49 protein-coding genes and 1 pseudogene (1 of these 50 running past the window's edge) are annotated in these 57,671 nt (G+C 68.7%); 36 read left to right on the top strand and 14 right to left on the bottom strand.

What is annotated here, in order from left to right; translation table 11 throughout:
• Positions 1-147 carry the end of a hypothetical protein gene (locus AB8M85_RS05420; RefSeq protein WP_372697769.1) on the top strand. It extends 273 nt beyond the left edge of the window, so the window shows 147 of its 420 coding nt (coding positions 274-420); the start codon falls outside the window, past its left edge; it ends in the stop codon at positions 145-147.
• A gap of 28 nt (positions 148-175) precedes the next feature.
• Here AB8M85_RS05420 and AB8M85_RS05415 read toward each other — a convergent pair whose 3' ends face one another.
• Positions 176-769 (bottom strand): adenylate kinase, encoded by a 594-nt coding sequence (locus AB8M85_RS05415; RefSeq protein ID WP_372697768.1) that lies wholly within the window; start codon positions 767-769, stop codon positions 176-178.
• Positions 766-1,266: a hotdog fold thioesterase gene (locus tag AB8M85_RS05410; RefSeq protein ID WP_372697767.1), complete on the bottom strand. Its 501-nt coding sequence runs from the start codon at positions 1,264-1,266 to the stop codon at positions 766-768. Before AB8M85_RS05410 ends, AB8M85_RS05415 begins: the two co-directional genes overlap by 4 nt.
• Positions 1,267-1,351: 85 nt before the next feature.
• Between AB8M85_RS05410 and polA the strand changes: the two genes are divergently transcribed.
• From polA to AB8M85_RS05390, 4 genes are all read left to right on the top strand, one after another.
• Positions 1,352-3,985, top strand: a complete 2,634-nt coding sequence (gene polA / locus AB8M85_RS05405; protein ID WP_372698525.1) for a DNA polymerase I — start codon at positions 1,352-1,354, stop codon at positions 3,983-3,985.
• Positions 3,985-5,313: a GNAT family N-acetyltransferase gene (locus AB8M85_RS05400; protein ID WP_372697766.1), complete on the top strand. Its 1,329-nt coding sequence runs from the start codon at positions 3,985-3,987 to the stop codon at positions 5,311-5,313. Before polA ends, AB8M85_RS05400 begins: the two co-directional genes overlap by 1 nt.
• A gap of 192 nt (positions 5,314-5,505) precedes the next feature.
• The gene (rpsA, locus tag AB8M85_RS05395; protein ID WP_372697765.1) at positions 5,506-6,975 is read left to right on the top strand and encodes a 30S ribosomal protein S1; all 1,470 of its coding nucleotides are present in this window, start codon (positions 5,506-5,508) and stop codon (positions 6,973-6,975) included.
• A 120-nt stretch (positions 6,976-7,095) separates the two neighbouring features.
• Complete coding sequence (locus AB8M85_RS05390; RefSeq protein WP_372697764.1) at positions 7,096-7,470, top strand: hypothetical protein; 375 nt, start codon at positions 7,096-7,098, stop codon at positions 7,468-7,470.
• Between the two features lie 15 nt (positions 7,471-7,485).
• Here AB8M85_RS05390 and AB8M85_RS05385 read toward each other — a convergent pair whose 3' ends face one another.
• Positions 7,486-8,628 carry a class I SAM-dependent methyltransferase gene (locus AB8M85_RS05385; RefSeq protein ID WP_372697763.1) on the bottom strand — a complete coding sequence of 381 codons (1,143 nt, stop codon included), beginning with the start codon at positions 8,626-8,628 and terminating at the stop codon, positions 7,486-7,488.
• Positions 8,625-9,317, bottom strand: a complete 693-nt coding sequence (locus AB8M85_RS05380; RefSeq protein WP_372697762.1) for a YigZ family protein — start codon at positions 9,315-9,317, stop codon at positions 8,625-8,627. Before AB8M85_RS05380 ends, AB8M85_RS05385 begins: the two co-directional genes overlap by 4 nt.
• Before the next feature lie 71 nt (positions 9,318-9,388).
• Here AB8M85_RS05380 and coaE point away from each other — a divergent pair, with 71 nt between their 5' ends.
• The 5 genes from coaE (at position 9,389) to AB8M85_RS05355 (ending at position 15,334) form a co-directional block, all read left to right on the top strand.
• A complete protein-coding gene (gene coaE / locus AB8M85_RS05375; protein WP_372697761.1) occupies positions 9,389-10,141 on the top strand; it encodes a dephospho-CoA kinase in 753 nt (250 codons plus the stop codon).
• Entirely contained in the window at positions 10,138-10,464 is a 327-nt protein-coding gene (locus AB8M85_RS05370) for a hypothetical protein (protein WP_372697760.1), read from the top strand. The genes coaE and AB8M85_RS05370 overlap by 4 nt, the downstream gene beginning before the upstream one ends.
• An 86-nt stretch (positions 10,465-10,550) precedes the next feature.
• Positions 10,551-12,653: an excinuclease ABC subunit UvrB gene (gene uvrB, locus AB8M85_RS05365; RefSeq protein ID WP_372697759.1), complete on the top strand. Its 2,103-nt coding sequence runs from the start codon at positions 10,551-10,553 to the stop codon at positions 12,651-12,653.
• Between the two features lie 177 nt (positions 12,654-12,830).
• Positions 12,831-13,874 (top strand): TerC/Alx family metal homeostasis membrane protein, encoded by a 1,044-nt coding sequence (locus AB8M85_RS05360; RefSeq protein ID WP_372697758.1) that lies wholly within the window; start codon positions 12,831-12,833, stop codon positions 13,872-13,874.
• 119 nt (positions 13,875-13,993) lie between these two features.
• Positions 13,994-15,334, top strand: coding sequence for an MFS transporter (locus tag AB8M85_RS05355; protein ID WP_372697757.1), 1,341 nt, complete (start codon positions 13,994-13,996; stop codon positions 15,332-15,334).
• 1 nt (position 15,335) lies between these two features.
• Here AB8M85_RS05355 and AB8M85_RS05350 read toward each other — a convergent pair whose 3' ends face one another.
• Positions 15,336-16,667, bottom strand: coding sequence for an alpha/beta fold hydrolase (locus AB8M85_RS05350; RefSeq protein ID WP_372697756.1), 1,332 nt, complete (start codon positions 16,665-16,667; stop codon positions 15,336-15,338).
• A gap of 147 nt (positions 16,668-16,814) precedes the next feature.
• Here AB8M85_RS05350 and AB8M85_RS05345 point away from each other — a divergent pair, with 147 nt between their 5' ends.
• The 3 genes from AB8M85_RS05345 (at position 16,815) to AB8M85_RS05335 (ending at position 19,194) form a co-directional block, all read left to right on the top strand.
• Positions 16,815-17,666, top strand: coding sequence for a metal-dependent hydrolase (locus AB8M85_RS05345; protein ID WP_372697755.1), 852 nt, complete (start codon positions 16,815-16,817; stop codon positions 17,664-17,666).
• A gap of 37 nt (positions 17,667-17,703) precedes the next feature.
• Positions 17,704-18,207 carry a hypothetical protein gene (locus tag AB8M85_RS05340; protein WP_372697754.1) on the top strand — a complete coding sequence of 168 codons (504 nt, stop codon included), beginning with the start codon at positions 17,704-17,706 and terminating at the stop codon, positions 18,205-18,207.
• Between the two features lie 87 nt (positions 18,208-18,294).
• Positions 18,295-19,194: an AAA family ATPase gene (locus AB8M85_RS05335; RefSeq protein WP_372697753.1), complete on the top strand. Its 900-nt coding sequence runs from the start codon at positions 18,295-18,297 to the stop codon at positions 19,192-19,194.
• Between the two features lie 15 nt (positions 19,195-19,209).
• Here the strand turns inward: AB8M85_RS05335 and AB8M85_RS05330 are convergent, their stop codons facing one another.
• Positions 19,210-21,744, bottom strand: a complete 2,535-nt coding sequence (locus tag AB8M85_RS05330; protein WP_372697752.1) for a DEAD/DEAH box helicase — start codon at positions 21,742-21,744, stop codon at positions 19,210-19,212.
• Between the two features lie 265 nt (positions 21,745-22,009).
• Between AB8M85_RS05330 and AB8M85_RS05325 the strand changes: the two are divergent.
• The 17 genes and pseudogenes from AB8M85_RS05325 (at position 22,010) to secG (ending at position 40,568) form a co-directional block, all read left to right on the top strand.
• A pseudogene (locus AB8M85_RS05325) lies at positions 22,010-24,495 on the top strand (molybdopterin oxidoreductase family protein).
• On the top strand, positions 24,492-24,953 hold the full coding sequence (locus AB8M85_RS05320; RefSeq protein ID WP_372697751.1) for a hypothetical protein: 462 nt from the start codon (positions 24,492-24,494) through the stop codon (positions 24,951-24,953). Before AB8M85_RS05325 ends, AB8M85_RS05320 begins: the two are co-directional and overlap by 4 nt.
• A gap of 262 nt (positions 24,954-25,215) precedes the next feature.
• On the top strand, positions 25,216-26,007 hold the full coding sequence (locus AB8M85_RS05315) for a trans-aconitate 2-methyltransferase (protein WP_372697750.1): 792 nt from the start codon (positions 25,216-25,218) through the stop codon (positions 26,005-26,007).
• Positions 26,008-26,114: 107 nt separating this feature from the next.
• On the top strand, positions 26,115-26,324 hold the full coding sequence (locus tag AB8M85_RS05310; protein WP_372697749.1) for a hypothetical protein: 210 nt from the start codon (positions 26,115-26,117) through the stop codon (positions 26,322-26,324).
• 73 nt (positions 26,325-26,397) lie between these two features.
• Positions 26,398-26,775, top strand: a complete 378-nt coding sequence (locus AB8M85_RS05305) for a GntR family transcriptional regulator (protein ID WP_372697748.1) — start codon at positions 26,398-26,400, stop codon at positions 26,773-26,775.
• Positions 26,776-26,867: 92 nt separating this feature from the next.
• Positions 26,868-29,765, top strand: a complete 2,898-nt coding sequence (gene uvrA / locus AB8M85_RS05300) for an excinuclease ABC subunit UvrA (RefSeq protein WP_372698524.1) — start codon at positions 26,868-26,870, stop codon at positions 29,763-29,765.
• Positions 29,766-29,867: 102 nt separating this feature from the next.
• Positions 29,868-30,575, top strand: a complete 708-nt coding sequence (locus tag AB8M85_RS05295; protein WP_372698523.1) for an HAD hydrolase-like protein — start codon at positions 29,868-29,870, stop codon at positions 30,573-30,575.
• Entirely contained in the window at positions 30,576-31,244 is a 669-nt protein-coding gene (locus AB8M85_RS05290) for a lysophospholipid acyltransferase family protein (protein ID WP_372697747.1), read from the top strand.
• Positions 31,245-31,253: 9 nt separating this feature from the next.
• Positions 31,254-33,239: an excinuclease ABC subunit UvrC gene (uvrC, locus tag AB8M85_RS05285; RefSeq protein WP_372697746.1), complete on the top strand. Its 1,986-nt coding sequence runs from the start codon at positions 31,254-31,256 to the stop codon at positions 33,237-33,239.
• 35 nt (positions 33,240-33,274) lie between these two features.
• Positions 33,275-34,168 carry an RNase adapter RapZ gene (gene rapZ / locus AB8M85_RS05280; RefSeq protein ID WP_372697745.1) on the top strand — a complete coding sequence of 298 codons (894 nt, stop codon included), beginning with the start codon at positions 33,275-33,277 and terminating at the stop codon, positions 34,166-34,168.
• Positions 34,169-34,173: 5 nt separating this feature from the next.
• Complete coding sequence (gene yvcK / locus AB8M85_RS05275) at positions 34,174-35,235, top strand: uridine diphosphate-N-acetylglucosamine-binding protein YvcK (protein ID WP_372697744.1); 1,062 nt, start codon at positions 34,174-34,176, stop codon at positions 35,233-35,235.
• Complete coding sequence (whiA, locus tag AB8M85_RS05270) at positions 35,226-36,206, top strand: DNA-binding protein WhiA (RefSeq protein ID WP_372697743.1); 981 nt, start codon at positions 35,226-35,228, stop codon at positions 36,204-36,206. Before yvcK ends, whiA begins: the two co-directional genes overlap by 10 nt.
• A 94-nt stretch (positions 36,207-36,300) precedes the next feature.
• A complete protein-coding gene (locus AB8M85_RS05265) occupies positions 36,301-36,930 on the top strand; it encodes a superoxide dismutase (RefSeq protein WP_372697742.1) in 630 nt (209 codons plus the stop codon).
• Positions 36,931-37,193: 263 nt separating this feature from the next.
• Positions 37,194-38,204 carry a type I glyceraldehyde-3-phosphate dehydrogenase gene (gap, locus tag AB8M85_RS05260; protein ID WP_372697741.1) on the top strand — a complete coding sequence of 337 codons (1,011 nt, stop codon included), beginning with the start codon at positions 37,194-37,196 and terminating at the stop codon, positions 38,202-38,204.
• Positions 38,205-38,230: 26 nt separating this feature from the next.
• Positions 38,231-39,460, top strand: a complete 1,230-nt coding sequence (gene pgk / locus AB8M85_RS05255) for a phosphoglycerate kinase (protein ID WP_372697740.1) — start codon at positions 38,231-38,233, stop codon at positions 39,458-39,460.
• Between the two features lie 6 nt (positions 39,461-39,466).
• Complete coding sequence (gene tpiA, locus AB8M85_RS05250) at positions 39,467-40,282, top strand: triose-phosphate isomerase (protein ID WP_372697739.1); 816 nt, start codon at positions 39,467-39,469, stop codon at positions 40,280-40,282.
• A gap of 34 nt (positions 40,283-40,316) precedes the next feature.
• Positions 40,317-40,568 (top strand): preprotein translocase subunit SecG, encoded by a 252-nt coding sequence (gene secG / locus AB8M85_RS05245; RefSeq protein ID WP_372697738.1) that lies wholly within the window; start codon positions 40,317-40,319, stop codon positions 40,566-40,568.
• A 78-nt stretch (positions 40,569-40,646) separates the two neighbouring features.
• Here the strand turns inward: secG and AB8M85_RS05240 are convergent, their stop codons facing one another.
• The 5 genes from AB8M85_RS05240 to tkt all read right to left on the bottom strand — a co-directional run bounded on the left by AB8M85_RS05240 (position 40,647) and on the right by tkt (position 48,236).
• The gene (locus tag AB8M85_RS05240) at positions 40,647-41,588 is read right to left on the bottom strand and encodes a glucose-6-phosphate dehydrogenase assembly protein OpcA (RefSeq protein ID WP_372697737.1); all 942 of its coding nucleotides are present in this window, start codon (positions 41,586-41,588) and stop codon (positions 40,647-40,649) included.
• The gene (gene zwf, locus AB8M85_RS05235; protein WP_372697736.1) at positions 41,585-43,225 is read right to left on the bottom strand and encodes a glucose-6-phosphate dehydrogenase; all 1,641 of its coding nucleotides are present in this window, start codon (positions 43,223-43,225) and stop codon (positions 41,585-41,587) included. The genes AB8M85_RS05240 and zwf overlap by 4 nt, the downstream gene beginning before the upstream one ends.
• Before the next feature lie 67 nt (positions 43,226-43,292).
• On the bottom strand, positions 43,293-44,921 hold the full coding sequence (locus AB8M85_RS05230; RefSeq protein WP_372697735.1) for a glucose-6-phosphate isomerase: 1,629 nt from the start codon (positions 44,919-44,921) through the stop codon (positions 43,293-43,295).
• The gene (gene tal, locus AB8M85_RS05225) at positions 44,918-46,042 is read right to left on the bottom strand and encodes a transaldolase (RefSeq protein WP_372697734.1); all 1,125 of its coding nucleotides are present in this window, start codon (positions 46,040-46,042) and stop codon (positions 44,918-44,920) included. Before tal ends, AB8M85_RS05230 begins: the two co-directional genes overlap by 4 nt.
• A gap of 82 nt (positions 46,043-46,124) precedes the next feature.
• The gene (tkt, locus tag AB8M85_RS05220; protein WP_372697733.1) at positions 46,125-48,236 is read right to left on the bottom strand and encodes a transketolase; all 2,112 of its coding nucleotides are present in this window, start codon (positions 48,234-48,236) and stop codon (positions 46,125-46,127) included.
• Between the two features lie 273 nt (positions 48,237-48,509).
• On the opposite strand from tkt, the gene AB8M85_RS05215 reads away from it, so the two are divergent.
• A complete protein-coding gene (locus AB8M85_RS05215; protein ID WP_372697732.1) occupies positions 48,510-49,493 on the top strand; it encodes a heme o synthase in 984 nt (327 codons plus the stop codon).
• A 399-nt stretch (positions 49,494-49,892) separates the two neighbouring features.
• Here AB8M85_RS05215 and AB8M85_RS05210 read toward each other — a convergent pair whose 3' ends face one another.
• From AB8M85_RS05210 to AB8M85_RS05200, 3 genes are all read right to left on the bottom strand, one after another.
• Positions 49,893-50,822, bottom strand: coding sequence for a heme A synthase (locus tag AB8M85_RS05210; protein ID WP_372697731.1), 930 nt, complete (start codon positions 50,820-50,822; stop codon positions 49,893-49,895).
• Positions 50,823-50,868: 46 nt separating this feature from the next.
• A complete protein-coding gene (locus AB8M85_RS05205; protein WP_372698522.1) occupies positions 50,869-51,552 on the bottom strand; it encodes an ABC transporter permease in 684 nt (227 codons plus the stop codon).
• Positions 51,553-51,658: 106 nt separating this feature from the next.
• The gene (locus AB8M85_RS05200) at positions 51,659-52,612 is read right to left on the bottom strand and encodes an ABC transporter ATP-binding protein (RefSeq protein ID WP_372697730.1); all 954 of its coding nucleotides are present in this window, start codon (positions 52,610-52,612) and stop codon (positions 51,659-51,661) included.
• A gap of 123 nt (positions 52,613-52,735) precedes the next feature.
• Between AB8M85_RS05200 and AB8M85_RS05195 the strand changes: the two genes are divergently transcribed.
• The 5 genes from AB8M85_RS05195 (at position 52,736) to AB8M85_RS05175 (ending at position 57,425) form a co-directional block, all read left to right on the top strand.
• Positions 52,736-53,527 (top strand): helix-turn-helix transcriptional regulator, encoded by a 792-nt coding sequence (locus AB8M85_RS05195; RefSeq protein ID WP_372697729.1) that lies wholly within the window; start codon positions 52,736-52,738, stop codon positions 53,525-53,527.
• Positions 53,524-54,984, top strand: coding sequence for a Fe-S cluster assembly protein SufB (sufB, locus tag AB8M85_RS05190; RefSeq protein ID WP_372697728.1), 1,461 nt, complete (start codon positions 53,524-53,526; stop codon positions 54,982-54,984). The genes AB8M85_RS05195 and sufB overlap by 4 nt, the downstream gene beginning before the upstream one ends.
• Positions 54,985-54,986: 2 nt before the next feature.
• Positions 54,987-56,264: a Fe-S cluster assembly protein SufD gene (gene sufD, locus AB8M85_RS05185; protein WP_372697727.1), complete on the top strand. Its 1,278-nt coding sequence runs from the start codon at positions 54,987-54,989 to the stop codon at positions 56,262-56,264.
• Between the two features lie 61 nt (positions 56,265-56,325).
• Entirely contained in the window at positions 56,326-57,084 is a 759-nt protein-coding gene (gene sufC / locus AB8M85_RS05180) for a Fe-S cluster assembly ATPase SufC (protein WP_372697726.1), read from the top strand.
• A gap of 2 nt (positions 57,085-57,086) precedes the next feature.
• A complete protein-coding gene (locus AB8M85_RS05175) occupies positions 57,087-57,425 on the top strand; it encodes a metal-sulfur cluster assembly factor (protein WP_372697725.1) in 339 nt (112 codons plus the stop codon).
• The last annotated feature ends 246 nt before the right edge of the window (positions 57,426-57,671 follow it).

The raw sequence follows: 57,671 nt of genomic DNA, 5'->3' as shown, positions 1-57,671 counted from the left end.
ATGTACCTGAAGACCCCGGGCCTGACCCGCGAAGACGGCATCCGTCCGACCAGCGACGGCACGGCCGTGGCCAAGGACTTCTGGATGCTCGGCATCGGCCTGGCACTGGTGTTGGATTCGGCGAAGAAGAAGCGCAAAGCCAAGTAGCCGCGGGCCCTGGCCGCGTCCCCGGAGCCTATCCGGGGACGCGGCCGGTGGCTTTAACGCCGCGCAGCCACCGTGCCGTCTGCCGGGGGCAGCGGAACACGAGGACCTTGTGCGGCCCGTAGGTTTCCAGCAGGGAGCGCATCCGCTGCCGTTTCCCGCCGAACGACCGGGCGTGCCAGAGCAGGATGGAGTCCCGGGAGAACAGCTGGGCCCAGGTCTCGACGTTCCCGTTGCAGACCGGCTCGGCCTGGGTCACGCGGCGCAGGCTGCGCAGGACCAGCCGGCCCAGCGAGACCAGCCGCGGATAGTCCAGGCAGACGATCAGCTCCGCCCGTGCGGCGAGCTCCTGATGGTAGTGCCCGTAGGCGCTGTCGAAGACCCACTCCGGCGCTGCGGCCCGCTCCAGCGCCATCCTCCGCTGCTCGGCCGGGTCGCGCTGGACCCAACCCGGCAGCCAGCCGATCTCCTCATCGGCCAGGTGCACCCGAAGCCCGGCGTGGCGGCCGAGCTGCCCGGCCAAGGTCGACTTGCCCGATCCGGTGACCCCGACGATGAGAATCCGCCGCCGTGCGGCCGCAAGCGGCGAGGGCAGTGACGGCGGGGCCGCGCCGTCACCGGTCACGAGGGGTCCAGCAGCATGTTCGTGATCCGGGCCGTGCAGACCCGCTGCCCGGCCTCGTTGGCGATGGTGATCTCGTGCGCGGTCGTGCTCCGGCCCAGATGGATCGGCGTGCACACCCCGGTGACCAGTCCGGAGATGCCGGGCCGGTGGTGGGTGGCGTTGATGTCCAGGCCGACCGGGCGTCGGGTGGGGCCGGCGTGCATCGCGGCGGCGAAGGAACCCAGGGTCTCGGCGAGCGCGACGCTCGCCCCGCCGTGCAGGATGCCGGCGACCTGCTGGTTGCCCTGCACGGGCATGGTCGCCACCACGCGCTCCACGGTGATCTCGGTGAACACGATCCCCAGCTTCTCCACCAACGTCCCGACCCCGTGCGCACTGAGCATCGGCCACATCCCCACCGGCACCCCATGTCGGGTGAGCTGGTCCGCGAAGGGGTTCACCCCGGCGTCGTGCCCGGCCCCGGGGGCGGCCGTGCCGATCGTGTATTTGTCTGTCATGGGAACTAGGCTGGCACCTGTGAGCCCAGCAACCAAAAACGATGCCCCAGACTCCCGGCGCCTGCTCGTCATCGACGGCCATTCGATGGCCTTCCGCGCCTTCTACGCGCTTCCGGCGGAGAACTTCGCCACCGACACCGGCCAGCACACCAACGCCGTCTACGGCTTCGTCTCGATGCTCATCAAGATGATCGAACAGCGCAAGCCGACCCACGTCGCCGTCGCCTTCGACCTGGACACCCCCACGTTCCGCTCCCAGGAGTACAGCGAGTACAAGGGCGGGCGGAACAAGACGCCCGAGGAGTTCTACGGGCAGATCGACCTCATCCAGAAGGTCATGGAGGCCATGAACATCCCGTCCATCACCCTGGACGGCTTCGAGGCGGACGACATCATCGCCACCCTGGCACACACCGGCGAGGGCGAGGGCTGGGACGTGCTCGTCGTCTCGGGCGACCGCGACGCCTTCCAGCTGATCACCGAGAAGACCACGGTCCTGTACCCGAAGAAGGGCATCTCCGACATCCCCCCGATGGACATCGCCGCCGTCGAGGAGAAGTACTTCGTCCGTCCGGAGCGCTATCCGGACCTGGCCGCCCTGGTGGGCGAGACCGCCGACAACCTGCCCGGCGTCCCGGGGGTGGGACCCAAGACGGCCGCCAAGTGGATCAACCTCTACGGTGGGCTGGATGGCGTGCTGGAGAACCTCGACGCCATTAAGGGCAAGGTCGGCGATGCGCTGCGCGAACACGTCGATGCCGTGCGCCGCAACCGGCGCCTGAACCACCTGCTCACCGACCTGGACCTGCCCGTCGGGCTCGAGGCGCTGGAACTGGAGCACCCGAACCGCGACGCGATCGAGGACCTGTTCGATTCGCTGCAGTTCAACACCCTGCGCAAGCGCCTGTTCGACCTCTTCGGCGAGGATGAGGCCGAACCGGAGCCGGAAATGGAGATCCCCGCGCCGGACCTGCTCGGCTCCGCCGACGCCCTGGACGGCTGGTTCCACGAGCACGGCGCCCACAACATCGGCCTGCACCTGGACACGGTCCGCTCCGGCGACGGCTCCGACGACGTGGTCGGCATCGCCCTGGCCGCGGAGTCCGCCACCGGCTACGTGGACCTGGAGCAGCTCGCCCCCGACGCCGAGGCAACCCTCGGACGGATCCTGGGGACACCGGACTACAAGTTGGCCATCCACGACTACAAGGCCGGCTACAAGCTGCTCGCCGCCCGGGGCATCGAGCTTGGGCCCGTGGTGGACGACACGATGATCTCCGCCTACCTCATCCAGCCCGACCGCCGCAGCCACGAACTGGCCGACATCGCCCAGCACCACCTGCGGATCTCGCTCTCGCCCGAACCGGGTGCCGGCGACGGCCAGCTGGCCCTGGACCTGGAGGGGCCGGGAAACCATGCAGCGGTGGTCCGTGCCGCCCATGTCGTGCGGGAACTGAGCATCTACCTGACCGGACAGGTCTTCGAACGCGGGGCCAGCACCCTGCTGGCCGACATGGAGCTGCCGCTGTCGGTCGTGCTGGCGCACATGGAACGCATCGGGATCGCCGTGGACGCCGGGCGGCTGGCCGACCTGCTGGACGGCTTCGCGGCCACCATGGAAACCGCGACCGCCGAGGCCTATGCGGCGATCGGCCACGAGGTGAACCTCGGGTCCCCGAAGCAGTTGCAGGTGGTCCTCTTCGAGGAGTTGGGCCTGCCCAGGACCAAGAAGATCAAGACCGGCTTCACCACCGACGCCGACTCCCTGGCCGACCTGCTGGCGAAGACGCGGCACCCGTTCCTCGCCGCCCTGATGGCCTACCGCGACGCCTCCAAGCTGCGCCAGACCGTCGAGGGGCTGCAGAAGGCCCTCGCCGACGACGGCCGGATCCACACCACCTACGCCCAGACCGTCGCCGCCACCGGCCGGTTGTCCTCGCTGAACCCCAACCTGCAGAACATCCCGGTCCGCAGCGAGGCCGGGCGGCGGATCCGCGAGGTATTCGTCGTCGGCGAGGGCTACGAGACCCTGCTGACCGCCGACTATTCGCAGATCGAGATGCGGATCATGGCCCACCTCTCCGGCGACGAGGCGCTCATCCAGGCCTTCAAGGACGGCGAGGACCTGCACCGGTTCGTCGGCTCCCACGTCTTCGGCGTCGAACCGGCCGACGTCACCGCGGAGATGCGCGCCAAGGTCAAGGCCATGTCCTACGGCCTGGCCTACGGGCTGAGCTCCTTCGGCCTCTCCAAGCAGCTGAACGTCCCCGTCGACGAGGCCCGCGGGCTGATGAAGGACTACTTCTCCCGCTTCGGTGCCGTCCGCGACTACCTGCGCTCCGTGGTCGACCAGGCCCGCAAGGACGGCTACACCTCCACCATCGAGGGCCGCCGGCGCTACCTGCCGGACCTGGCCAGCGACAACCGGCAGCTGCGCGACATGGCAGAACGCGCCGCGCTGAACGCCCCGATCCAGGGCTCCGCCGCGGACATCATCAAACGCGCCATGCTCGGCGTCGACGCCGGCCTGCGCGAGCAGCAGCTGGCCTCGCGGATGATGCTGCAGGTCCACGACGAACTCGTCCTGGAGGTCGCCCCCGGCGAACTCGAGGCAGTCACCGCGCTCGTGCGCGAACAGATGGGAACGGCGGCCGACCTCTCGGTCCCGCTCGACGTCCAGGTCGGTACCGGCCACAGCTGGCAGGAGGCCGCACACTGATGCACACCACGACCCACACCACCGGCAACCTGCGCCACGAGCTCTTCGGCGCCGGACTGCTCCCGGTCGACGGCGACGGCGAACCCTGCGCCGACCAGCGCACCGCCAACTGGTTCCGCGCCGTGCGCACCGGCTTCCACGAGCAGCCCTACACCGCGCCCGAGGTCGCCCGCCTGGCGGCCTCCTACCAGGTCGACGGCCGCGTGCTGTTGGGCGTGTACGACGACGATGCCCCCGCACCGTCGCTGGATGCCGCGATCCCGGTGGCCACCTTCGCCGAATTCCGCAAGACCCTGAACACCGGTGCCGGGAACCTGGTCGAGAGCCACCTCATCACCGTCGTCACCGTCCGCCCCAGCCACCGCCGCCGCGGCATCCTGCGCCGGATGATGACCGATTCGCTCGAACGCGCCCGGGCCGCCGGCCTGCCGATCGCCGCGCTGACCGCCTCCGAGGGCACCATCTACGGCCGGTTCGGCTTCGGCCCGGCCACGGTGTTGGACTCGGTCCGGGTCGACGTCAAGGGCGGCCTGCCGGTGCAGGCACCGGCCGAGGGCCAGGTCGTCTCCGTCGACCCGGCCTCCTTGAAGGAACTGGCCCCGGCCCTGTTCGAGCGCTTCCACGCCACACACCGTGGATCCATCGGACGCCAGGATGCCTACACCCTGCGGGCCACCGGACGCGTCGGCCCGGACGCGGTCAAGGACGACCCGACGCTGCGGGCGGCGGTCCACCTCGACGCCGCCGGTGAACCGCAGGGCTTTTTGACCTATGCCTTTGCCGGATGGGACACCTCTCCGGTCACCATGAAAATCCGTGACCTGGTGGCCGCCACCGGGACCGCACGCCGGGAACTCTGGCGCTACCTCGGCGCCCACGACCTCGTCGAGCGCATCGACTACGGGGCAGCCGCCCCCGACGATCCGCTGCCGTGGTCGTTGGACGATCCCCGCCGCGTCACGGTCACCGAGCGCGAGGACCTGCTCTGGCTGCGGATCATCGATGTCCCCGCGGCGCTGCGTGCCCGGGAGTATGCGGCCGACGGCAGGCTGCGCCTGCGGGTCCTCGATCCGCTCGGCTACGCCGAGGGAACGTACGAGCTGGCCGTCGAGGGGGGAGTGGCCAGCGTGGACGTCGTCGACGAGGCCGGCACCCCGGCCGACCTGGAGCTCGACATCGCCCTGCTCGGTTCGCTGTACCTCGGCGGCACGGGAGTGCGGACACTCGTAGAGGCGGGGCGGATCCAGGCGGCTTCGGCAGAGGCCCTGGCCCGTGCCGAACGAGTGCTCGACCTGGCCGGTGCCCCCTACGCCATCAACGGTTTCTAGCCCCGCCCGGACCCGGATGTTGCGCCCTCGCCGGCGTTTTGACCGGCTGCCAATCGGGGGACTAAACTCAAGTGGTGACTGCTGGGGTGTTCCATGCCCTGCGTCGCAACAATTTCAGTTCCACCTTCGGAGCATGCCGGGACTTCCGGCCCTTCGACTGACGCAATCTATCCACATCGGAGCCCCTACTACATGACCATCACCTCCAACGAGAAGACCGGTACCCCGCAGGTCGCCATTAACGACATCGGGACCGCTGAAGACTTCCTCGCAGCCGTCGACGCCACCATCAAGTACTTCAACGATGGCGACCTCGTCGAGGGCACCGTCGTCAAGGTCGACCGCGACGAAGTCCTGCTCGACATCGGTTACAAGACCGAGGGTGTCATTCCTTCCCGCGAGCTTTCCATCAAGCACGACGTCGATCCCGGTGACGTCGTTGCCGTCGGCGACAACGTCGAAGCCCTCGTCCTCACCAAGGAGGACAAGGAAGGCCGCCTGATCCTGTCCAAGAAGCGCGCACAGTACGAGCGTGCCTGGGGCGACATCGAGAAGATCAAGGAAGAGGACGGCGTCGTCACCGGCACCGTCATCGAGGTGGTCAAGGGTGGCCTCATCCTCGACATCGGCCTGCGCGGCTTCCTGCCGGCATCGCTGGTCGAGATGCGCCGCGTGCGCGACCTGGCCCCGTACATCGGCCAGGAAATCGAAGCCAAGATCATTGAGCTGGACAAGAACCGCAACAACGTGGTCCTGTCCCGCCGTGCCTGGCTCGAGCAGACCCAGTCCGAGGTCCGCTCCACGTTCCTCAACAAGCTGGAAAAGGGCCAGGTCCGCCCCGGCGTCGTGTCCTCCATCGTCAACTTCGGTGCCTTCGTGGACCTGGGTGGCGTCGACGGCCTGGTGCACGTCTCCGAGCTGTCCTGGAAGCACATCGACCACCCGAACGAGGTTGTCGAGGTCGGCCAGGAAGTCACCGTCGAGGTCCTCGAGGTCGACCTGGACCGCGAGCGCGTCTCCCTGTCGCTGAAGGCGACCCAGGAAGATCCGTGGCAGACCTTCGCCCGCACGCACGCCCTGGGCCAGGTTGTGCCCGGCAAGGTCACCAAGCTGGTTCCGTTCGGTGCATTCGTCCGCGTCGAAGACGGCATCGAGGGCCTCGTGCACATCTCTGAGCTGGCCGTGCGCCACGTCGAGCTGGCCGAGCAGGTCGTCTCCGTCGGTGACGAGCTGTTCGTGAAGGTCATCGACATCGACCTCGAGCGCCGCCGCATCAGCCTCTCGCTGAAGCAGGCCAACGAGGGCGTCGATCCCGAGGGCACCGAGTTCGACCCGGCGCTGTACGGCATGGCCGCCGAGTACGACGAAGAGGGCAACTACAAGTACCCCGAGGGCTTCGACCCGGAGACCAACGAGTGGCTCGAAGGCTTCGAGACCCAGCGTGCCAACTGGGAGCAGCAGTACGCCGACGCCCAGACCCGTTGGGAAGCCCACAAGAAGCAGGTCGCCGAGCACCTGGCACAGGACGCCGCGCCCGCCGAAGGCGCATCGACCGAGTCCGCCTCCACGAGCTACTCCTCGGAGGCCCCGGCCCCCGAGGCCGGCACGCTGGCTTCGGACGAGGCCCTCGCCGCACTGCGCGAGAAGCTCACCGGCAACTAGTCTCCAGCGTTCGCGCCGGGGCTTTGCCTCGCCGGGGTCCACACACCACGCGTGTGTGGGCCTCGGCCCTTTTTAACCACAGGACCCGCCACCGGCGGTCCGCGGACGCGAGGAGATGGCATGGACACCTCGGGATGGATCCCGACCACCCGCGAGGACGGGGAAACCGTCGGCTACCTGGAACCGGTGACCGCCGACTACGGACTCGTCCAGCCACGCAACCTGCTCGGCCACCCCGTGGGCGGCCCGGCGGAATTCATGGAGGCCGAGGACCTGTTGATCGAGCGCGGCATCTCCGAGCTCGCCGGGCGCTGGACGCTGCGCGGCGTCGCGGACGACTTGCGTGATGGCGTGGTGATCCTCGAGGCCTCGCCCGACGGCATCGTCGTCGCCCACGGGGATCTGGCCAAAGCCGGCATCTATGGCCGACGCGTACGCGTTGGCTGGCCCGACGCCGCGGGCCTGCTGACACGATCCGCCACCGAAGCGCACTGATCTCGGCCGGGGTGGCTACCCGCGGGTCGAGACCGTGACGGTGAACTTCGGGTTCCGGGCCACCTGGCGGGTCGGGCCGACCAGCCGCTGCAGGTGTCCCCGGTAGCCCAGATGCGAATTCCAGACGCACCACAACTCGCCGCCTGGGGCCAGTACCCGTCCGGCGTCGGCGATCAGCTTCAGCGCGATGCCCGCATGGACGGCATTGCCCACATGGAAGGGCGGGTTCAGCACCACGAGCTCGCGGGAGGAATCCGGGAGCGCGGACAGGGCATCATCGCGGGTGGCCTCCACCCGGTCGCCGACGCCATTGGCCGCGGCCGTCGCCCGCGTCGACGCCACGGCCGAAGCGGACTGGTCGCAGGCCAGGACCTGCAGTCCTGGACGGGCCAGGGCCAGGTAGGTGGCGATCGTGCCGTTGCCGCAGCCCAAGTCGACGGCGGAGGCGGCGTCGCGGGCACCGGCCAGCAGCGGCAGCAGGAAACGGGTACCAGGATCCAGCTTCGCCCCGCCGAAGGTGGCCCCGAAGGCGCGCAGCCGCAGTGGTTGCGGCAGCCCGACGTCGTACTCGGAGGCCAGCGGGAAGCGGGGCGCCGGCAGGGCCGCTGCCGGGCGACTGCCGGTGGCGGTGAGGACCCGGGACTTGTGTGCCGCGCGGCTGGCCGCCACCGTGTCGAAGTAGCGGGCCAGGACCTGGTTCATTGCCAGGTTCATGTGCTTGACCCGTCCGCCGGCCAGCAGCACCACCGACGGGTCGGCGTGCTGGGCCACCAGGTCGGCGATCTCCTCGAGGGCGTTGAGCGAGCGCGGCAGCTGCAGCAGCACCAGCGTCGCCCCGGCAAACAGGCCAGGACCCAGCGGCTGATGGACGTATCCGCCGGATTCCAGCCCCAGCCGTCCGGCGTTGGCATCCAGCGCGCGTTCACCCGAGAGCCGGTCCTGGTGCACCCGGACGCCCGTGGCCCCGTGCGCCCGCACGCCGAGGGTCAGTGCGCCGTAGTGGTCATCGACCACCACGACGGAACCGACGGCGCCGGGCAGCAGGCGGGACTCGACGGCGGCGTCGAGCAGCAGGAGGTCGGCGCCGTCGTGTGCCTGGAGCTCGGGGGACTCGATGTCCGGCCAGCGACGCAGGCCCGAGGGATCAAAAGCGCTCACGGCACGACCCCACCGGGCGTGTCGACCCAGGCCGTCCCGGCGGCGACCGCGGTGCAGGTCCCCGCCGTCAGGGTCGCGAGCCGGGCGGCGATCCCGTCGGCGACGGCCGGGCCGTCGGGCACTGCGAGGCGCAACGTGGCCGCCCGGGGGCCGTAGTCGGTGCCCAGGACCGTGGTTCCGCCGGAACGGAGCTCGTTTTCCAAACGCCCGGCGTCCGCGTGGGCCGCCTCGACGGTGAACAGCGCCATCCGCCGGCGACGGACCAGCGGTGCACCGTCCAGGGCGGAGGACACGGCCTGGGAATAGGCCCGGACCAGGCCGCCGGCCCCGAGCAGGACGCCCCCGAAATAGCGCACGACGACGGCCGTGGTGTCGGACAGGTCGGCCCGCCCGGTGGGGCACTCCCGCTTGGCCAGCGCCTCGAGCATCGGCAGGCCCGCGGTCCCGGAGGGCTCGCCGTCGTCGTTGCTGCGCTGGACGTCGCGGTCCGGTCCCAGCAGGAACGCCGAGCAGTGGTGCCGGGCGTCATGGCGGCGTCGGCGCAACTCGGCGATGGCCGTACGCGCGGCGTCCTCGTCGGCGGTGCGGAACAGGTAGGCGATGAACCGGGAGCGCTTGACCTCGAGCTCGTGGACATGCTCGGCGGCGACGGTCGTGTACTCGACGGTCGAGGAGGTGGGCCCGGGCATCCCACCAGTCTAGACGGAGCGGCCGGACCGCCGCCCCACGCCCGGTGCCACGCTGCCCCTAGACTGGAGACATGCTTGACGTGGGACTGACCGGCGGGATCGCCGCAGGCAAATCGGCCGTTGCCGCCCGGCTGGTGGAGCTCGGCGCCGTGCTCATCGACGCCGATGCCCTGGCCCGCCAGGTGGTCGAACCCGGGTCTGCGGGCCTGGCAGCCATCGTGGACGCGTTCGGCGCCGAACTGCTGGACGCGGAGGGGCGGCTCGACCGGCCGGGGCTTGGGCGCATCGTGTTTGCCGACGCCGCGGCCCGCGAGCGCCTGAACGGCATCGTCCACCCGCTGGTCCGTGCCGAGGCGGCGCGGATCCGCGGGCAGGCGGCAGCGGCGGAGGCGCCCCGGGCACCCGTGGTCCTGGTGCAGGACATCCCGTTGCTGGCCGAAAGCGGCCAGGCCGGCTCCTTCGACGTGGTCGTCACCGTCCAGGCCCCGGAGCACGAACGGATCCGGCGGATGGTCCAGGACCGGGGGATGGATGCCGCAGATGCCGCGGCACGCATCGCGGCGCAGGCCACCGACGAGGAACGCGCCGCCATCAGCCACGTCGTGCTTCACAACTCCGGGACGACGGCGGAACTGCTCGCCGCCGTCGACGACCTCTGGAATGCCCGGCTGCTGCCTGCCGCCCTCGCAGCGGCCGACGCCTGCGAGCTGGAGTCCTCCGACGGGGAGCGCACCGACCAGACACCCTCCGACGAGACGCCTTCCGGCCAGGAGCGCATCGACGAGACGCCTTCCGGCCAGACGGCTTCCGGCCGGCAACCGTGAACGGGGCGCCGGTCGGCTACCGCTTCGGCGACGGGATGAGGTGGGTCACCTGGCTGTTCATCTCCACCGGCGTGCTGTGGGCCGTGGCGATCGTCCTGTGGCTGGCTGCCGGGGGCCGTGCCGAGTTCACCACCGGCACTGCCCCGTGGAGCTGGCACGTGCTCGTCCCGGCGTGGATCACCCTGGCGGGCATCGTGCTGGCGCTGGGCGGCTGCGTGGTTTTCGCCCAGCAGATGGTCGGGGCCATCCTCGGCCGCTTCGAGCACAGCGGCTTCCTCGATCCCCCGGCCGGGCGCGCACCGCGGGAGCGCCCGCGCAAGTGAGCTGCGCCGTCGTGCCCTGCCAGCACCCGGTTAAGCCGTGGGCGGGAGCTGCCCCGACCGTCGGGCACGGGGCGTAGCCTAGATCCATGAGTCTTGCGCAGGAGATCAACCGTGTCGTCGCCCCGTTCGAGGTCATCAGCGACTACGAGCCGGCGGGCGACCAGCCCCAAGCCATCAAGGAACTGGCGGAACGGGTCAACGGCGGCGAGAAGGACGTGGTCCTGCTCGGTGCCACCGGTACCGGCAAGAGCGCGACGACCGCGTGGCTGATCGAGAAGATCCAGCGGCCCACGCTCGTGCTGGTGCAGAACAAGACGCTGGCCGCCCAGCTGGCCAATGAGTTCCGCGAATTGCTGCCCAACAACGCCGTCGAGTACTTCGTTTCCTACTACGACTACTACCAGCCCGAGGCGTACGTCCCGCAGACCGATACGTTCATCGAGAAGGATTCCTCCATCAACGAGGAGGTCGAACGCCTGCGGCACTCGGCCACGAATACGCTGCTGACCCGCCGCGACGTCATCGTCGTCGCCACGGTCTCCTGCATCTACGGCCTGGGCACGCCGGAGGAATACGTCGCCGGGATGGTGACCCTGCGCAAGGGGATGGAGATGAACCGCGATGACCTGCTGCGCAAGTTTGTCTCCATGCAGTACGCGCGCAACGACATGGACTTCCACCGCGGGACCTTCCGGGTGCGGGGGGACACCGTGGAGATCATCCCGATGTACGAGGAGCAGGCGCTGCGCATCGAGTTCTTCGGCGACGAGATCGAGCAGATCCACACGCTCCACCCGCTCACCGGGGACGTGATCCGCGAGGAGGAGGAGATGTACGTCTTCCCCGCCAGCCACTACGTGGCCGGGCCGGAGCGGATGAACCGGGCCATCACCGACATCGAGGACGAACTGCGCGTGCGGCTGAACGAGCTCGAGGGGCAGAACAAGCTCGTCGAGGCCCAGCGGCTGCGCATGCGCACCACGTACGACCTCGAGATGATGCAGCAGATGGGTTTCTGCAACGGCATCGAGAACTACTCCCGGCATATCGACGGCCGCGGACCCGGCACCGCGCCGCACTGCCTGCTGGACTACTTCCCCGACGACTTCCTGCTCGTCGTCGACGAATCGCACGTGACCATCCCGCAGATCGGGGCGATGTACGAGGGGGACATGTCGCGCAAGCGCACCCTGGTGGAGCACGGCTTCCGGCTGCCGTCGGCCATGGACAACCGGCCGCTGAAATGGGACGAGTTCCTCGAGCGCATCGGCCAAACCGTCTACCTTTCGGCCACGCCGGGCAAGTACGAGCTGGGAAAGTCCGATGGCGTCGTGCAGCAGATCATCCGTCCGACCGGCCTGCTGGATCCCGAGATCGTGGTCAAGCCGACCAAGGGCCAAATCGACGACCTGCTCGACGAGATCCGGACCCGGACCGGCAACAACGAGCGCGTGCTGGTCACGACCCTGACCAAGCGGATGGCCGAGGACCTGACCGACTACCTGACCGAGCACGGCGTCAAGGTCCAGTACCTGCACTCCGACGTCGACACGTTGCGCCGGGTGGAGCTGCTGCGCGAGCTGCGGATGGGTGTCTTCGACGTGCTCGTGGGCATCAACCTGCTCCGTGAGGGCCTCGACCTGCCCGAGGTCTCGCTGGTCGCGATCCTCGACGCCGACAAGGAGGGCTTCCTGCGCTCGGGCACCTCGCTGATCCAGACCATCGGTCGTGCCGCCCGCAACGTCTCGGGGCAGGTGCACATGTATGCGGACCGCATCACCGATTCCATGGCCCATGCCATCGAGGAGACAAACCGGCGGCGCGCCATCCAGGAGGCCTACAACACCGAACGCGGCGTGGACCCGATGCCGCTGCGCAAGAAGATCGCCGACATCACCGACCAGCTCGCCCGTGAGGATGCGGACACGCAGGAACTGCTGAACAACCAGCGGTTGGCCAAGGGCGCCCGCAAGTCGACCTCGAAGACCCGCAAGGCCGAGAGCGAGGTCCGCAGCGATGGACTGGCCGCCGTGCCGGCCGAGGACCTCGTGGACCTGATCACGCAGTTGACGGATCAGATGCACGGTGCCGCCGCCGAGCTCCAGTTCGAGCTGGCCGCCCGGTTGCGCGACGAGGTCGGGGACCTGAAGAAGGAATTGCGCCAGATGCAACAGGCGGGCCACGCGTAGGGGATGCGGTAGGATCTTCCCGAACGTAGGGGAGTATCCCAAACACTGTGGACGTCAGCACGCAGGGCACTGTTGCCCCGCCGGGCACAGTGGCCGACCCGGCTGCCGGGCGGCGGAGAGACTTGCGGCCATGCCCCATTTCCCCAGCCGGCGCCGAGCGCGCCCGGAAAGGTTACCGTGTCGGAACACCTGACAATCCAATTCGAAGTCATCTCGTTCGTGGCCCTGGGCCTGATCCTGCTCTTCGACCTGCTGTACGTGGTCAAGCGACCCCATGAACCGTCCATGAAGGAAGCCGGCCTGTGGGTCGGCTTCTACGTGACCCTGGCGATCATCTTCGCCGGACTGCTGTGGTGGCAGGCCGGCCCAGCCTACGGCCAGGAATTCGTGGCCGGCTGGATCACCGAATACAGCCTGAGCGTGGACAACCTGTTCGTGTTCATCATCATCATGGCCCGGTTCTCGGTACCGCGGAAATACCAGCAGGAAGTGCTGATGTTCGGCATCATCATCGCGCTCATCCTGCGCGGGATCTTCATCCTGCTCGGTGCCGCCCTCATCGAGAACCTGACCTGGATCTTCTACATCTTCGGCATCTTCCTGCTGTGGACCGCCTGGAAGCAGGCCACCGACAGCGACGACGAGGACGAGGAAGGCGAAAGCGGCCTCGTGGCCCGGCTGACCGCGAAGCTGCCGGTCAGCAAGGACTACGACGGCAACAACCTGCGCACCACGATCGACGGCAAGAAGATGTTCACGCCGATGGTGCTCGTCTTCATCACGATCGGCATGACCGACCTGCTCTTCGCCGTCGACTCGATCCCGGCCATCTTCGGCCTGACGCAGAGTGCGTTCATCGTCTTCACGGCCAACATCTTCGCCCTCATGGGGTTGCGCCAGCTGTACTTCCTGCTGGGCGGGCTCATGGAACGCCTGGTCTTCCTCAAGCACGCACTTTCGATCATCCTGGCGTTCATCGGCGTCAAGCTGATCTTCCACGCGATGCACGAGAACGAACTGCCGTTCATCAACGGCGGCGAGGGGATCCACTGGGTGCCCGACATCAGCACGGGCTTCTCGCTGATCGTCATCGTCGGCACGCTCGTGATCGCCACGGTGGCCAGCCTGCTCAGCCCCAAGGGCAAGCGGGCCGCAGCCGAGGCCCAGCAGCAGGCCGCAGCCGAGTCGCACCCCGGCGACGACCCCGAGAACCGCGCTTAGGCGCTCGCTGCCGGCTTCCAACGCGACGATCCCACAGGGCCGAGGGCCCGGGCACCTGCCCGGGCCCTCGGCGTGGGTGCCGCCCTGCAGGAGCAGGGCCCATTGGGTAGGCTGCTCGGGTGACACACCCTTCCGCCACCCCGCTAGCAGCCGAGGCAGTGCGCCGCCGGCACCAGCGCCGGGTGGTCGTCACCTTGTCGCTCGCGCAGCTGCTCAGCGGCATCGGCAACGGATCCGGGCTGGCCCTGGGATCGCTGATGGCCGTGGAGCTGACCGGAAGCAATGCCTTCGCCGGCGCCCCGACCATGGCGATCTCCGTCGCCGGCGCACTCACCGCCCTGCCTCTGGCTGGCCTGGCCATCCGCAGGGGACGAGGCCGTGCCCTGTCTGCCGGGCTGCTGCTCGCGGCCCTCGGCGCGATCGGCATGGTCCTGACCCCGATCGCCGGGAGCTTCGGCCTGCTCCTGGCCTCCGCCGCGCTGTTGGGGGTGGGGAACGCTGCCAACCTGCAGGCCCGTTTCGCCGCAACGGATCTCGCCGAACCCCGCAGCCGGGCCCGCGATCTGGCTTTGGTGGTCTGGGCGATCACGATCGGCGCGGTCACCGGACCCAACCTCATTGGGCCGGGTGCGGTCCTCGGAACGCGTTTCGGCCTGCCCGAGATGAGCGGGCCCTTCCTGTTCTCGCTCACCGGGATGCTGCTCTCCGTCGTCGTGCTCAACATCGGGCTCCGCCCGGATCCCCTGGCGTTCGTGCACGCCTCCGGAGACCTGGCGGAACCCCGGGGCACCGGCCCGTCGACCATCCGCGGCGGACTGGCGGTCCTGCACCGCAACCGCGGCGCCCGGCTCGGGGTGCTGACCATCACCGCGTCCCACCTGGTCATGGTCGCCGTGATGTCCATGACCCCGGTGCATTTGAAGGACCTCGACGCCCTCGCGGCTGGAGGCCACGCCGGCTCGATGGCCGGCCACCATGCGAGCCTGAACGTGCTGGTGCTGATTGGATTCACCATCTCGCTGCACATTGCCGGAATGTATGCGCTGTCCCCGTTGGTCGGGCTGCTGGCCGACCGGCGCGGCCGGATCGCCACGATGCTCGTGGGCGACGCCGTGTTGGTCGCCGCCCTGCTCACGGCAGGACTCGGCGCGTCCCACACCTGGACCGTGACCGTCGGCCTGGTGCTGCTCGGGGTGGGTTGGTCGCTGGCGACAATCGCCGGTTCGGCCTATGTCTCCGAAAGCGTGGCGCCGGGGCACCGGGTGCAGGTCCAGGGCCTCTCCGACGCCTTGATGGGTGCTGCCGGTGCCCTCGGCGCAGCGGGTTCCGGGTTCGTGCTGGCGCTCATCGGATTCCGCGGCCTCGGGCTGGGCTGCCTGGTGGTGGTCCTGCTGGTCGCCGCGTACGCCCTGCTGCAGCCGCGCCGGGGGAGGGCGGCCGGCATGGCAGAGCGCCGGTAGGTCAGCCGTCGGCTGGCTCCGGCGTGGCCGCGTCCTCGGCGTCGGTCATGCCCAGCAGCCGGGCGAAGATCGCCGCCCCGTCGTCCGCGATGCCGTCGTGGTGGAAATCAGCCGTCTCCCAGACCCGCAGGCCGCGGACCCTGGAGGCCGTGGCCAGGCTGATGTCCCGGTCGACGTACACATCGTCGTGGTAGACCGCGGCGGCCACCGGCACCGGGTTGGAGGCGAGGACACCGGCGTCGTACAGGGCAGGCCAATCCTCGCGTTCGGCGAGGATGCGGGCCACGTCCTCCAACGGGCGCAGGACCGGGTCGTCCTCGAAGTACCAGCGGTAGACCATCTCCCCGGTGAGCAGCGGCTCGGCGGAGGCCGGGTCGAACGCCGGGTATTCGGCGGCGACGCGTTCGGCCGCCCAGCGGGTGGCCCGGCCCTGCGCGTAGATCGATTCGTGCATGAGCGCGTACAGGGGATTCGCCGCGCGGCTCACCTGGTGGGCGAGGACCTCGGTGAAGGCGTCCGAGAGCCGCGGTCCGGCGGGCGTGGGGATGAAGGCCGCCTCGAAGACGAAGTGCAGCTGGTCCATGCGGGTGTTCCCGCCGAGGAACTGGCCCAGGACCTGGACGAGCCCGCCGGTGATGCGACGACCGTTGGGCAGGTGCTCGTGTTCCTGCTCGACATGGCGCATGATCCGGTTCAGGACGATGCGGTCCTCCGGGTAGCGTTCGAAATACTCGGCGTTCCGGGCGGCCATGCGCGCGTAGGTGGCCCGGTAGACCTCCTCCGGGCCGCCGTCGATCGGACCGAGGCCGCCGGTGACGAGGCAGCGGTCCAGCGAGGCGGGGGCCAGGGACAAATAGGCCAGCGTGCAGAACCCGCCATAGCTCTGGCCGAAGGTGCTCCAGGTGGTGATGCCCAGCGCGTCCCGGATGGCCTCGGCGTCGCGCACGATGGAGTCCGCGCGGAAATGCGCCAGGTAGGACGCCTGGGCCGCCGCGTCTCCGCGTAGCGGCAGCGACTGCCGGTTGGCCGGGGTGCTCAGCCCGGTGCCGCGCTGGTCCAGCAGCAGGATGCGGAACGTCTTGGCCGCTTCGGCCATCCACCCGGTCAGGCTGGACACGCGGGGGCTCTGGCCGCCAGGGCCGCCCTGCAGGAACAGCAGCCACGGCAGGGCGTCCGGGGTGTCATGGTCCAGCGAGGAGATCTCCCGGGCGAAGACGGTGATGGTCTCGCCGTCCGGACGGGCATGGTCCAGTGGGACGGTGAAATGGTGTCCGGTGGCCCGCAGGCCGCGGAACTCATGGGTGTTTTCCACGCGGTGCATCAGTGCGGTCATGTGACCAACACTACCGGCCGTGGCGACGCGTGGCGGCGCCCACCTGTCGGCCCCGTTGCCTAGGGTGGGTAGGCGCGGTGGCCCCCGCAGGAGGATGGTCGCCGGCCCCGCCGAGACGCCCCATCGAGCGAAAAGAGAGCACCGCCCATGATGGGAGGACACCATGCCGCCAGCGGCGCGGCCGTATGGATTGCCGCCACCACACAGCCGGTGCTGGCCCTGGGGCCGCTGGCCGACCGGTTCGCGTTCCTGCCGGCCGAGCTGCCGCTGGGGTTCGGCCTGCTGGAGGTGACGCCGGCCGGCGTCCTGGCCGGTGCACTGGCCTGTGCCGGGGCCGCCCTGTTGCCCGATGCCGACCACCGGCGCGCCACCATCGCCCAATCGCTGCCACCGGTCTCCAACGCCTTCTGTGCGGGAATCGGCGAGGTGGCCGGCGGGCACCGCAACGGGACGCATTCGCTGTTCGGGATCGCGGTGTTCACGGGCCTGGCCTACCTGCTGGGACTCTGGCAGATCGAGGTCCCGCGGTTCGGCACGGTCTTCCCCGGGGCCGGGCTGTCGGCGGTGCTGCTGATCGCCTTCGCGGTGAAGGCGCTGAAGTTCATCCCCGATTCCATGCGCCGGCTGCCCTGGCTGGTCTCGGTCCCGGCCGGGGCCTTCGTGGCGCTGTTCGCCCCGGAGGAGCAGTACTGGTTCGTGCTGGCGATGCTGCTGGGCACCGCGACGCACATCGCCGGCGACCTGCTCACGGTGGGCGGGTGCAACCTCATCTGGCCGGTGCGCATCAGGGCTCCGCGGCGCGTCCGGCGGGTTCCGCTGTTGCGGCAGGTGTGGAAGCGCAGCGGGCGGCTGGCGGTTCCCGTGCTCGGCCGGGCAGGTTCGTGGCGGGAGTGGCTGCTCTGCGTGCCCATCTCGCTGTATGCCTTCGTGGGGCTCGTGGTCCCGATTGTCGAGATCGCCCGGCACCGGGCCGAACCCCTGGTCGCGCTGCTGCCCTGACCGGTGCCGGTCCGGCGGGCGCTGCTAGGATCCACGCATGGACCGACACCTCGAGCAGTTCCTGGAGAACTTCGCCCGGCTGGCAGATGCCGCCGCAGCACGCCCGGCGGACCACCAGGGCGAACAGCTCTGGGAAGCCCTGGCCGAGCACCTCGGCCAGGACGCCGCCGGGATACCGGGGGTGCTGGAGGAATTCGGGGCACACCGGCTGGCCGACGCATCGATCCTCCTGGCCGGGGTGGAGGGCATCCGCCGGATCATCGGGTGGGGATCCGAGGAACGGCATCACCTGTCGCTGGCTGACCTGTTGCAGAGCCGGCAGTACCACCGGGCACCTGTCGCCGCGCCGGGCTACCGGACGGTGGCGGTGGGCCCGGCGGAGAGCCGCCGCATCATCGATGACGGGCTGTTCCTGGTGGACGGGGTGTTCGGCCGGCTTGCGGTGTGGCTTCGGGGAGCCAACCCGCAGTTTGGCCGCGTGTCCGCCGGCCTCGAGATCCTCGGTGGGGACCCGGACCGGGTCGACGCGTTCAGCGCCTAGTTCCGGGAGGGGCTGCGCACGCAGAGCATCTACCGCGGACACGTCGTCTCCTTCACGGCCAACGAATTCGAACCGACGACCGGCGGGGTGACCTTCCACCACCGCCCTCAGCTGCCGGCGGAGGACCTCATCCTCCCGCCGGGGCTGCTGGAGAAAGTCCGGCACCAGGTCATCGACCTGGGCCTGCGCCGCGAGGCCATGCGGCGGGCCGGCCAGCACCTCAAGCGCGGGGTGCTGCTCTACGGTCCGCCCGGTACCGGAAAGACCCATACGGTCCGCTATCTGCTGTCCCGGTCCGCAGGGGCCACCGCGATCCTGCTCTCCGCCGGGTCCCTTGCCCTGGTCGCGGAGGCAGCCCGGATGGCGCAGGCCCTGCAGCCGGCCATCGTCGTGCTCGAGGACTGCGACCTGGTTGCCGAGGACCGGGGCTTCGGCCCGGGATCACAGCCGCTGCTCTTCGAACTGCTGGAGGCGATGGACGGGCTGGATGCCGATGCGGACGTCGCGTTCGTGCTGACGACCAACCGGGTGGAGTCCCTGGAGCGGGCACTGGCCCAGCGCCCCGGACGCGTGGACCTGGCCGTGGAGATCCCCCTGCCAGGCCAGGACGAGCGGCGCGCGCTGCTGGAGCTCTACGCGGGACCCCTGGGGTTCTCGGCGGAGGCCAGCGAGCATGCGGCGGCGGAGACCGCGGGAAACACAGCATCCTTCACCAAGGAGCTGGTCCGTCGCGCAGTGCTGGCCGCGGCGCTGGAGGACCGCGAGGTGGGAGATGCCGACCTGGAAGCGGCAGTGGATGAACTGATGTCCGCCGGTTCGGACTTGACCCGGAGCCTGCTGGGGGCGGGCGACGCGGATCCGGACGGGGCCCGGCTCCGGGATTTCGGGGGTACCTCCGAGTCGTTGGCCAGGGGCTCGTCGTTCGGTTGGTTTCCGTCGCGGGCCGGCTCCTCCGGGGCGCCCGGTTTCACCGACGAGGAAGGCTAGCCGGGCCGAAGGGGCTCAGCCCAACCGGCCCACTGCCGTCACGGTCACGACGGCGGTGCCCGCCTCATCCGAGTCGGCGAGGTTGACCACCGCGTCGATGCCCCAGTCGTTGTTCCCCTCCGGGTCCTTCAGGATCTGCCGGACCTTCCACTCGGTCTTGGCCGGGGTGATGATCAGCAGCTGGGGTCCGCGTGCCGCCGGGCCGTCGTCGATGTCGTCGTGTTCGTCGAAGTAGGCGTCCATGGCATCGGCCCAGGCATCTGCGTCGAACCCGCTGTGCCCGTCGAGGTTCCCGAGCACCTCGTCCTGCTCGTCGGCGAAGAGCTGCACGCGGCGGAACATCTCGTTGCGGACCATCACGCGGAAGGCCCGCTCGTTCGAGGTCAGCCGTTCCGGGGCCGGAGGGGTGATCTCCTCGCCCAGGTCGTCGGGGAGCTCGCCCTGGGAGAGCTTCTCCCATTCGTCCAGCAGCGAGGAGTCCGTCTGCCGGACCACCTCGCCGAGCCACTCGATGAGGTCCTCCAGGTCCTCGCGCAGCGCATCGCGCGGGACGGTCTGGCGCAGGGCCTTGAAGGCGTCGGTGAGGTAGCGCAGCAGGATGCCCTCGGAGCGCGCCAAGGCGTAGAACTGGATGTACTCCCCGAACGACATCGCCCGCTCGTACATGTCGCGGACGACCGATTTGGGGGAGAGCTCAAAGTCGCCCAACCACGGGGCGCCCTGCCGGTAGGTCTCGAACGCCTCGCCGAGCAGCTCGGCCAACGGCTGGGCGTAGGTGACCTCGTCGAGGGCGTTCATCCGCGCCTCGTATTCCATCCCCTCGGCCTTCATCGCCGCCACCGCCTCGCCGCGCGCCTTCTTCTCCTGGGCGTTGAGCACCTGCCGCGGCTTCTCCAGCGTCGCCTCGATGACCGAAACCACGTCCAGGGCGTAGGTGGGCGACTCGCGGTCCAGCAATTCGAGGCTGGCCATCGCGAAGGGGGAGAGCGGCTGGTTCAGCGCGAAGTTCTGCTGCAGCTCGACGGTCAGGCGCAAGAGGTTCCCATGCTCGTCCGCTTCGTCGAGCCGCTCGACGACCCCGGTGGCCAGCAGTTCGCGCAGGATGCCCAAGGCGCGGCGCAGCAGGGCGCGCTGCCGGGCCGGGGGCTCGTGGTTCTCGGTCAGCAGGGTGCGGGCCGCGGCGAACGCGTTGCCGGGACGCTGCAGCAGGTTCAGCAGCATGGAGTGGGTGACGGTGAACGAGGAGGTCAGCGGTTCGGGGGTGGAGGCCACCATCTTGTCGAACGTCTTCTCCGACCAGGAGACGAAGCCCTGCGGCGGCTTCTTCTTCACGACCTGGCGCAGCTTCTTCGAATCGTCGCCGAACTTGGCCTGGGCCTTGGTCATCGCCTTCTTGTTCTCGATGGCGAACTCGGGGGCCTGCACGACGACGGTCCCCGCAGTGTCATAGCCGGCACGCCCCGCCCGGCCCGCAATCTGGTGGAATTCGCGGGCATTCAACGGACGGGTGCGTACGCCGTCGTACTTGGACAGGGCCGTGAGCATCACGGTGCGGATCGGCACGTTGATGCCCACCCCCAGGGTGTCGGTCCCGCAGATGACCTTCAGCAGCCCCGCCTGCGCCAGCTGCTCGACGAGCCGGCGGTACTTGGGCAGCATGCCGGCGTGGTGGACGCCAATCCCGTGGCGGACCAACCTGTTCAGGGTCTTGCCGAAGCCGGTGGCGAAGCGGAAGCCCGCGATGAGCTCGGAGATCCGGTCCTTCTCCTCGCGCGTGCAGACGTTGATGCTCATCAGCGACTGGGCGCGTTCGATCGCCTCGAGCTGGCTGAAGTGGACCACGTAGACGGGGGCCTGGCTGGTGGCCAGCAGCTCCTCCATGGCCTCCTGGACCGGTTCTTCGGAGTAGTAGTAGTGCAGCGGGATGGGACGTTCCGCATGGGCGACCGTGGTGGTGCGTCGCCCGGTGCGCACGGTCAGCTCGTCCTCGAAGCGGGTGACGTCGCCCAGGGTGGCCGACATGAGCAGGAACTGCGCCTGCGGCAGTTCGAGCAGCGGGACCTGCCAGGCCCAGCCGCGCTGCGGGTCGGAGTAGAAGTGGAACTCGTCCATCACCACCGGGCCCAGATCGGCCTCGGCGCCTTCGCGCAGGGCGATGTTGGCCAGGATCTCCGCGGTGCAGCAGATGATCGGGGCGTCCTGGTTGACCGAGGAGTCCCCGGTGACCATGCCGACGTTCTCCGCGCCGAAGATCTCGCACAGGGCGAAGAACTTCTCCGAGACCAGCGCCTTGATCGGCGCCGTGTAGTAGCTGCGTTCCCCCCGGGCGAGGGCATGGAAATGCGCGGCGACGGCCACCAGCGACTTCCCGGACCCGGTCGGGGTGGCCAGGATGACGTTGTTGCCCTCGACGAGTTCCATCACCGCCTCGTCCTGCGCCGGGTAGAGCGAGATGCCGCGGTCTTCCGCCCAGGTCAGGAACGCGGAGTAGGTGGAATCGGCGGTGGCCCCGCGCGGTGGCGCGTCGGGCAGGAGCTCGGTGAGTTTCATGGTGGCTCCAGCCTATCGCCCGCGGGGCGCGGCGGCGGCGTGCACTGCCCGGTTCCCACCGCTGGAACACAGACCCCCACGGGTAGTGCGGGACGGCTTCCTGCCCGTGGAACCAGGGTGCACGGTGCGCGACGGCCGGCCGACGGCATTTTTTGGGTTCCCTGCCGCGGACTCCGACACTACCGTCGGGGATGTGAGGGCCCGCACACGACGGGCCGTCCGACATCGAACATCGCATCCCGAGGGCAAAGGCAGAGGCACGGCAATGGTTGATCGAATAGCGGACATCTGGGGAACACGGACCCCTTTCGCCCGAGGGGAACGATGGCCGGTGCGCGTCGACCAGGTCCTGGCCGAAGGGGTCGGCGAGGACGACATGGACCGGTGGGTCCAGTCGGCGTGCGTTCTGTGCAGCAACGGGTGCGGCATCGACATCGCGGTCAAGGACGAGCAGATGGTCGGGGTCCGTGGCCGGGCGGTGGACATCGTCAACCATGGTCGTCTGGGGCCGAAGGGTCTCTTTGCAAGCTGGCAGGGAGTGCGGAACAAGGACCGGCTCACCCGACCCCTGGTCCGGGAGAACGGCGAACTCGTGGAGACGGACTGGACACGGCAATGGGCCGGATCGTGGACCGGTCCAAGGAGCTGCTGGACAAGAAGGGTCCCCTCTCGCACGGCTTTTACACCTCCGGGCAGTTGTTCCTGGAGGAGTACTACGCCCTGGGCATGATCGGCAAGGCCGGCTTGGGAACCCCGCACATGGACGGCAACACCCGCTTGTGCACGGCCACCTCTGCCGCGGCCCTCAAGGAGAGCTTCGGCTTCGACGGCCAGCCCGGCAGCTACGTCGACATCGACGAGTGCGACGCCATATTCCTCTACGGCCACAACATGGCCGAGACCCAGACCGTGCTGTGGACGCGGGTGCTGGACCGGATCGCCGGCCCGGACAAGCCCAAGGTCGTGTGCGTGGACCCACGCGAAACCGAGGTCGCCCGGCACTCCGACGTGCACCTCGCGGTGCGTCCGGGCACGAACCTGGCGCTCATGCATGGCCTGATCCGGGAGTTGATCGCCCAGGGATGGATCGACGAGGACTACATCGCGTAGCACACCCTCCGGTTCGGGGATCTCGAAGCCCACATCGAGCAGTGGACGCCCGAAGCCGTCGCCGAGACCTGCGGGGTGGACGCGCAGGATGTGCGTGAGGCGGCGCGGATTTTTGGAACCTCCGAGCGCGTCCTCTCGACCGTGCTGCAGGGCTTCTACCAGTCAGCACAGGCCACGGCCTCCTCCTGCCAGGTCAACAACCTGCACCTGCTGCGCGGGCTAGTGGGGAAACCTGGCTGCGGGATCCTGCAGATGAACGGCCAACCGACCGCACAGAACACCCGCGAGGCGGGCGCGGACGGGGACCTGCCGGGTTTCCGCAACTGGTCGAACCCCGAGCACGTGCAGGAATTGGCTGACCTGTGGGACGTGGACCCGATCGTGATCCCGCACTGGGCGCCACCGACGCACGCGGCCCAGATCTTCCGCTACGTGGAACAGGGCTCGATCGGGATGCTGTGGATCTCGGCAACCAACCCTGCCGTCTCCATGCCCCAGCTGCCGCGCATCCGGGAGATCCTGGACCAGGAGGGATTGTTCCTCGTGGTCCAGGACATGTATATGACCGAGACCGCACAGTACGCCGATGTTGCCCTCCCCGCCGCGGCCTGGGGCGAAAAGACCGGGACCTTCACCAACGTCAACCGCACCGTGCACTTGTCCGAGAAGGCCGTGGAACCTCCTGGTGAGGCCCGCAGCGATCTGGACATCTTCCTCGACTATGCCCGGCGGATGGACTTCCGCACTCGGTCAGACCGCCCCTTGTTGGACTGGGCTGGCGCAGAGGACGGGTTCAACGCGTGGCGGGAATGCACCAGGGGCAGGCCCTGCGATTACACGGGGATCACCTACGACCGGTTGCGCGGGGGCAGCGGGATCCCCTGGCCGTGCAATGACGAACACCCCGATGGCACCGTCCGGCTCTACCAGGACGGGGTATTCTCCACCGACTCCGACTACAGCGAGACCTATGGCCACGACCTCATGACCGGGGCGACCGTGGGAGCACAGGCCTACCGTGCCATGGCCCCTGCCGGCCGGGCGATCTTCAAGACGGCGCCCTACCAGGGCGCACCCGAAACCCCGGACGGGGACTACCCCTTCCGCTACACCACCGGACGGACCGCCTACCACTTCCATACGCGCACCAAGACGGACCGGGCGCCGCAGCTGCACAGGGCGGCCCCGGACGCCTGGGTGGAGATGTCGGCCCGGGACGCGTCCGACCTCGGCTTGGCGGAGGGAAACATCCTGCAGGTCGAATCCCGCCGAGGGCGGATCGTCGCGCCGGTGAGGATCGGTGACGTGCGAAACGGCACGGTCTTCGCCCCGTTCCACTACGGCTACTGGGATCAGCCGGGTCGTCCCGGGGCCGGGCAACCACACCACCGGGCCGCCAATGAACTGACCATGACGGAGTGGGACCCCGTCTCGAAGCAACCGGTGCTGAAGAACGCGGCCGTTCGCGTCACCAAGATCGCGGACGCCACCGACCCGGCGCCGGCCCCCACGACCACGGCATCTCGCCCGGCCCGGCCTGGACGGGTTCCGTTGACAGTGGGTGGGGCAGCAGCCGAGGCGACCGAGACAATCGCCCCGGTGGACCCGCCGGCGGTGGCCACGAAGGAGGAGAGGTCATGAAGCTGCCCGTCTACCTGGGCCTGCTGCACACATCCGAGCAGACCTTGGCGGAGTCCTTCCGGCAGGTTGCCGAGGGGCACGGCGCCGAACCGGATGTACATTTTTTGTGCCTGTCCCTGGCAGAGCAGTGTGAGGCACACGAGAAGGCGCTGGCCCCGATCGTGGACCGCTACGGCGAGGTGACGGACGTCGACGAGCCTGAACGGCTGCACGCCGACGGCCTATCCGAGACCCGCTCCGGGCCAGTGGGTCTGCTGCGGGACCTGCAGGACCTCTACCTGCTCGCCAGTCTCGTGGACATCACCTGGACCATGGTCAAGCAGGCTGCCCAGGGCATCCGCGATAAGGACCTGCTGGATGTTCTGCAGCGCTGTGAGGCAGAGACCAAAACCCAGCTGGCTTGGTTGTCCACGCGCATGAAACAAGCAGCGCCGCAGGCCCTGATCGTCGCCGACTGATCGTCGCGGGGCGACACCAGCGGCAAGACCACAGGATCGTCCTGGGCCGGGTACCTCGGGGACTCCTCCCACAGCCGGGAACACCGCTCATCGGGCTGTGCAGTGTCGGTGCCGGCCGGCGTGCGGACAGCGGGACGATCCAGCCGCGCGGCCATCCCCGCGAGGGTGACGGACGGCTGCGTCGGGGCCTGGCGCCTCCGGGGAATGCCGGGCTGCGGGGCCAAAGCGCCTGCGGACGCAGCCGGTTGTATACGGTAGGCAGATGAAATGGAACCCCGCGAAATACGTGCAATTCGCCTCCCATCGGGATCGTCCCTTCTTCGAACTCATCGCCCGCATCGACGCGGACGCACCCCGGAAGGTCATGGACCTCGGATGCGGGCCCGGCCCGTTGACCGCTGCGCTCGCCGATAGGTGGCCGCAGGCGCAGGTAACCGGTCTGGACGCCTCCGCCGAGATGATCGCCCGTGCCGTGGCCGACCACCAGCGCCCCCACCTCGACTTCGCCGAAACCGATGCCACCGCGTGGACCCCCGAGCCGGACACCGATGTGCTGGTCAGCAATGCCATGCTGCAGTGGATCCCCGCGCACCGCGAGCTCATGGCCGGATGGCTTGACGCCCTGGCACCGGGTGCCTGGTTCGCGGCGCAGGTGCCGGGGAACTTCGGCGCGCCCTCGCATGTGCTGCTGCGCGAACTCGCCGACAGCCCGCGCTGGACCGACCGGCTCTCCGGCTTGACCTTGCGCCGGGACGCGACGGCGGACCCGGACACCTACCTGCGCCTGCTGCTCGACCACGGGTTCGACGCCGATGTCTGGGAGACGACGTACTCCCAGCTCCTGCGGGGACAGGATCCGGTACTCGAATGGGTGCGCGGCACGGCATTGCGCCCGGTGCTCTCGATTCTCCGGGAGGACGACGCCCAGGAATTCGAAAACGAGTACGCCGCACTGGTCCGGGAGGCCTATCCGCCGTTCACCGGCCCCGACGGCGACCAGCTCACGGTCTTCCCCTTCCGGCGGATTTTCATGGTCGGCCGCAAGGGCGCCTGACGTCACCGCCCCGTCCCGCGTCGACTCCAGCGGGCGGCAAGGCTTCACAGCGGGAAGCGCGACTGGTAAAGCTGGAAGCACCTGCCCCCGGACGTCAGGAGCCCGCCATGGACCCGAACCAGAACTTGCCACACGCCTACCAGAAGTACCTTGATGCCGCACCGCCGGAACAGATTGGCACCCTCCGCCCCGTCATGCTGGAGTCGGTGGCGGAGGGGGACACGGGGGTGCTGGTGCGCCTCATGGCCGCCGAGGTCCACGCGATGACCACGCGGGACGTCCCCTTCGGCGAGATCCGCGTAGAGCACCTCGAATAGGTGCCGCCCCGGGTACTCTGGTCGCGTCACCACCCGCGCCCAGGCCCCGGCCTGCCTATCCCGAGGAGCCCCCGTGAACGACGACGTCTTGGACTTTGTCGCCATCGACAAGGACACGGCAGCCAACCCCTACGACCAGGTCCGCCAACAGGTTCTCGAGGCCATTGCCTCGGGACGGCTCGTCCCGGGAACCCGTTTGCCCCCGGTCCGTGCGCTCGCCGGACGGCTCGGGGTGGCCGTGAACACGGTGGCCCGGGCGTACCGCGAGCTCGAGCAGGCCGGTGCAGTCCAGACGCGCGGCCGGCACGGGACGGTGGTCCTGGCTGCGGGGTCCGACGTCGACGGGCACCTGGCTGCCGCTGCGGCCGTGCTGGTGCGGCAGGCATGCGACTGGGGAGTCGACGAGGCCCGCACTGTTGAATTCGTGCGGGCGGCCTTCCGCGCGCAGTGAACAACGGGTCCGGCAAACCCCGGATCCGCGCCGAACACCGTACTTTAGAACGTGTGTTCGAACAAGTTTTCGACTACCATCAACACGTGGCCATTACCCCCAGCACCCTGAATTCCGAAATCGACGCGTCGTCCGTGCGCCTGCACGACCAGTCCCGCCTTCTGGTGAAGGGGGCCCGCGAGCACAACCTGCGCAACGTCGACCTGGACCTGCCCCGCGACGCGATGATCGTCTTCACCGGACTCTCCGGCTCGGGGAAGTCGTCCCTGGCGTTCGACACGATCTTCGCGGAGGGGCAGCGCCGCTACGTCGAATCGCTCTCCGCCTATGCCCGGCAGTTCCTGGGGCAGGTCGACAAACCGGACGTGGACTTCATCGAGGGGCTTTCCCCGGCCGTGTCGATCGACCAGAAGTCGACCTCGAAGAACCCCCGTTCGACGGTCGGGACGATCACCGAGATCTACGACTACATGCGCCTGCTCTGGGCACGTGTCGGCCGCCCCTACTGCCCGGTCTGCCACGAACCGGTCGCCCGGCAGACCCCGCAGGCCATCGTCGACCAGCTGCTCGAGCTCGAGGACGGGACCCGCTTCCAGGTCCTCGCCCCCGTGGTCCGCGGCCGCAAGGGCGAGTTCGTCGACCTGTTCAAGGAGCTGGCCGTCAAGGGCTATGCCCGCGCCCGGGTCGACGGCGAGACGATCCAGCTCAGCGACCCGCCGAAGCTGGGCAAGCAGTACAAGCACACGATCGAGGTCGTCATCGACCGCCTGGTGGCCAAGGACGGCATCCGCCAGCGCCTCACCGACTCGATCGAGACGGCGCTCGGCCTCGCCGACGGGCGCGTGCTCGCCGACTTCGTCGACCTCCCCGTGGACGACGACGGACGGGTCCGCGCCTTCTCCGAGCATCTGGCCTGCCCCAACGAGCACCCGCTGGCGATCGACGAAATCGAACCGCGCTCCTTCTCCTTCAACAACCCGTTCGGCGCGTGCCCGGCCTGCACCGGCATCGGCACTCGGCTCGAGGTGGACGAGGAACTCGTCGTCCCCGATCCGTCCAAGTCGCTGGCCGAAGGGGCCATCGCCCCCTGGTCGTTGGGGACCGCCACCACCGAGTACTGGAACCGGCTGCTCGCCGGCCTGGCCAAGGAACTGAAGTTCGACCTGGAAACGCCATGGCGCAAGCTCACGGACAAGCAGCGCGAGGCCATCCTCAACGGCAAGGACCACAAGGTCGTGGTCCAGTACCGCAACCGCTTCGGCCGCGAACGCAAGTACAGCACCGGCTTCGAGGGCGTCATCCAGTACATCCACCGCAAGCACGAGGAGACCGAGTCCGACCACGCCCGTGACCGGTACGAGGAGTACATGCGTCAGATCCCGTGCCCGGAGTGCAACGGCGCGCGGCTGAACCCGGCCTCGCTGTCGGTGCTCGTCAACGGGAAGTCCATTGCCGAGGTTTCCGCGATGCCGATGCGCGATTGCGCGGACTTCCTCAACGGCCTGACCCTGACCGGCCGGGAGAAGCAGATCGCCCACCAGGTCCTGATCGAGATCCAGGCGCGTCTGCGGTTCCTGCTCGATGTCGGGCTCGAATACCTCAACCTGGAACGCGCCGCCGGCACCCTCTCCGGAGGCGAGGCGCAACGCATCCGCCTGGCCACCCAGATCGGATCGGGCCTCGTGGGCGTCCTCTACGTCCTCGACGAACCCTCCATCGGCCTGCACCAGCGGGACAACCGGCGCCTCATCGAGACGCTGAACCGCCTGCGCGACCTCGGAAACACCCTCATCGTCGTCGAACACGACGAGGACACCATCCACCAGGCCGACTGGATCGTGGACATCGGTCCCGGTGCCGGCGAGCACGGGGGATCGGTGGTGCATTCGGGGTCCCTGGAGGCGCTGCTGGCCAACACCGAATCGCTGACCGGCGACTACCTGTCCGGGCGCCGGAAGATCGACCTGCCCGCCAAGCGCCGCAAGGTGGACCGCAAACGGCAGGTCACCGTCGTCGGTGCCCGCGAGAACAACCTGCAGGACCTGACCGTGAAATTCCCGCTCGGGGTGCTCACGGCGATCACCGGCGTCAGCGGTTCGGGCAAGTCCACGCTGGTCAACGACATCCTCTACAAGGTGATGGCCAACAAGCTCAACGGGGCCAAGCAGGTTGCCGGACGGCACACCCGCGTGGAGGGGCTCGACCAGCTCGACAAGGTGGTCCATGTCGACCAGAGCCCGATCGGCCGCACGCCACGGTCCAACCCCGCGACGTACACGGGAGTGTTCGACCATGTCCGCAAGCTCTTCGCCGAGACGAACGAGGCCAAGGTCCGCGGCTACCTGCCCGGCCGGTTCTCCTTCAACGTCAAGGGCGGCCGGTGCGAGGCCTGCTCCGGCGACGGGACGCTGAAGATCGAGATGAACTTCCTGCCGGACGTCTACGTCCCCTGCGAGGTCTGCCATGGGGCACGCTACAACCGCGAGACGCTCGAGGTGCACTACAAGGGCAAGTCGATCTCGGACGTGCTGCACATGCCCATCGAGGAAGCCGCGGAGTTCTTCGCGGCGTTCACCCCGATTGCCCGGCACCTCAACACGCTGGTCGACGTGGGCCTGGGCTACGTCCGGCTGGGCCAGCCGGCCACGACGTTGTCCGGTGGGGAGGCCCAGCGCGTCAAGCTGGCCTCGGAACTGCAAAAGCGCTCCAATGGACGCAGCATCTACGTGCTGGACGAGCCCACCACCGGGTTGCACTTCGAGGACATCCGCAAGCTGCTGCTCGTGCTCCAGGGACTGGTCGACAAGGGCAACACGGTCATCACCATCGAGCACAACCTGGACGTCATCAAGAGCGCCGACTGGATCATCGACCTGGGCCCCGAGGGCGGATCCGGGGGCGGGCAGGTCGTCGCGCAGGGCACGCCCGAGCAGGTCGCCCAGGTCGAGGCCAGCCACACCGGCGGATTCCTGGCCGAGATCCTGGGGTAGCCGACCGACGATCCCGAACCGCCGCGTCGCGGGTGCCCGAACATGCCCCGACGGGCATGCCTGCCGCCCTGCCGCGGTGGTTCGTGCAACAATGTTGCGGTGATGATTCCAGCCCGCGCCGTATTGTTCGACCTCGACGGCACCCTGGTCGACCCGGCAGGCGGCATCACCGGCGGCATCCTGCATGCCCTGTTCCGCCACGGGATTCGGCATCCCGGCGACGAGCACCTGGAATCCCTCGTCGGACCGCCGCTGGCCAGCGGGCTGATGACCGTCCCGGGCATGACCGAAGAGCTGCTGCCGCAGGTCATCGCCGACTACCGGGACCAGTATGCCGCCCACGGCATGGCGGCCAGCCGTGTGTACCCGGGGATCGAGGAGCTGCTCACCGCGCTACGGGCCGACGGGCGCATCCTGGCCGTCGCCACCTCCAAGCCCGAGCCGCTGGCCCGCCAACTCCTGGCGGCCAAGGGACTCGACGGTTACTTCGACTCCATCCACGGCTCGGCACCCGACGAGGTCTCCGCCCCCACGCGGACCAGCGGCAAACCGCACATCGTCGCCGCCGCCCTGCAGGCCAGCGGCAAGGGGCCGCAGGACACCATCATGGTCGGCGACCGGCTCCACGACATCGAGGGCGCCCGGGCCAACGGGCTGTCCGCCATCGGGGTCGCCTGGGGCTTCGCCGCTGACGGCGAGCTGGAAGCGGCAGGAGCTGCCGCCGTCGTGCAGTCCCCTGCGGACCTGGGCCGGCTGCTCGGTGCCGCCGGAGCCGTGGTCGGGGCGACGGCACGGGAGGGTTCGGCGTAGATGGGGATGTTCGAAGGAGTCCGCGCCGGTTTCCGTGGAACGATCCGCACGCTGTGCCGTCCCACCGTCACCGGGCTGGAGCACGTCCCCACCGAGGGGCCGTTCATCGTGGCCTCGAACCACCTTTCGTTCCTGGACAGCGTGATCATCCAGGCCATCTGCCCGCGCCCGGTGGCGTTCTTCGCCAAGGCGGAGTACTTCACCACGCCCGGCGTCAAGGGCCGGGCCATGAAGGCGTTCTTCGAGTCCGTCGGGTCCATCCCCGTCGAGCGCGGCGAACAGGCAGCCAGTGTGGCGGCCCTGGACGCGCTCGTCGACCTGCTCGAGGACGGGCAGGGCGTCGGGATCTACCCCGAGGGCACCCGCTCGCGCGACGGCAGGCTGTACCGCGGCCGGACCGGAGTGGGCTGGCTGGCCCTGTCCACCGGGGCGCCCGTGGTACCGGTCGGACTCGTCGGCACCGAACGGCTCCAGCCGGCCGGCAGCAACCGGATCACCCCGAACAAGTTCACCCTCACCGTGGGGGAGCCGCTGCAGTTCGAGCATGTGGGCCGCAAGCACCCGCTGCCGCAACGCCGCCAGGCCACCGACGCCATCGTCGACGCGATCGCCGCGATCACGGGGCAGGAACGCTCGGGCAACTACAACCAGTCGCCCTCCGCGGAGTAGCGTTAACGCATGGCCGATCCCACCAGCTACCGTCCGCGGACCGGTGAAATCCCCACCAACCCGGGCGTCTACCGCTTCCGCGACCCGCAGTCCCGCGTCATCTACGTCGGCAAGGCCAAGAACCTCAGGTCGCGGCTGAACTCCTACTTCGCCAACCCCGCGACGCTGATGCCCAAGACGCACGCCATGGTGCACACCGCCGCCAGCGTCGAGTGGACGGTCGTCGGCAGCGAGCTCGAGGCCCTGCAGCTCGAGTACACGTGGATCAAGGAATACGCCCCGCGGTTCAACATCATGTTCCGCGACGACAAGTCCTACCCCTACCTGGCGGTCACCCTGGGGGAGAAGTACCCGCGCGCCCAGGTCATGCGCGGGGACCGGCGCAAGGACGTGAAGTACTTCGGGCCGTTCTACCCCGCCAAGGCGATCCGCGAAACCCTGGACACCCTGCTGCGCGTGTTCCCCGTGCGCACCTGCAGCGCCGGCATCTTCCGCCGCGCCCAGCAGTCCGGGCGGCCCTGCTTGCTCGGCTACATCGACAAGTGCTCCGCCCCGTGCGTGGGGCGCATCAGCCCCGAGGACCACCGCAAGCTCGCCGACGAGCTCTGCCAGTTCATGGGCGGGGAGGGCACCCGGTTCATCCGCGACCTCGAGAGCCAGATGAAGGCCGCCGTTGCCGAACTCGACTACGAGCAGGCGGCCCGGCTGCGCGACGACATCGCCGCCCTGCGCCGGGTCTTCGAACGCAACGCCGTCGTGCTCTCCGAGGACACCGAGGCCGACATCTTCGCCGTCGCCGAGGACGACCTCGAGGCCGCAGTCCAGGTCTTCCACGTCCGCCAGGGCCGCATCCGCGGCCAGCGCGGCTGGGTCGTCGAGAAGGTCGAGGAGACCAACGGCCCCGAATTCATCGAACACCTGCTGCAGCAGGTCTACGGCGAGAACACCGGCGGCGACCGGATCCCGCGCGAGGTCCTGGTCCCCGTCGAACCCGAAAACCCCGAGGAACTGGCCACCTGGCTGCGCGGGCTGCGCGGGGCCGCAGTGAACCTGCGGGTGCCCCAGCGCGGCGAGAAGGCCACCCTCATGGGCACGGTGCGGGACAACGCCGAACAGTCCCTGCGCCTGCACAAGTCACGCCGCGCCGCCGACATCACCACCCGCAGCGCCGCCCTGCAGGAACTCCAGGAGGCCCTGGGCCTCCCGGTGCCGCTGATGCGCATCGAGTGCTACGACATCTCCCACGTCCAGGGCACCAACGTGGTCGCCTCCATGGTCGTCGTCGAGGACGGGCTGCCCAAGAAGTCCGACTACCGCAAGTTCTCCATCACCGGCGACGCTGCCCGCGACGACACCGCCTCGATGTACGACGTCATCACCCGCCGCTTCCGCCACTACCTCGACGACCAGGCCGCCATGGCCCCGGCCATCAGCGGCGAGATCAGCAGCGAGGAGGCCGGCGAGAAGGCCCCGCCGCGCAAATTCGCCTACCCGCCCTCCCTCGTGGTGGTCGACGGCGGCCCACCCCAGGTCGCCGGCGCCGTGCAGGCCCTGGCCGACCTGGGCATCGACGACGTCTACGTCGCCGGGCTGGCCAAGCGGCTCGAGGAGCTCTGGCTGCCCGACGACCCGTTCCCCGTCGTGCTGCCGCGCGCCTCCCACGGGCTCTACCTGCTCCAGCGCATCCGCGACGAGGCCCACCGCTTCGCCATCACCTTCCACCGGCAGAAGCGCAGCTCCGCGATGACCACCTCGCTGCTCGACGACGTCCCGGGCCTCGGCCCGGCCAAGCGCCAGGCCATCGTCAAGCACTTCGGCTCGCTCAAGCGCATGCGCGCGGCCAGCACCGAGGACTTCCAGCAGGTCAAGGGCGTCGGGCCACGCCTGGCCGCGCACCTGGCCGAGGCCCTCGCCCTGCCGCCCGCCCCCGGGGAGGGGAACGACGGCGATGCCACGCCGGCCGTGAACACCGCCACCGGGGAGCTGCTGGACTGAGGGCGACGGCCCGCGATCCCGACTAGACTCGAAGCATGAGTATCGAGCTGAGCACCGTCAAGCCCGAAGAATCAGAAATGCTGGTGGTGACCGGCATGTCCGGTGCCGGCCGGACGACGGCGGCCCACGCCCTGGAGGACCAGGGCTGGTATGTCGTGGAGAACCTCCCGCCGCAGCTGTTGCGGACCCTGACCGACCTGGTGGCCCGCAATCCCGGATCCATCCCGAAGCTGGCCGTGGTGATGGACGTGCGCAGCCGGGCCCTGTTCACCGAGCTCCGGGCCAACCTCGGCCAATTGCGTGCGGCCGGGATCAAATACCGTGTCCTGTTCCTGGACGCCAGCGACGACCTGCTCATCCGGCGGTTCGAGCAGGGCCGCCGTCCCCACCCCCTGCAGGGGGACGGGCGCATCTCCGACGGCATCGCCGCCGAACGCGAGGTCCTGCGCGAGATCAAGGACAGTGCCGAAATCGTCATCGACACCACCCCGCTGAACGTCCATGCCCTCGGCCGGTCGATCATCGAGCTTTTCTCCGACTCCGGCCCCGTGGTGCTGCGCCTGAACGTCATGAGCTTCGGCTTCAAGTACGGCCTGCCGACCGACGCCAACTTCCTGGCCGACGTCCGCTTCATCCCCAACCCGCACTGGGTACCGGCGCTGCGCCCGCACACCGGGCAGGAGACGGTCGTCAGCGACTACGTGCTCGAGGCCGAGGGCACCGCCGAGTTCATCTCGCACTACCTCGCGGCGCTCGAACCCGTGCTGGAGGGCTACCGGCGCGAAAACAAGCACTACGCCACCATCGCCATCGGCTGCACCGGCGGCAAGCACCGCTCCGTGGCCGTGGCCGAGGAGATGGCCCGGCGCCTGCGCCAGGTCCCCAAGGTCACCGTCATGGTCAACCACCGTGATCTGGGCCGGGAGTAGCAGCCGTGGCCTTCCTGACCGGCCAGATGCCGATGCTCCCGCCGCGCTCGACGGGCGAGAACGTGACGACCACGCGGGTCGCGGCCCTCGGCGGCGGCCACGGGCTCTCGGCCTCCCTCTCGGCCCTGCGCCGGCTGACGAACGACATCACCGCGATCGTCACGGTCGCTGACGACGGCGGCTCCTCCGGGCGGCTGCGCCGCGAGCTCGGTGTCCTGCCGCCGGGGGACCTGCGGATGGCCCTGGCCGCCCTGTGCGACGAATCGGACTGGGGGCGTACCTGGCGCGATGTGATGCAACACCGCTTCGCCGCGGCGGGAGACGTCGAGAGCTCGCTGGAGAACCATGCGGTGGGCAACTTGCTGATCGTGACGCTGTGGGAGCTGCTCGGCGATGCGGTCGCCGGACTGCGTTGGGCCGGGGCCCTGCTGGGGGCGCGCGGCGCCGTGCTGCCCATGAGCACCGTCCCGCTGAACATCTCCGGTGAGGTCCTGACCACCGGCGACGACGGCAAGCTGGTGCGCCGCCGGATCGAGGGCCAGGCGGAACTGGCGGCGGCCGGCAACGACACGCTGGTCAACAACGTGACCCTGGCCCCCACGGACGCCCCGGCCTGCCCCGAGGCGCTGGAGGCCATCGAACTGGCCGATTGGGTCATCCTCGGCCCTGGGTCCTGGTACACCTCGGTGCTGCCGCACCTGCTGTTGCCGGAGATCCGCGAGGCCCTGCAGAACACCCCGGCACGTCGCCTGCTGACCATGAACCTGGCCACCGATACGCAGGAGACGGCCGGCATGACTGCGGCCTCGCATCTGGACGTCATCGCGCGGTACGCTCCCGATCTGAGGATCGACGCCGTCCTGGCCGATCCGTCGTCCATCGACGACGAGCAGGCCTTCACCGCGGCGGCTCGACGGCTGGGAGCCGAGTGCTTTTTCGGTAAGGTGGCTAGTGGGCATGACCGCGCCGTCCACGAGCCGTTGCGGCTCGCGGCGGAGTACCAGGACGTCTTCGAGACGTTCGCCCGGAACCCAACGCGAAGTGAGGAAGAGAAGCCATGGCACTGACCGCTTCGGTCAAGGACGAGCTGTCCCGGCTTGATGTGAAGAAGTCCTCCGTCCGCAAGGCCGAAGTGTCGGCGACCCTGCGCTTCGCCGGCGGGCTGCACATCATCTCGGGACGCATCGTCATCGAGGCCGAGGTCGACCTGGCGGCCACGGCCCGGCGGTTGCGCCAGGCCATTGCCGAGGTCTACGGGCACAGCGCCGAGATCATCGTCGTCTCCGGTGGCGCCCTGCGCCGGGGCAGCCGCTACGTCGTCCGGGTCGTGCGCGAGGGCGAATCACTGGCGCGTCAGACCGGCCTGCTGGACGGCCGCGGCCGGCCGGTCCGTGGCCTGCCCTCGGTGATCGTCAACGGCTCGGCGGGCGACGCCGAGGCCGTGTGGCGCGGAGCCTTCCTGGCCCACGGCTCGCTGACCGAACCCGGACGCTCCTCGGCGCTCGAGGTGACCTGCCCGGGGCCCGAAGCGGCCCTGGCGCTGGTCGGGGCGGCCCGCCGGCTCGACATCGTGGCCAAGGCCCGCGAGGTGCGCGGCGTCGACCGTGTGGTCATCCGCGACGGCGACAGCATCGCGGCGCTGCTCACGCGCATGGGGGCCCACGACACACTGCTGGTGTGGGAGGAACGCCGGATGCGCAAGGAAGTCAGGGCGACCGCCAACCGGCTGGCCAACTTCGACGACGCGAACCTGCGCCGATCCGCCCAGGCGGCCGTCGCCGCCGGCGCCCGGGTCGAACGCGCCCTGGAGATCCTCGGCGACGACGTCCCGGACCACCTGCAATACGCCGGTGCCCTCCGGGTGGCGCACAAGCAGGCCAGCTTGGACGAACTGGGCCACCTGGCCGACCCGCCAATGACCAAGGACGCCATCGCCGGACGCATCCGCCGGCTGCTCGCGATGGCCGACCGACGCGCGGCGGAGCTGGGAATACCCGGCACCGAAGCGAGCGTTACAGCAGATATGCTCGACGGCTGATTTCAGCCGCTGGATTTCCGTGGCCGCGAGGCACGGGAAGCACAACCCACCAGCACGCCCGTTCCGCGGGCGTGCACCACGAATGGAGGAGATCATGGGCAAGTACGAACTTCCTGAGCTGCCATATGACTATGCTGCGCTGGAGCCAAACATTTCCGCACGCATCATGGAGCTGCACCACAGCAAGCACCACGCGGCCTACGTCGCGGGCGCGAACACCGCGCTGGAGAAGATGGAAGAAGCCCGGGCCAACGGCGACGCCGCCGGCGCCGCGAAGCTGTCCAAGGACCTGCAGTTCAACCTGGGTGGCCACATCAACCACTCGGTCTTCTGGAACAACCTCTCCCCGGAAGGCGGCGACAAGCCCGAGGGCGAGCTCGCCGCGGCCATTGACGACGCCTTCGGCTCCTTCGATGCCTTCCGCAACCAGTTCACCGCCGTCGCCACCACGATCCAGGGTTCGGGCTGGGCCATCCTGGCCTACGAGCCCATCGGCGGGAACATCGTCATCGAGCAGATGTACGACCAGCAGAACGGCGTTACCGTGGCGACCACCCCGCTGCTGATGCTGGACATGTGGGAGCACGCCTTCTACCTGGACTACGCCAACGTCAAGGCCGACTACGTCAAGGCATTCTGGAACATCGTGAACTGGGCCGACGTCGCGGCCCGCTTCGGTGCCGCACGCACGGGCGCCAAGGCACTGATCGTTCCCGGCAATTAGCCAACCAGTCCGGACCCACGGATCCGGCACAACGGGCAAGTAATATTGCTCACACATCCGACGCCGAATTGGCGTAGGATGTGCCTAACGGCTCTGGCGGGCCCCGCATCCGGTTTTCCCCGGATCGGGAGCCCGCTGGGCCGGCCGGCCAGCAGGCCGTCGACACAACGGGGTGTCCAACCACATTCACATGCCACCCCCGCGTCAACGACTCCTTACCCGGAGCACGGTGGTGGCAACCATCCGGCAAGGAGAATATTCACGTGACTACCCGTGTTGGCATCAACGGTTTCGGGCGCATCGGCCGCAACTACCTGCGCGCCGCGCTCATGAACAAGGCAGACCTCGACATCGTCGCCATCAACGACCTGGCGGACATCGAGAGCCTGGCCATGCTCCTCAAGTACGACTCGGTCCTGGGACGCCTGGCCGAGGATGTGTCGGTCGACGGGGACAGCCTCGTCGTCGGCAACCAGCGCATCCGCGTCCTCTCCGAAAAGGACCCCGCCCAGCTCGGCTGGGGGGATCTGGACGTGGACATCGCCATCGAGTCCACCGGCATCTTCACCAAGGCCGAGGGCGCCCGCAAGCACCTCGAGGCCGGAGCGAAGAAGGTCATCATCTCCGCCCCCGCCAAGGGCGAGGACATCACCATCGTGATGGGCGTCAATGACGGACAATACGATCCGCAGCAGCACGACATCATCTCCAACGCCTCCTGCACCACCAACTGCCTCGGCCCCGTGGCCAAGGTCCTCAACGACCAGTTCGGCATCGTCGACGGCCTGATGACGACTATCCACGCCTACACGGCCGACCAGAACCTGCAGGACGGCCCGCACCGCGACCCCCGCCGCGCCCGTGCCGCCGCGCTGAACATGGTCCCGACCTCGACCGGCGCCGCCAAGGCCATCGGCCTGGTGCTCCCGGAGCTCAAGGGCAAGCTCGACGGGTACGCCATGCGCGTCCCCGTCCCGACCGGTTCGGCCACCGACCTGACCGTGACCCTGGCCCGCGAGGCGTCCGTCGAGGAGGTCAACGCCGCGTTCCGCCAGGCCTCCCAGGAGGGCCCGCTGGCGCCGTACCTGAGCTACAACGAGGACCCGATCGTCTCCAGCGACATCGTTACCGACCCGCACTCGGCGATCTTCGACGCCCCGATGACGAAGGTCATCGGCAGCACCGTGAAGGTCATCGCCTGGTACGACAACGAATTCGGCTACTCCAGCCGGCTGGTGGACCTGACCGAATTCGTCGGCTCGAAGCTGGCGTAGCGGCGGCGATCCGATAGCCTGAAGCCATGACTTCCCACACTCTCGACGATCTGCTCGCCGATGGTGTCCGCGGGCGGCACGTACTGGTCCGAAGCGACCTGAACGTGCCGCTCGACGGTTCCACCGTCACTGACGACGGCCGCGTCCGTGCGTCCCTTCCCGTCCTGTCCAAACTGTCCGACGCCGGAGCCCGGGTCATCGTCATGGCCCACCTCGGACGCCCGCAGGGCACCCCGGAACCGAAGTACTCCATCCGACCCGCCGCGGACCGCCTGTCCGAACTGGCCGATTTCGACGTCAAGGTCGCCGAGGACGTCGTGGGACCCAGTGCCCGGGAGCTGGCGGCCGGCCTGGCCGACGGCGAGGTCCTGGTTCTGGAGAACGTGCGCTTCGATGCCCGCGAGACCAGCAAGGACGACGCCGAACGCGCGGCCTTCGCCGGCGAGCTGGCGGCCCTGACCGGCGAGCATGGCGCCTACGTGGACGACGCCTTTGGCGCCGTGCACCGCAAGCACGCCTCCGTCTACGACATCGCGGCCCAGCTGCCCTCCTACCAGGGCGATCTGGTCCGCACCGAGGTCGAGGTCCTGCACCAGCTCACCGAGGCACCCAAGCGGCCCTACGTCGTCGTCCTGGGCGGTTCGAAGGTTTCGGACAAGCTCGCGGTCATCGACAACCTCCTCGGACGCGCGGACCACCTGCTCATCGGCGGTGGCATGGCCTTCACGTTCCTCAAGGCGATGGGCCACGAGGTGGGCAAGTCGCTGCTGGAGGAAGACCAGCTCGACACGGTCCGCGGCTACCTGTCCCGCGCCAGGGAGGATGGATGCGACATCATCGTCCCCACCGACGTCGTCGTCGCCTCCACCTTCGGTGCCGACGCCGAGCACGAGGTCCTGCCGGCCGACGGCATCGAATCCGGGAGCTTCGGCGACACCGGACTCGGCCTGGATATCGGCCCGGCCTCGGGCGAGGCCTTCGCCAGCTACATCCGCTCGGCCAACACCGTGTTCTGGAACGGCCCCATGGGCGTCTTCGAGATCGAGGCCTTCGCCGGGGGGACGCGCGCCGTCGCCCAGGCCCTGGCCGACTCGGAAGCCTTCAGCGTCGTCGGCGGTGGCGATTCCGCGGCCGCAGTGCGCACGCTGGGCTTCGACGAGGACGATTTCGGGCACATCTCCACCGGAGGCGGCGCCAGCCTCGAATACCTGGAGGGCAAGGAATTGCCCGGCCTGACCGCACTCGAAGGGAAGTAGCCGTACATGACCACCTCCACCAACGGGCAGTTCGTCCGCACGCCGCTGATCGCCGGCAACTGGAAGATGAACATGGACCATGTCCAGGGGATCACGTTGCTGCAGAAGCTGGCGTGGACGCTCGAGGACGCCAAGCACGACTTCGGCCGGGTCGAGGTTGCCGTGTTCCCGCCCTTCACCGACCTGCGCGGCGTCCAGACGCTGGTCGCCGGCGATGACCTGCCGGTCGTCTACGGCGGCCAGGACCTCTCCCCGGAGGATTCCGGGGCCTACACCGGGGATGTCTCCGGCGCATTCCTGGCCAAGCTCGGTGCCCGGTACGTCCTGGTCGGCCACAGCGAACGCCGCAGCATCCACGGGGAGTCCGACGAACTGCTGTCCCGCAAGGTGGCCGCGGCCTACCGCCATGGCCTGGTGCCGGTGCTCTGCGTCGGCGAGGGCCTCGAGGTCCGCCAGGCCGGCAACCATGTCGAGCACACCCTGGAACAGCTGCGCGGGTCCCTCGCCGGGCTGGGCGCCGCCCAGGCCGCCAGCCTGGTCGTCGCCTACGAGCCGGTGTGGGCCATCGGCACCGGGGAAGTCGCCGGCCCGGCGGACGCCCAGGAAATGGCCTCGGCCCTGCGCAACGAACTCGCCGAACTGTACGACGCCGACACCGCCGCCGGGATCCGGCTGCTCTACGGCGGCTCCGTGAAGGCCGCGAACGCGGCAGCCATCCTGCGCGGGGCGGACGTGGACGGCCTGCTGGTCGGGGGCGCCAGCCTGGACGCCGCCGAATTTGCTAACATTGTCAGGTTCGAGCATCATCTGGTGACGGACTAGCCGGCTCCCGGCCTTTGTCGACCGAAAGGTAGTAGTGGAAGCACTCAAGATTGTCCTGCAGGTGGTGTTGGGACTCGTCAGCCTGCTGCTGACCCTGCTGATCCTGCTTCACAAGGGTCGCGGCGGAGGCATGTCCGACATGTTCGGTGGCGGCATGACCACCAGCCTCGGTTCCTCCGGTGTCGCCGAGCGGAACCTGAACCGCATCACGATCGTCCTCGGTCTGGTGTGGGGAGCCGTGATCGTGGCCCTCGGCATCATCATGCGCTTCAGCGTCGAGTCCTAGCCCGGCGTACCCCAGCCCACCGGAAAGGGCGGCTCCCCGTGGGGGAGCCGCCCTTTCCGCATCGGCAACCGGGGCAGGTCAGCGTTCGCTGGCGGTGACGCTGCGCAGGTTCGTCTGCGCCAGGCCCCTGCGGAGCACCTCGCCGAGCACCTCGTCCGGGTCGAGGCGTCGGAGTTCCTCGGCCAGGCATACCGAGGTGTTCCGGCGGGGGAGGGAGACCCGCTGCACGGGCTGGCCCGGCTGGTACAGCTCCGCAACGTCGTCGTGCGGCCGGGTGAGCACCACGTCCCCATCGGATCGCGAGAAGCGCACGCTGCGCACCCCGGTGCCGCTGGAGGACGCGGCGATGGTCACCGGGATGTCCAGGCACAGGGTGAGCCAGGCGGCGAGCAGGACCACACTCGGGTTCGAGGCGGCCCCCTTCACCGTCGCCGCGGTCAGCCGGGCCGGGTCCAGCTGGTCCAGCACGGCCGCCAGCTGGGCGCGCCAGAGGGTCAGTCGCGTCCAAGCCAGGTCCGTGTCGCCGGCCCCGTAGCTGTCGGCCAGGTCGAAGAGTGCCTGCCGCGGATCCTCGGCCGTTCGGCTGTCGGTAATGCGCCGGTGGGCGATCCTGCCGATGGCCGTCTCGGAGGCCGAGGCCGGCATGCCGTGGGGCCACCAGGCGACGATCGGCGCATCCGGCAGCAGCAGCGCATTGACCAGCGATTCGTTGGCGGTGGACAGCTCGCCCTCGGCGTGCAACACAATGACCTCGGACGCGCCGGCATCGCCGCCGACGCGGATCTGGGCGCTGAGTTCGGTCGGGGCATCGGCGTCGCCCTCAACGACGACGACGATGCGGCAGGGATGTTCCCGGCTGGCCAGGTTCGCCGCGGCGATGGCCTCCTCCTCGAACCCGGCGCGCGTGACGACAACGAGCGTGAGCACCCGGCTCAGGGCAACCACCCCACCCGTCTCCCGGAGGTTCATGACCTTCTTGGCCACCTGGGAGGTGGTCGTGTTCGGCAGGTCGACGATCATGGTCGGCGCCACGTCCTTCCGTCTCGGGCCAGGAGCTCGTCGGCGGAGGCCGGCCCCCAGCTGCCGGGGGCATACGGTTCGGGCTGCTCGTCCAGGCCCTCCCAGTACTCCTCGAACGGGTCGAGGATCTGCCAGGAGAGTTCGACCTCCTGGTGCCGGGGGAACAACGGCGGTTCGCCGAGGAGCACGTCGAGGATGAGGCGTTCATAGGCCTCGGGACTGGATTCGGTGAACGAATGCCCGTACCCGAAGTCCATGGTCACGTCCCGGACCTCCATCTGCGTTCCGGGGACCTTGGACCCGAAGCGGATGGTGGCGCCTTCGTCGGGCTGGACCCTGATGACGACGGCGTTCTGGCCGAACTCCTCGGACGCATTGTCGCGGAAGAGCAGGTTGGGGGCCCGCTTGAAGACCACCGCGATCTCGGTGACGCGCCGCCCCAGCCGCTTGCCCGCGCGCAGGTAGAACGGTGCCCCGGCCCAGCGCCGCGTGTTGATGTCGAGCCGGATGGCAGCATACGTCTCGGTGCGCGAGCGCGGATTGAACCCCTCTTCGTCGAGGAAGCCGGTGACCTCCTCGCCGCCCTGCCATCCGCCGGTGTACTGTCCCCGGGCCGAATGGCGGGAGAGGTCCTCTGGCAGCTTGACGGCGGCCAGGACTTTCTCCTTTTCGGCCCGCAGGTGGTCCGCATTGAAGGAGATGGGTTCTTCCATCGCCGTCAGGGCCAGCAACTGGAGCAGGTGGTTCTGGATCACGTCGCGGGCGGCGCCGACGCCGTCGTAGTAGCCCGCCCGGCCGCCGATGCCGATGTCCTCGGCCATGGTGATCTGCACATGGTCGACGTAGTTAGCGTTCCACAGCGGTTCGAACAGCTGGTTGGCAAAGCGCAGGGCGAGCAGGTTCTGGACCGTTTCCTTGCCCAGGTAGTGGTCGATCCGGAACACGGCGTCGGGCGGGAACACCGATTCCACGATGGCGTTCAGTTCACGCGCCGAGGCGAGGTCGTGGCCGAATGGTTTTTCGATGACGACCCGACGCCAGGGCGCGGGCTCCTGGCCGTCGTCGTGCTCCGCGGCCGGGTCGTCCGGGACCGGAGGGGCCACGGCCTGCTCGAAGTCGTCTGCGGCAGCGCGGACCGGGGCCGTGCTGATCTGGGGGGCCTGGGCCAGGCCGTGCCGGGAGAGCTGCTCGCAGACCTGCTCGAAGGAATTCGGGGGGATCGAGAGGTAGAAGACGTGGTTTCCGCGGGTGCCGCGCGAGCCCTCGAGCTCGTCGAGGGTCTCGCCGAGCCTCTCGTAGGCGTCCTCGTCGGCGAAGCCGCCGGTGACGAACCGGAACCCGCCGGAGAGCTGGGCCCACACGGTCTCGTTGAACGGCGTGCGGGCGTTTGCCGTGACCCACTCGCGGGCCTGCGCCACGAAGTCCTCGGCCGACCAGTCGCGGCGCCCGAATCCGACGACGGCGAAACTCGGGGGCAGGAGCCCGCGGTTGGCCAGGTCGTAGACGGCGGGAATGAGCTTTTTGCGGGCCAGGTCGCCGGTGACACCGAAGAACACCAGGGCCGACGGCCCGGCGATGCGGTTCAGGCGGCGGTCCCGGCGGTCGCGCAGGGGATTGTGCGCGGCGGTTTCTGCCATGGGCTACTTTCTGTTTCGAGACGGGCTCGCGGCGGGCGGCCACAGCGTGCCGCCCGCCATCTGGTGGCTACCGGTGGAGCCCGGGCAACGCGCCAATGGCCGCGCGCAGCTGGCGGATTCCCTCGTCACGGGAGGTCAGGTGCAGACGCAGGACCGGCCGGCCGTGGTCCGCGAGCACCTGTGCGTCCCCGGTGGCCTGGGCGGAGATCAATTCCCCGAACGTGAAGGGCCGGTCGGGGATGCTGATGTCGGTGTCCGAATCGGCGGTGATCTGCAGGTACACGCCGATCTTCGGGCCGCCCTTGTGGAACTGCCCCGTCGAGTGCAGGAAGCGTGGCCCCCAGCCGAAGGTGGTTGGCCTGTCCGATGCAACGGCAAGGTCCTCCCGGATCGTGGCCAGATCGGGGTGTCCGACCCGGTCGAGGTAGGCCTGGATGCTGACGTAGCCGTCTGCGGGCAGGGCGCCGAGCAGGTTGGCCACCGCGTCGGTGACCCCTGCCGCACCCTCGAGGAGGCCGGGCGTGGCCCGGATTTCGATGTCGCCGTCGACCAGCTGGGCCGGTTCCGGTGCGGGGGTGGAATCGAGCAGGCCCCGCGCGGCGAGCTTGGCGGCCTCCACGTCGGGCTGGTCAAAGGGGTTGATCCCCAGCAGCTTCCCGGCCACAACGGTCGCGTACTCCCAGAGCAGCAGCTGGCTGCCCAACGAGCCGGACACGTACACGTGGTTCCCCTCGGTGGCGATGACCGGGTCCTCGTCATCGGCGGCCAGATGCACCAGGAGCACGTCGTCGGCCTGGTGGACGGTTTCCTCGGCACCGGGTTCGACGACGACGGGCAGGAGCCCGGTGCCCAGCTTGCCGGTGGATTCCGCGATGAGCTGTTCGGCCCAATCCGCGAATCCGACGATGCCCGATCCCTCGTCGACGAAGACGATCTTGTTGCGCAGGGGAGTCGTCCCGCCCAAGGCGGCCCCCAGCGCCAGCGCGAGGTTGTCCTCGTCGTCGTCCGCGAGGAACTCAGCGGCCTCCTCGGCCTCGTCGAGCAGTGCGGCGATGTCGACCCCGGCCAGACCGGAGGGCACCAGCCCGAACGCGGTCAGTGCCGAGTAGCGGCCTCCGACGTTCGGGTCCGCGTTGAAGACGGCACGGTAGCCGGCCTTCCGGGCCGACTGGTCCATGGGCGAACCCGGGTCGGTGACCACCACGATGCGCGACGCCGCGTCGATCCCGGCGTCCTCGAAGGCCCGGGAGAACACCCGGCGCTGCGAGTCGGTCTCGACCGTGGAGCCCGACTTCGAGGAGACCACGAGCACGGTGGTCGCCAAGCGGTCCGTGAGTGCATTCCCGACCATTTCCGGGTCCGTGCTGTCCAGGACGACGAGCTCGACGTCGGCAGTGGCCGTGATGACCTCGGGTGCCAGCGACGAGCCGCCCATGCCGGCCAGGACGATGCGGTTGATCCCGTCGGCCTGCAGTTCCCGGCGCAGGTCCAGGATGGAGTCGACCAAGGGACGCGAGGTTTCGGCCAGATCGACCCAGCCCAAGCGCTTCGACGCCTCCGATTCCGCGTCGGGGCCCCACAGGGTGGCGTCCTTGGCGGCGATGCGGGATGCGGTCTGGTCGGCTACGAGCTGGGGGACATGGGCCTCGATCGCCTCGAGTGCCGCACCGGTGGCGGTGAACCCCAGGGCGCTCATGCCGGGGCCTGGCCGGCGGATTCGAGGGCGCTGCGGACGTCAGCCAGCAGCTCGCCCCACGCGACCTCGAACTTGTCGACGCCCTCGGTTTCGAGCTGGGCGACGACGTCGTTGTAGTCGATGCCCTGGGCGGCCAGGTCATCGAGGACCTGGTTGGAATCCTCGTAGGTCCCGGTGATCGTGTCGCCCGTGATTTCGCCGTGGTCCGCCGTGGCGTCGAGGGTCTTCTCCGGCATGGTGTTCACGACCTGCGGGGCAACCAGGCCGGTGACGTACAGCGTGTCGGGCAGGGAGGGGTCCTTCACGCCCGTGGAGGCCCACAGTGGACGCTGCGGGCGGGCCCCTGTGGCTGCGAGGACGCCCCAACGCTCGGAGGAGAAGTTCTCCTCGAACACCTGGTAGGCCAGGCGGGCGTTGGCCAGTCCGGCCTTGCCCTTCAGGGCGGTGGCTGCTTCGGTGCCGACGGCGTCGAGGCGCTTGTCGATTTCCGTGTCGACCCGGGAGACGAAGAAGGAGGCCACGGAGTGCAGCTTGGAGAGGTCGTGCCCGTTGTCCTTGGCCTGCTCCAGGCCGGTCATGAAGGCGTTGATGACGTCGCGGTAGCGCTCCAGCGAGAAGATCAGCGTGACATTGACGCTGATGCCCTCGGCCAGGGTCGCGGTGATCGCCTCGAGGCCCTCGACCGTTGCGGGAATCTTGATCAGGACGTTCTCGCGGTCGACCTTGGCGTGGAGCTTCTTGGCTTCTGCCACGGTTCCCGCTGCGTCGTGGGCCAGACGCGGGTCGACCTCGATCGAGACGCGGCCGTCGATGCCCTGGCTGGCAGTGGCCACGGGGGCGAACAGGTCGCATGCGGTCGTCACATCGTGGGTGGTGATCTGGAAGACCGCCTCGTCGACGTCGGCACCTGCGGCGGCCAGCTCGGCGACCTGCTCACGGTAGTCGGCATCGCCCTTGGCCAAGGCGGCGGCGAAGATGGACGGGTTGGTCGTCACACCGACGACGTTCTGTTCCCCGATGAGCTTCTTCAGCGAACCCGTGGTCAGGCGGGAACGGGAGAGGTCATCGAGCCAGATGGAGACTCCGGCGTCGGAGAGTGCCTGCGTATGGGGATTGCTCATGGGATGGGTCCTTCCGGGTGTGGAATGGGGTCTTGGACGGGCCGTAGCCGGCCGCTCCCCGGCGGGAGCGGCCGGCATGCTGTTATTTGGCGGCCGCGATCGAGTCCCGAGCGGCCTGCGCGACGGCCTCGGCCGTGATGCCGAATTCCGTGTAGAGGCGCTGGTAGTCGGCGGAGGCTCCGAAGTGGTCCAGCGAGACGATGCGTCCGGCGTCGCCGACGAGTTCGCGCCAGCCCTGCGCGACCCCGGCCTCAACGCTGACCCGGGCCGTGACGGCCGCGGGGAGGACGGATTCGCGGTAGTCCTCTTCCTGGCGGTTGAACCATTCGAGGGAGGGCAGGGAGACCACGCGTGCGGCGACGCCTTCGCCGGCGAGGGCCTCGCGTGCCTCGACGGCCAGCTGGACCTCGGAGCCGGTGCCGATCAGCACGACGTCCGGGTCCACCACCTGCCCGTCCCGCATGGCCTCGACGAGTACATAGCCGCCCTTGGCAACTCCCTCGGCGGGGCCGAAGCCCGGCTGGCTGCGGTCGTAGACGGGCAGGTTCTGGCGTGAGAGCACCAGGCCCGCGGGGTTCGACGTGTTCTCGAGGACCGTCTTCCAGGCCCAGGCGACCTCGTTGGCATCCGCTGGGCGGACGACATCGAGGTTCGGAATCGCACGCAGGGAGGCGAGCTGTTCGACGGGCTGGTGGGTCGGGCCATCCTCCCCCAGGCCGATGGAGTCGTGCGTCCAGATGAAGATGGACGGAATGCCCATCAGGGCCGAAAGGCGGATGGCGGGGCGCTGGTAGTCCGAGAAGATCAGGAACGTGCCCGAGTACGCCCGGGTCGGGGAGGCCAGGGTGATCCCGTTGACGATGGAGGCGGCAGCGTGTTCGCGGATCCCGAAGTGCAGGACCCGGCCGTACGGATTGCCTTTCCAGGAGTTCGTCTGCTTGGTCTCCGGAATGAAGGAGGCCGCGCTTTCGATGGTGGTGTTGTTCGAACCGGCCAGGTCAGCAGACCCGCCCCACAGCTCGGGCAGCACCTCGGCGATGGCGTTGATGACCTTGCCCGAGGCCGCGCGGGTGGCCAGGGCCTTTCCGGCGTCGAACTCGGGAAGCTTGGCTTCCCATCCCTCGGGAAGGCTGCCGGTCTCGAGGCGCTCGAGCAGGGAGGCATTGTCCGGATGCGCGTCCTTCCAGGCATCGAAGGACTTCTGCCACTCGGCATGGAGGTCGGCACCGCGGTCGGCCACCTTCCGGACGTGGGCCAGGACCTCGTCGTCGAGGGCGAAGTGGGCCTGCGGGTCGAAGCCCAGTTCCTTCTTCAGGGCCTCGAGTTCATCGGTGCCGAGCTTGGAGCCGTGGATGCCCCCGGTGTTCTTCTTGGTCGGCGACGGCCAGCCGATGACCGTCCGCAAGGAGATGATCGAGGGACGGCTGGTCTCGGACTTCGCTTCATTGATGGCCAGGTGGAGGGCCTCGATGTCCTCGACGTATTCGCCGGTGCGGGTCCAGTCCACGCGCTGCGTGTGCCAGCCATAGGCCGCATACCGGCCCAGGACGTCTTCGGTGAAGGCCACATCGGTGTCGTCCTCGATGGAGATGTGGTTCTCGTCGTAGATGACCACGAGGTTGCCCAGTTCCTGGTGGCCGGCCAGGGAGGAGGCCTCGGAGGTCACGCCCTCCTGGAGGTCGCCGTCCGAGGCGATCACGAAGATGGAATGGTCGAAGGGGCTGGTCCCCGGCGCCGCGTCCGGATCCATCATGCCCCGCATGCGGCGCTGCGCGTAGGCGAAGCCCACGGCGGAGGCGAGTCCCTGGCCCAGCGGGCCGGTGGTGATCTCGACGCCGTCGGTGTGCCCGACCTCCGGGTGCCCCGGGGTCAGCGACCCCCAGGTGCGCAACGATTCGATGTCCTTCATCTCCAGCCCGTAACCGGAGAAGAAGAGCTGCAGGTACAGGGTCAACGAGGTGTGCCCGGGGGAGAGGACAAAGCGGTCGCGGCCGATCCACTGCGGGTCACGGGGGTCATGGCGCAGGTGCTGCTGGAACAAGAGGTACGCCGCCGGGGCAAGGCTCATGGCGGTGCCGGGGTGGCCGCTGCCGACCTTTTCGACGGCGTCGGCGGCCAGGACACGGATGGTGTCGACAGCCTTATGGTCCAATTCCGTCCACGACAATTCCCGAACGTCTGACTGTGGCGCCACGCGGCGGCCCCTCTCTCTGGTCCTGTATTAGGCGGTTGGTGCCGGACGAGTGAAGGCGGTGGAAGCGCAGATGCTGCACGCCCATGTATGAATACTGAGCCTCAGTGCTCCGGCACATCGCCTCAACCATATCGCCTCGGGATGGACGATGGCCTGTTTGTGCGCATAATTTCCCATTGCGTTCGCGTTGGGGTGAACGGACTCCAATTTCTACAACCCGTAAAAGGGTATGATGGACGTTGTCTGTGTATTCCCCGCGAAGAACTGAGTGGCATGTCCGTGAAGACCGTACCGACCGACGCCGAGCTCGCAGCTCGTGCGTCACGTCAAGCCGACGAACGCTTCGGCGCATTCCTCGGCCGCAAGGCCAAGGCCTACCTGGCCTTGACCAAGCCTCGGGTCATCGAACTGCTCCTGGTCACCACGCTCCCCACGATGATTTTCGCGCAGCGCGGATTCCCGGACCTCGTGACCATCCTGGCAACCTTGGTCGGCGGCGCCTTCGCCGCCGGCAGCGCCGGCGCCTTCAACTGCTATTTCGACCGGGACATGGACCGCCTCATGCACCGCACCTCGAAGCGGCCACTGGTCACCGGTGAAGTGACACCCCGCGAGGCGTTCGTCTTTTCGTGGATGCTGGGGATTGCATCCATTGCCATCCTCTGGGCCGGAACCAACCTCTTTACGGCGGTCCTCGGACTCGTGGCGATCCTGCTCTATGTGGTCTTCTACACGCTGATTCTCAAGCGCAGGACGTCGCAGAACATCGTCTGGGGTGGCATCGCCGGCTGCATGCCAGTACTCATCGGCTGGGCGGCGGTGACCGGCACGCTCGACTGGCCCGCGCTGATCCTCTTCCTCATCATCTTCCTGTGGACGCCGCCCCACTACTGGCCGCTGTCCATGAAGTACGCGGATGACTACAACAGTGCCCACGTTCCGATGCTCGGTGCCATCGCCGGGGCCCGGACCGTGTCGATCCAGGTCGTGCTGTACGCCTGGGCAACCGTCGCGTGCTCGCTGCTGTTGGTCCCCATGGGCGATGCCGGCATCGTCTACACGGTCCTGGCCGCGGTCTCCGGCGGGTGGTTCGTCTACGAAGCGCATGTGCTGTACCGCGAAGCCCAGCGCGAGCACCTGCCCCAGGACATGAACCGCAAGGCGATGAAGGTCTTCCACATCTCCATCACCTACCTGACGATTGTGTTCGTGGCACTGGCCATCGACCCCTTCGTCGGCCAGCCGATCTTCGGCTGACCCATCATCAACCCGGCAGGCCGGGCGTCCGCAGCAGCCGGATGCCCGGCCTTTTGGGTGCCCGGCCACGCGGCGGGGCTGGTCGCCGGCCACCCATGGGTCGTCCCGTCTGGGCCGTTTCGTCGGCGGCAGGTGCTCGACGACGGGGCAGCGAAAACGGGTTGACGTCGCCCGCCGGGGAGCAGCAATGAACCGCCGGAGCGGGAGCCGGAGCCGCTGATCCGCGTCGCCGGAGGAGTGGGGGCCGCGGGGCGATGGAAACTACCTCCTGCGGCAGCCGCCGAAGGTGGCGCAAGCCCGATCGGCAGAACCAGGACGGGCCCCGTTCCACCTGGTGAGGGCGGAACAGGGCCCGGGGACCGGTTTGCCGGCCCACGTAGCGGGGCACATGAGCACGGCCTACAGCGGAACGACCCCCGTGGACCGGTCCCACACGTTGGTCGCCGCGGCCGTGAGCGCTGCAGTGCCGACCATATGCAGCAGGACCACGCCGATGGGCAGGCCCAGGAAGAACTGGGTGTAGCCGATGGCGGCCTGCGCGAGCACGGCCAGGACCAGGAGGAGGTAGCCGCGCTTCAGCGCTGCCGCCGCCCGGATCCGAAAGACCAGGTACAGCCCGAGCAGGGTGGCGATGACCAACAGGTAGACCGGGACGACGTGGATGCGTGTGACCAGGTACAGATTGAATTCGTGGCGCGGAGACGCCGGGTCCCCGGCGTGGGGGCCGGTCCCGGTGACGACCGTCCCCAGGACCAGGGCCAGCGCCGAGGTAATCGCGATTGTCCAGCCGAGTGCGCGCAGCGTCCCGGTGAGCGGGCCCGAGGCGACCTGTGCCTCGCCCCGGGATTCCCGTCCGGTCCGGTTCACCAGCAGCGTTGCGACGGCGACCAGGGCAATCGAGGCCAGGAAGTGGAGGCTGACGACCCACGGGTTGAGGCGGGTCAGGACGGTGATGCCGCCGATGACCGCCTGGATCGGGATGAAGCACAGCAGTGCCACCGACAGCCAGAAGATGGTGCGGTGGGTGCGCCGGACGCGCCAGATGGCCACGATCATAGCCAGGGCAACCGCTGCGAGCACGAACGTGAGCAGCCGGTTGCCGAACTCGATCAGCCCGTGGATGCCCATTTCCGGGGTCGGGGTCATTGTGCCGGGCATGCAGTTCGGCCACTGCGAGCAGCCAAGTCCGGATCCGGTCAGGCGCACGGCGCCCCCGGAGACGATGAGGATGGCCTGGGTGACCAGCGAGGCGATGGCCAGCCGGTGGATCCCCGGGCCGACGGACAGGGGAAGCCGGTCGGTCCAGCGGGTGACGGCGGGGCTGGTCATGATGTCTTTCTCCATTCGGGACACGGGGTGGCGTGCTGCACGCGCGTCAGTTCCACTTGAACCAGCGGGTGGCAGCCAGGCCGGCGGCGATCGTCCACCCCAGCAGGATGAGGCAGGCGCCGAGGTTCATTGTCCCACCGATGAGACCGTCGCGGAGGGCGTCGCCCAGTGCGGAGGACGGCAGGACGGCCACGACGTCGGCCAGGACGCCGGGCAGTCGGTTGCCCGGAATGAGGATGCCGCCGCCGGCGGCGAGCAGGATCCAGGCCAGGTTGGTGATCGCCAGGGTGGCCTCGGGACGGACGGTGCCGGCGATGAGCAGGCCGAGCGAGGTGAAGGCCGCGGCGCCGAGGACCAGGAGCACCACCGCGATGGGGATGCCGACGGGGTCGGGGCGCCATCCGAGCAGCAGCGCGGTCCCGCCGATGAGCACGATCTGGATCACCAGGACGGCCAGCACGGCGATGGCCTTGCCGAAGATCAGCCCGGCCCGGCCCAGTGGCGTGGTGGCCAGGAAGCGCAGGACGCCGTAGCGGCGGTCAAAACCGGTGGAGATGCCCTGCCCGGTGAAGGCGGTGGACATGACGCACAGGGCCAGCACGCCCGGGGCGGCGGCGTCGATGCGGTGCTCGGCGACACCGTCGAGCAGGTCGGTGAACACCAGCCCGAACAGGGCGAGCAGGGGGAGGATGACCGCCAGCACCAGCTGTTCGCCGTTGCCGAGCATCATCGCCGTTTCGTAGCGGCCGTGCCGCAGGATGCGCCGGCCCAGCGTCGCCGCATGGGCGGCGCCCCGGTCGGAGGCGGCATCCAGTGGCCCGGTGCTGGGTTGCTGCTCAGCCACGGTGGCCTCCTTCGGCGATGTCCAGGAAGACGTCCTCGAGGTTCTTGGGTTCCAGGGTGATCGAGGTCGGCAGGATTCCCCGCTCGGCCCACCAGGAGGTGATCTCGGCCAGGGCCGCCGGTGAGCCGATGCCCTCGACGCGGTACTGCCCGGCCGTTTCCTCGACGAGCGAACCGCCCTCGTGCAGCAGGGGGCCCTCGAGCCCCGGCGCCGCCGTGAAGTGCAGTGTCCGGTTCTCCGCTCCGGCGGTGGCCCGGGAGGTCAACTCGGCCACGGTTCCCTGGGCGACGTTGCGGCCCCCGTCGATGATGTAGACGTAGTCGGACAAACGCTGGGCGTCTTCCATCAGGTGGGTGGTGAGCACGATGCACAGCCCGCGTTCACGCAGCTCGGCGATGAGGTCGAAGACCACCTGCCGCGATTGCGGGTCCAGGCCCGCACTGGGTTCATCGAGGAACACGACCTCCGGGTTGCCGACCAGGGCAGCCGCCAGCCCGACGCGCTGGCGTTGGCCCCCGGACAGCCGGCGGATGGTGGTCGACGCGAAGGCGTTGATCCCCAGGCGTTCGGCGAGGGCCTCGACGTCGTCGGGCCGGGAATACATCCCGGCCACGTGCCGCAGCAGGGCCAGCGGCTTCACCGACGGGGGCAGGCCGCCGTCCTGGAGCATGACCCCGACGCGGGAGCGCAGGGCACTCCCGCCGGTGAGCGGATCCTGCCCAAGCAGCCGCACCGTCCCGCCGTCCGGGGTGAGCAGGCCCTGGGCACACCCGAGCGTGGTGGATTTGCCGGCCCCGTTGGACCCCAGCAGCGTGGTCACCGCGCCCGCATGGGCCGTGAGTGAGATACCGTTGAGCACCCGGACCATCCGGCCATCCAGTGCGGCGACGGGGCCGAAGTCCTTGCGCAGGGAGTCGACGACGAGGCGGGGTTCTGTTACGGGCACGCAAGCATTCTACGGCATGTAGAGAACGACGGCGGAAGGCGCCTGGCGCCCGGCGGTTCAGCTGCGGGGGAACTAAGCCACGCCTTACTGGCGGGGACGGCCTCATTACGTCATGATTGTGTTGTGTATTCATCCCAGTTGATCCCCGAAGGTGCGACCGGCACGCCGGCCGCGCACACGGTGGCGCCGGAGACCGAAGAACGCACCCGGGACCGTGTCCTGCAGGCCGTGCTCCACCAGGGACCGGTCAGTGCCGCCGAACTCGGCGAAAGCCTCGGTTTCACTCCGGCCGCCGTCCGCCGCCACCTCGATGCCCTGAGCCGCGACGGCCTCGTCGAGGTCAAGCTCATCGCCAACCAGCCCGCCGGTGCCGGCCGCCCGGCCCGGCGCTACGTGCTCAGCCACCGCGGGCAAACCAAGCTCGGCAACGACTACCTCGACATCGCCGCCTCGGCGTTGGCCGACCTCGCCGAGGCCGCCGGCGACGAGGCCGTGCAGGCCTTTGCAGCCCGCCGCTTCGAAAAGCTGGAGCGGCGCTACCGCCCGCTGGTCGACGCCGCCGGCGATTCGCTCGCGGACCGGGCCGAGGCCCTGTCCGGGGCTCTGAGTGCCGACGGGTTCGTCGCCTCCACCCGGACCGTCGGCTTCAACCAGCCCACGGCGACCCTGCAGAGCCTCCAGCTGTGCCAGGGCCACTGCCCCATCCAGGACCTCGCCCGGGAATTCCCGGTGTTCTGCGATGAAGAAACCAAAGTCTTTGCCCGCCTGCTCGGCGTCGACGTCCGTCGACTCTCGACGCTGGCGTCCGGCGGGCATGTTTGTACGACCCATGTCCCCATGGGCCGCAACCAGACTCCTCAGCGCGCTGAGAAGAGAACACGAGTCAAGCTGACAAAGCAGGAAAGGCCGCGATGACGGATCAGATGGCACAGGAGACCGCCGACCCGGGTGTGATTTCCGAGATTCTGGAAAAGAATCCGGAGCTGCACGGGATCGGCAACTACGAGTATGGCTGGTCGGATAAGAACGACGTCGGCGCCAATGCGCGTCGTGGCCTCAGCGAGGAAGTCGTCCGCGACATCTCCGGCAAGAAGAGCGAACCCGAATGGATGCTGAACCTGCGTCTGAAGGGGCTGAAGTACTTCGACCGCAAGCCCATGCCGACCTGGGGTGCAGACCTCTCCGGCATCGACTTCGACAACATCAAGTACTTTGTGCGTTCGACGGAGAAGCAGGCGAAGTCCTGGGAGGACCTGCCCGAGGACATCCGCAACACGTACGACAAGCTCGGCATCCCGGAGGCGGAGAAGCAGCGCCTGGTCTCGGGTGTCGCGGCGCAGTACGAGTCCGAGGTCGTCTACCACCAGCTGCGTGAGGACCTGGAGAAGCAGGGCGTCATCTTCCTGGACACGGACACGGGTCTGAAGGAACACGAGGACATCTTCAAGGAGTACTTCGGCTCCGTCATCCCCGTGGGCGACAACAAGTTCGGTTCGCTCAACACGGCCGTCTGGTCGGGCGGATCGTTCGTCTACGTGCCCAAGGGCGTCCACGTCGAGATCCCGCTGCAGGCCTACTTCCGCATCAACACGGAGAACATGGGCCAGTTCGAGCGCACGCTCATCATCGCCGACGAGGACTCCTACGTCCACTACATCGAAGGCTGCACGGCGCCGATCTACCAGTCAGACTCGTTGCACTCCGCCGTCGTGGAGATCATCGTGAAGAAGGGCGCCCGCGTCCGCTACACGACGATCCAGAACTGGTCGAACAACGTGTACAACCTGGTCACCAAGCGCGCCATCTGCGAAGAAGGCGCCACCATGGAATGGATCGACGGCAACATCGGCTCCAAGGTGACCATGAAGTACCCGGCCGTTTACCTGACCGGCGAGCACGCCAAGGGCGAGACGCTCTCGATCGCCTTCGCCGGCGAAGGCCAGCACCAGGACACGGGGTCGAAGATGGTGCACATCGCACCGAACACCTCGTCCTCGATCGTGGCGAAGTCGGTGGCCCGCAACGGCGGCCGCTCGGCCTATCGCGGCCTGGTCCAGGTGCGCGAAGGCGCCAAGGGCTCGCGCAACTCCGTGGTGTGCGACGCCTTGCTCGTGGACCAGATCTCACGCTCGGACACCTACCCCTACATCGACGTCCGCGAGGACGACGTGACCATGGGCCACGAGGCGACCGTCTCGCGGGTCTCCGAAGAGCAGCTGTTCTACCTCATGTCCCGCGGCATGGCCGAGGACGAGGCCATGGCGATGATCGTGCGCGGCTTCGTGGAGCCGATTGCCCGTGAGCTGCCGATGGAATACGCGCTCGAACTGAACCGCCTCATTGAACTGCAGATGGAAGGATCCGTCGGTTAATCATGACTGATACCGCAACAGCACTCTCCGGCGAGGAGGCACGCGTCGGCGTGCCCGCCATCGCCGGCTTCACCGAAGAGGGCGAAAACCTCTCCCCGCTCAATGAGGACAGCTCGCCGCTGGGCGGCGACGCCAGCAAGGCCCACAGCCACGGTGGTGGCGCCGGGGTTCCGGATTCATCGCGTGCCGGGCGCCTGACCAGCTACCGGCTGGAGGACTTCAAGGCACTCACCGGCCGCGAAGAGGACTGGCGCTTCACCCCGCTCAAGCGCCTCGGCGGACTGCACAAGAACGCCCCGGCCGGTGCGGCCCCGGCAATCACCTCGGAACTCTCCGAGGGAGCCACCATGGAGACCACCGGCATGGACGACGCCCGCGTCGGCTCGGCCGGCATTCCCGAGGACCGCGTCGCCGCAAACGGCTGGAACGCCGCGGCCGAGGCCACGGTGCTGACCATCGGCGCCAATGCCGAGGGCGTGAAGGCCACCCTGACGCTGACCGGTTCCGGCCTCGAGGCCGCCGCCCAGCACGTGGTGATCGTCGCCGAGCCGAACTCCCGCGCCGTCGTCGTCATCGACCATGTCGGAAGCGCCGTCGTCTCCGAGAACATCGAGATCGATGTCCAGGAAGGCGCCGAGCTCACCGTGGTCAGCGTCCAGGCATGGGAGGACGACTCCATCCACGCCAGCTCGCAGCAGGCCAAGATCGCCAAGGACGCGAAGTTCAAGCACATCGCCGTCACCTTCGGTGGCGACCTGGTGCGCGTGACGCCGTCGGCCCGGTTCGCCGGTCCAGGTGCCACCGCCGAGATGTTCGGCCTTTACTTCGCGGACGCCGGGCAGCACCTCGAGCACCGCCTGTTCGTGGACCACGCGCAGCCGCGCTGCACCTCCAACGTGCTCTACAAGGGTGCGCTGCAGGGCAAGGACGCGCACACCGTGTGGGTGGGCGACGTGCTGATCCGCAAGGAGGCCGAAGGCACCGATTCCTACGAGGCCAACCGCAACCTGGTCCTCACGGACGGCGCCCGCGCCGACTCGGTGCCGAACCTGGAAATCGAGACGGGACTCATCGAGGGTGCAGGCCACGCCAGCACCACCGGCCGTTTCGATGACGAGCACCTCTTCTACCTCATGTCCCGTGGCATTGACGAGAAGACGGCCCGCCGTCTCGTCGTGCGCGGCTTCCTCAACGAGATCATCCAGAAGATCGGGGTCGAGGAACTGCAGACGCGGTTGAACGAGACCGTCGAAGCCGAACTCGCAGCTACCGAAAACTAGGCCGTCGGCCCCCACCAGTGAACCTCGCCGGCCCGGCCGGCACGTTAGAGAACGGACACCAATGTCTACCCTGGAAATCAAGGACCTGCACGTCTCCATCGACACGGAGCAGGGCAGCAAGGAAATCCTCAAGGGCGTCACGCTCACCATCAAGACCGGTGAAACGCACGCCATCATGGGCCCCAACGGCTCCGGCAAGTCGACCCTGGCTTCGACCATTGCCGGCCACCCGCGCTACAACGTCACCTCCGGCTCGATCACGCTCGACGGCGACGACGTGCTCTCCATGAGCGTTGACGAGCGTGCCCGGGCCGGCCTTTTCCTGGCCATGCAGTACCCGGTCGAGGTGCCCGGCGTGACCATGACCAACTTCCTGCGCACCGCGAAGACTGCCATCGACGGCGAGGCCCCGAGCCTTCGCCACTGGACCAAGGACGTCAAGGCGGCCATGGCGAACCTGAAGATCGACGCCGACTTCGCCGGCCGCAACGTCAACGAGGGTTTCTCCGGCGGTGAGAAGAAGCGCGTGGAGATCCTGCAGCTCGAGCTCTTCAAGCCCAAGTTCGCCGTCCTCGACGAGACCGACTCCGGCCTGGACGTCGACGCCTTGAAGGTGGTCTCCGAGGGCGTCAACCGTGCCGCGGAAACCAGCGAGATGGGCACCCTGCTCATCACGCACTACACGCGGATCCTGCGCTACATCAAGCCGGACTTCGTGCACGTGTTCGTTGACGGCCGCGTGGCAGAGCAGGGCGGCCCGGATCTGGCCGATCGTCTCGAGGAAGAGGGCTACGACCGCTTCCTCGCCGTTGGAGCGTAGTTATGAGCACCGAAGCAGCAGAGGGGTCGGCACTGACCCCGCTCGAAGACGTCGAGGAAGCACTCAAGGACGTGATCGATCCCGAACTCGGGGTGAACATCGTCGACCTGGGCCTCCTCTACGGACTGAAGTATGCCGATGACGGGGCACTGCTCATCGACATGACGCTGACCACCGCTGCCTGCCCGCTGACCGACATCCTCGAGGAGCAGGTCGCCAGCGCGCTGGATAGTGTCGTGGACGAGCACCGCTTGAACTGGGTCTGGATGCCGCCGTGGGGTCCGGAACGGATCACCGATGACGGCCGCGACCAGATGCGCGCCCTGGGCTTCAATATCTAACTGGTACCAGCAGGTCCGCACGCGGCACCAGTGGTGCTGCCCGGGAACCACCGCAGGACCCCACCTTTTCGGGTGGGGTCCTGTGGTTTCTTAAGGCGTGTGCACGGCGGGTTCGGAACCCGGTGGTGCTGCTGGGTCCGGTGTTAGAAGGGTGGTTCTGCTGGTGGTTCCGGTGGGGCGTCGGGTTCGGTGCCGAAGGGGTACTCGTGTTCACCGGGACGTTCGATGCGCCGGGGACCGTATTCG

Origin of the sequence: Arthrobacter sp. JSM 101049, assembly GCF_041679245.1 — a bacterium.
GTDB lineage: Bacteria > Actinomycetota > Actinomycetes > Actinomycetales > Micrococcaceae > Arthrobacter_H.
Note: the sequence above shows the minus strand (reverse complement) of the source record. Positions and strands in the feature narration are given on the sequence as shown.

Coding starts and splice junctions, on each gene's coding strand:
- rpsA (WP_372697765.1), top strand. CDS start 5,506: ATGACCATCACCTCCAACGAGAAGACCGGTACCCCGCAGGTCGCCATT.
- AB8M85_RS05315 (WP_372697750.1), top strand. CDS start 25,216: ATGAAATGGAACCCCGCGAAATACGTGCAATTCGCCTCCCATCGGGAT.
- AB8M85_RS05210 (WP_372697731.1), bottom strand. CDS start 50,822: ATGACCAGCCCCGCCGTCACCCGCTGGACCGACCGGCTTCCCCTGTCC.
- AB8M85_RS05345 (WP_372697755.1), top strand. CDS start 16,815: ATGATGGGAGGACACCATGCCGCCAGCGGCGCGGCCGTATGGATTGCC.
- uvrC (WP_372697746.1), top strand. CDS start 31,254: ATGGCCGATCCCACCAGCTACCGTCCGCGGACCGGTGAAATCCCCACC.
- AB8M85_RS05330 (WP_372697752.1), bottom strand. CDS start 21,744: ATGAAACTCACCGAGCTCCTGCCCGACGCGCCACCGCGCGGGGCCACC.
- AB8M85_RS05230 (WP_372697735.1), bottom strand. CDS start 44,921: ATGAGCGCCCTGGGGTTCACCGCCACCGGTGCGGCACTCGAGGCGATC.
- AB8M85_RS05340 (WP_372697754.1), top strand. CDS start 17,704: ATGGACCGACACCTCGAGCAGTTCCTGGAGAACTTCGCCCGGCTGGCA.
- coaE (WP_372697761.1), top strand. CDS start 9,389: ATGCTTGACGTGGGACTGACCGGCGGGATCGCCGCAGGCAAATCGGCC.
- tal (WP_372697734.1), bottom strand. CDS start 46,042: ATGAGCAATCCCCATACGCAGGCACTCTCCGACGCCGGAGTCTCCATC.
- AB8M85_RS05290 (WP_372697747.1), top strand. CDS start 30,576: ATGGGGATGTTCGAAGGAGTCCGCGCCGGTTTCCGTGGAACGATCCGC.
- AB8M85_RS05380 (WP_372697762.1), bottom strand. CDS start 9,317: ATGCCCGGGCCCACCTCCTCGACCGTCGAGTACACGACCGTCGCCGCC.
- polA (WP_372698525.1), top strand. CDS start 1,352: ATGGCCTTCCGCGCCTTCTACGCGCTTCCGGCGGAGAACTTCGCCACC.
- AB8M85_RS05265 (WP_372697742.1), top strand. CDS start 36,301: ATGGGCAAGTACGAACTTCCTGAGCTGCCATATGACTATGCTGCGCTG.
- AB8M85_RS05215 (WP_372697732.1), top strand. CDS start 48,510: ATGTCCGTGAAGACCGTACCGACCGACGCCGAGCTCGCAGCTCGTGCG.
- zwf (WP_372697736.1), bottom strand. CDS start 43,225: ATGGCAGAAACCGCCGCGCACAATCCCCTGCGCGACCGCCGGGACCGC.
- AB8M85_RS05310 (WP_372697749.1), top strand. CDS start 26,115: ATGGACCCGAACCAGAACTTGCCACACGCCTACCAGAAGTACCTTGAT.
- AB8M85_RS05175 (WP_372697725.1), top strand. CDS start 57,087: ATGAGCACCGAAGCAGCAGAGGGGTCGGCACTGACCCCGCTCGAAGAC.
- AB8M85_RS05400 (WP_372697766.1), top strand. CDS start 3,985: ATGCACACCACGACCCACACCACCGGCAACCTGCGCCACGAGCTCTTC.
- AB8M85_RS05390 (WP_372697764.1), top strand. CDS start 7,096: ATGGACACCTCGGGATGGATCCCGACCACCCGCGAGGACGGGGAAACC.
- AB8M85_RS05320 (WP_372697751.1), top strand. CDS start 24,492: ATGAAGCTGCCCGTCTACCTGGGCCTGCTGCACACATCCGAGCAGACC.
- AB8M85_RS05410 (WP_372697767.1), bottom strand. CDS start 1,266: ATGACAGACAAATACACGATCGGCACGGCCGCCCCCGGGGCCGGGCAC.
- AB8M85_RS05350 (WP_372697756.1), bottom strand. CDS start 16,667: ATGACCGCACTGATGCACCGCGTGGAAAACACCCATGAGTTCCGCGGC.
- sufD (WP_372697727.1), top strand. CDS start 54,987: ATGACTGATACCGCAACAGCACTCTCCGGCGAGGAGGCACGCGTCGGC.
- rapZ (WP_372697745.1), top strand. CDS start 33,275: ATGAGTATCGAGCTGAGCACCGTCAAGCCCGAAGAATCAGAAATGCTG.
- AB8M85_RS05295 (WP_372698523.1), top strand. CDS start 29,868: ATGATTCCAGCCCGCGCCGTATTGTTCGACCTCGACGGCACCCTGGTC.
- sufC (WP_372697726.1), top strand. CDS start 56,326: ATGTCTACCCTGGAAATCAAGGACCTGCACGTCTCCATCGACACGGAG.
- uvrB (WP_372697759.1), top strand. CDS start 10,551: ATGAGTCTTGCGCAGGAGATCAACCGTGTCGTCGCCCCGTTCGAGGTC.
- pgk (WP_372697740.1), top strand. CDS start 38,231: ATGACTTCCCACACTCTCGACGATCTGCTCGCCGATGGTGTCCGCGGG.
- AB8M85_RS05205 (WP_372698522.1), bottom strand. CDS start 51,552: ATGATGCTCGGCAACGGCGAACAGCTGGTGCTGGCGGTCATCCTCCCC.
- tpiA (WP_372697739.1), top strand. CDS start 39,467: ATGACCACCTCCACCAACGGGCAGTTCGTCCGCACGCCGCTGATCGCC.
- AB8M85_RS05240 (WP_372697737.1), bottom strand. CDS start 41,588: ATGATCGTCGACCTGCCGAACACGACCACCTCCCAGGTGGCCAAGAAG.
- sufB (WP_372697728.1), top strand. CDS start 53,524: ATGACGGATCAGATGGCACAGGAGACCGCCGACCCGGGTGTGATTTCC.
- whiA (WP_372697743.1), top strand. CDS start 35,226: ATGGCACTGACCGCTTCGGTCAAGGACGAGCTGTCCCGGCTTGATGTG.